Origin of the sequence: Paenarthrobacter sp. NPDC089322, assembly GCF_040684895.1 — a bacterium.
Taxonomy (GTDB): Bacteria; Actinomycetota; Actinomycetes; order Actinomycetales; family Micrococcaceae; genus Arthrobacter.
Genome location: NZ_JBFBGW010000025.1, coordinates 1 through 43000 on the forward strand (window position 1 = coordinate 1; position 43000 = coordinate 43000).

General features: G+C 62.5%; 41 protein-coding genes, 1 tRNA gene and 1 pseudogene. 13 read left to right on the top strand and 30 right to left on the bottom strand.

Annotation, left to right across the window (positions count from 1 at the left end):
* Positions 1-237 precede the first annotated feature (237 nt).
* Positions 238-618, top strand: coding sequence for a DUF1304 family protein (locus AB0N65_RS18915; RefSeq protein WP_364165233.1), 381 nt, complete (start codon positions 238-240; stop codon positions 616-618).
* A 71-nt stretch (positions 619-689) separates the two neighbouring features.
* Here AB0N65_RS18915 and AB0N65_RS18920 read toward each other — a convergent pair whose 3' ends face one another.
* Positions 690-929, bottom strand: a complete 240-nt coding sequence (locus tag AB0N65_RS18920) for a hypothetical protein (protein WP_364165236.1) — start codon at positions 927-929, stop codon at positions 690-692.
* 195 nt (positions 930-1124) lie between these two features.
* Positions 1125-2507, bottom strand: a complete 1383-nt coding sequence (dnaB, locus tag AB0N65_RS18925; protein WP_364165239.1) for a replicative DNA helicase — start codon at positions 2505-2507, stop codon at positions 1125-1127.
* A gap of 630 nt (positions 2508-3137) precedes the next feature.
* Between dnaB and AB0N65_RS18930 the strand changes: the two genes are divergently transcribed.
* Positions 3138-3596 carry a hypothetical protein gene (locus AB0N65_RS18930; protein ID WP_364165241.1) on the top strand — a complete coding sequence of 153 codons (459 nt, stop codon included), beginning with the start codon at positions 3138-3140 and terminating at the stop codon, positions 3594-3596.
* Between the two features lie 7 nt (positions 3597-3603).
* Entirely contained in the window at positions 3604-4179 is a 576-nt protein-coding gene (locus tag AB0N65_RS18935) for a hypothetical protein (protein ID WP_364165244.1), read from the top strand.
* A 25-nt stretch (positions 4180-4204) separates the two neighbouring features.
* Here AB0N65_RS18935 and AB0N65_RS18940 read toward each other — a convergent pair whose 3' ends face one another.
* The 3 genes from AB0N65_RS18940 to AB0N65_RS18950 all read right to left on the bottom strand — a co-directional run bounded on the left by AB0N65_RS18940 (position 4205) and on the right by AB0N65_RS18950 (position 5849).
* Positions 4205-4567 carry a zf-TFIIB domain-containing protein gene (locus AB0N65_RS18940; RefSeq protein WP_364165247.1) on the bottom strand — a complete coding sequence of 121 codons (363 nt, stop codon included), beginning with the start codon at positions 4565-4567 and terminating at the stop codon, positions 4205-4207.
* 37 nt (positions 4568-4604) lie between these two features.
* Positions 4605-5228, bottom strand: a complete 624-nt coding sequence (locus AB0N65_RS18945; protein ID WP_364165333.1) for an FMN reductase — start codon at positions 5226-5228, stop codon at positions 4605-4607.
* 114 nt (positions 5229-5342) lie between these two features.
* Positions 5343-5849, bottom strand: coding sequence for a GNAT family N-acetyltransferase (locus AB0N65_RS18950; RefSeq protein WP_364165250.1), 507 nt, complete (start codon positions 5847-5849; stop codon positions 5343-5345).
* Positions 5850-5987: 138 nt separating this feature from the next.
* Between AB0N65_RS18950 and AB0N65_RS18955 the strand changes: the two genes are divergently transcribed.
* The 3 genes from AB0N65_RS18955 to AB0N65_RS18965 are packed head-to-tail and all read left to right on the top strand — an operon-like array spanning position 5988 to position 9675.
* On the top strand, positions 5988-7418 hold the full coding sequence (locus AB0N65_RS18955) for an SLC13 family permease (protein WP_364165253.1): 1431 nt from the start codon (positions 5988-5990) through the stop codon (positions 7416-7418).
* Between the two features lie 44 nt (positions 7419-7462).
* Positions 7463-8713, top strand: coding sequence for a CaiB/BaiF CoA-transferase family protein (locus AB0N65_RS18960; RefSeq protein ID WP_364165255.1), 1251 nt, complete (start codon positions 7463-7465; stop codon positions 8711-8713).
* On the top strand, positions 8710-9675 hold the full coding sequence (locus tag AB0N65_RS18965; RefSeq protein WP_364165258.1) for a hydroxymethylglutaryl-CoA lyase: 966 nt from the start codon (positions 8710-8712) through the stop codon (positions 9673-9675). Before AB0N65_RS18960 ends, AB0N65_RS18965 begins: the two co-directional genes overlap by 4 nt.
* Before the next feature lie 59 nt (positions 9676-9734).
* Here AB0N65_RS18965 and AB0N65_RS18970 read toward each other — a convergent pair whose 3' ends face one another.
* Together AB0N65_RS18970 and AB0N65_RS18975 are read right to left on the bottom strand one after the other, a co-directional pair.
* Positions 9735-10184 (bottom strand): SRPBCC family protein, encoded by a 450-nt coding sequence (locus AB0N65_RS18970; RefSeq protein WP_364165260.1) that lies wholly within the window; start codon positions 10182-10184, stop codon positions 9735-9737.
* Positions 10185-10270: 86 nt separating this feature from the next.
* Positions 10271-10567 (bottom strand): DUF4287 domain-containing protein, encoded by a 297-nt coding sequence (locus tag AB0N65_RS18975; protein WP_364165263.1) that lies wholly within the window; start codon positions 10565-10567, stop codon positions 10271-10273.
* A 68-nt stretch (positions 10568-10635) separates the two neighbouring features.
* Between AB0N65_RS18975 and AB0N65_RS18980 the strand changes: the two genes are divergently transcribed.
* The gene (locus AB0N65_RS18980) at positions 10636-11565 is read left to right on the top strand and encodes a hypothetical protein (RefSeq protein WP_364165266.1); all 930 of its coding nucleotides are present in this window, start codon (positions 10636-10638) and stop codon (positions 11563-11565) included.
* Positions 11566-11571: 6 nt separating this feature from the next.
* On the opposite strand, the gene AB0N65_RS18985 is transcribed toward AB0N65_RS18980, so the two are convergent.
* The 3 genes from AB0N65_RS18985 to AB0N65_RS18995 form a co-directional block, all read right to left on the bottom strand.
* Complete coding sequence (locus AB0N65_RS18985) at positions 11572-12471, bottom strand: diacylglycerol kinase family protein (protein WP_364165268.1); 900 nt, start codon at positions 12469-12471, stop codon at positions 11572-11574.
* Between the two features lie 55 nt (positions 12472-12526).
* On the bottom strand, positions 12527-12880 hold the full coding sequence (locus AB0N65_RS18990) for a DUF1801 domain-containing protein (RefSeq protein ID WP_364165271.1): 354 nt from the start codon (positions 12878-12880) through the stop codon (positions 12527-12529).
* A 65-nt stretch (positions 12881-12945) separates the two neighbouring features.
* On the bottom strand, positions 12946-13737 hold the full coding sequence (locus tag AB0N65_RS18995; protein ID WP_364165274.1) for an IclR family transcriptional regulator: 792 nt from the start codon (positions 13735-13737) through the stop codon (positions 12946-12948).
* 194 nt (positions 13738-13931) lie between these two features.
* Here AB0N65_RS18995 and AB0N65_RS19000 point away from each other — a divergent pair, with 194 nt between their 5' ends.
* Positions 13932-14354 (top strand): DUF1801 domain-containing protein, encoded by a 423-nt coding sequence (locus AB0N65_RS19000; protein WP_364165277.1) that lies wholly within the window; start codon positions 13932-13934, stop codon positions 14352-14354.
* A gap of 150 nt (positions 14355-14504) precedes the next feature.
* Here the strand turns inward: AB0N65_RS19000 and rplI are convergent, their stop codons facing one another.
* From rplI to rpsF, 4 genes are all read right to left on the bottom strand, one after another.
* Positions 14505-14957, bottom strand: coding sequence for a 50S ribosomal protein L9 (rplI, locus tag AB0N65_RS19005; protein ID WP_364165280.1), 453 nt, complete (start codon positions 14955-14957; stop codon positions 14505-14507).
* Between the two features lie 18 nt (positions 14958-14975).
* Positions 14976-15215 (bottom strand): 30S ribosomal protein S18, encoded by a 240-nt coding sequence (rpsR, locus tag AB0N65_RS19010; protein WP_003800144.1) that lies wholly within the window; start codon positions 15213-15215, stop codon positions 14976-14978.
* A 63-nt stretch (positions 15216-15278) separates the two neighbouring features.
* The gene (locus AB0N65_RS19015; protein WP_364165283.1) at positions 15279-15872 is read right to left on the bottom strand and encodes a single-stranded DNA-binding protein; all 594 of its coding nucleotides are present in this window, start codon (positions 15870-15872) and stop codon (positions 15279-15281) included.
* Between the two features lie 50 nt (positions 15873-15922).
* On the bottom strand, positions 15923-16228 hold the full coding sequence (gene rpsF, locus AB0N65_RS19020; RefSeq protein WP_021473324.1) for a 30S ribosomal protein S6: 306 nt from the start codon (positions 16226-16228) through the stop codon (positions 15923-15925).
* Between the two features lie 231 nt (positions 16229-16459).
* On the opposite strand from rpsF, the gene AB0N65_RS19025 reads away from it, so the two are divergent.
* Entirely contained in the window at positions 16460-16798 is a 339-nt protein-coding gene (locus tag AB0N65_RS19025) for a YnfA family protein (protein ID WP_364165286.1), read from the top strand.
* Positions 16799-16864: 66 nt separating this feature from the next.
* Here the strand turns inward: AB0N65_RS19025 and AB0N65_RS19030 are convergent.
* From AB0N65_RS19030 to AB0N65_RS19070, 9 genes and pseudogenes are all read right to left on the bottom strand, one after another.
* Positions 16865-16947, bottom strand: a tRNA-Leu gene (locus AB0N65_RS19030).
* A gap of 176 nt (positions 16948-17123) precedes the next feature.
* Positions 17124-18536, bottom strand: coding sequence for an amino acid permease (locus AB0N65_RS19035; protein ID WP_364165289.1), 1413 nt, complete (start codon positions 18534-18536; stop codon positions 17124-17126).
* Between the two features lie 247 nt (positions 18537-18783).
* Positions 18784-20088, bottom strand: coding sequence for a M18 family aminopeptidase (locus tag AB0N65_RS19040; protein ID WP_364165291.1), 1305 nt, complete (start codon positions 20086-20088; stop codon positions 18784-18786).
* A 37-nt stretch (positions 20089-20125) separates the two neighbouring features.
* Positions 20126-21021: pseudogene (locus AB0N65_RS19045) on the bottom strand (intradiol ring-cleavage dioxygenase).
* A 62-nt stretch (positions 21022-21083) separates the two neighbouring features.
* Complete coding sequence (locus AB0N65_RS19050) at positions 21084-21773, bottom strand: response regulator transcription factor (RefSeq protein ID WP_364165336.1); 690 nt, start codon at positions 21771-21773, stop codon at positions 21084-21086.
* Positions 21770-23056 carry a histidine kinase gene (locus tag AB0N65_RS19055; RefSeq protein ID WP_364165294.1) on the bottom strand — a complete coding sequence of 429 codons (1287 nt, stop codon included), beginning with the start codon at positions 23054-23056 and terminating at the stop codon, positions 21770-21772. The genes AB0N65_RS19050 and AB0N65_RS19055 overlap by 4 nt, the downstream gene beginning before the upstream one ends.
* A 27-nt stretch (positions 23057-23083) precedes the next feature.
* Positions 23084-23935 (bottom strand): ABC transporter permease subunit, encoded by an 852-nt coding sequence (locus tag AB0N65_RS19060; protein WP_364165297.1) that lies wholly within the window; start codon positions 23933-23935, stop codon positions 23084-23086.
* 2 nt (positions 23936-23937) lie between these two features.
* Positions 23938-24882 carry an ATP-binding cassette domain-containing protein gene (locus AB0N65_RS19065; protein ID WP_364165300.1) on the bottom strand — a complete coding sequence of 315 codons (945 nt, stop codon included), beginning with the start codon at positions 24880-24882 and terminating at the stop codon, positions 23938-23940.
* A gap of 155 nt (positions 24883-25037) precedes the next feature.
* Positions 25038-26543 (bottom strand): phosphatase PAP2 family protein, encoded by a 1506-nt coding sequence (locus AB0N65_RS19070; protein WP_364165302.1) that lies wholly within the window; start codon positions 26541-26543, stop codon positions 25038-25040.
* Between the two features lie 90 nt (positions 26544-26633).
* On the opposite strand from AB0N65_RS19070, the gene AB0N65_RS19075 reads away from it, so the two are divergent.
* Positions 26634-27338: a phosphatase PAP2 family protein gene (locus tag AB0N65_RS19075; RefSeq protein WP_364165304.1), complete on the top strand. Its 705-nt coding sequence runs from the start codon at positions 26634-26636 to the stop codon at positions 27336-27338.
* Here the strand turns inward: AB0N65_RS19075 and AB0N65_RS19080 are convergent.
* From AB0N65_RS19080 to AB0N65_RS19090, 3 genes are all read right to left on the bottom strand, one after another.
* Entirely contained in the window at positions 27280-28476 is a 1197-nt protein-coding gene (locus tag AB0N65_RS19080; RefSeq protein ID WP_364165307.1) for an MFS transporter, read from the bottom strand. The genes AB0N65_RS19075 and AB0N65_RS19080 overlap by 59 nt on opposite strands.
* The gene (locus AB0N65_RS19085; RefSeq protein ID WP_364165310.1) at positions 28473-29240 is read right to left on the bottom strand and encodes a DeoR/GlpR family DNA-binding transcription regulator; all 768 of its coding nucleotides are present in this window, start codon (positions 29238-29240) and stop codon (positions 28473-28475) included. The genes AB0N65_RS19080 and AB0N65_RS19085 overlap by 4 nt, the downstream gene beginning before the upstream one ends.
* A 155-nt stretch (positions 29241-29395) precedes the next feature.
* Complete coding sequence (locus AB0N65_RS19090) at positions 29396-31078, bottom strand: ATP-binding cassette domain-containing protein (protein WP_364165312.1); 1683 nt, start codon at positions 31076-31078, stop codon at positions 29396-29398.
* A gap of 120 nt (positions 31079-31198) precedes the next feature.
* On the opposite strand from AB0N65_RS19090, the gene AB0N65_RS19095 reads away from it, so the two are divergent.
* Positions 31199-32794 (top strand): serine hydrolase domain-containing protein, encoded by a 1596-nt coding sequence (locus AB0N65_RS19095; protein ID WP_364165315.1) that lies wholly within the window; start codon positions 31199-31201, stop codon positions 32792-32794.
* On the opposite strand, the gene AB0N65_RS19100 is transcribed toward AB0N65_RS19095, so the two are convergent.
* From AB0N65_RS19100 to AB0N65_RS19115, 4 genes are all read right to left on the bottom strand, one after another.
* Positions 32771-34759, bottom strand: a complete 1989-nt coding sequence (locus AB0N65_RS19100; protein WP_364165318.1) for a penicillin-binding transpeptidase domain-containing protein — start codon at positions 34757-34759, stop codon at positions 32771-32773. The two genes, AB0N65_RS19095 and AB0N65_RS19100, sit on opposite strands and share 24 nt — an antisense overlap.
* 143 nt (positions 34760-34902) lie before the next feature.
* Positions 34903-38745, bottom strand: coding sequence for an NPCBM/NEW2 domain-containing protein (locus AB0N65_RS19105; RefSeq protein ID WP_364165321.1), 3843 nt, complete (start codon positions 38743-38745; stop codon positions 34903-34905).
* A 175-nt stretch (positions 38746-38920) separates the two neighbouring features.
* Positions 38921-39577 (bottom strand): response regulator transcription factor, encoded by a 657-nt coding sequence (locus AB0N65_RS19110; RefSeq protein ID WP_364165323.1) that lies wholly within the window; start codon positions 39575-39577, stop codon positions 38921-38923.
* A complete protein-coding gene (locus AB0N65_RS19115; RefSeq protein WP_364165325.1) occupies positions 39574-40884 on the bottom strand; it encodes a sensor histidine kinase in 1311 nt (436 codons plus the stop codon). Before AB0N65_RS19115 ends, AB0N65_RS19110 begins: the two co-directional genes overlap by 4 nt.
* 194 nt (positions 40885-41078) lie before the next feature.
* Here AB0N65_RS19115 and AB0N65_RS19120 point away from each other — a divergent pair, with 194 nt between their 5' ends.
* Both AB0N65_RS19120 and AB0N65_RS19125 read left to right on the top strand, forming a co-directional pair.
* Positions 41079-42158 (top strand): ABC transporter permease, encoded by a 1080-nt coding sequence (locus tag AB0N65_RS19120; RefSeq protein ID WP_364165327.1) that lies wholly within the window; start codon positions 41079-41081, stop codon positions 42156-42158.
* A gap of 34 nt (positions 42159-42192) precedes the next feature.
* Positions 42193-42894, top strand: a complete 702-nt coding sequence (locus AB0N65_RS19125; RefSeq protein ID WP_364165330.1) for an ABC transporter ATP-binding protein — start codon at positions 42193-42195, stop codon at positions 42892-42894.
* Positions 42895-43000: the final 106 nt, after the last annotated feature.

Genomic DNA, 43000 nt, shown 5'->3' on the forward strand with positions numbered 1-43000 from the left:
GCTCGGCGATATCGGGAAAATGCGAGGGACCATTCAAGTCCATGAACACAACGGGCCACACCTACCCCTTCGGACTTCCACTCAACTAAAAGACCCGGCCAACCACCCCTCGCAAAAGCGTTGCCGTCAGGCAGCCACGCGGAGGTTTTCTATGAGTCAACGCGATCTCTTGAGTGACGCAGTGCCCCGGCGTATCCTGCACGCCAATACTCGCGCTTGTAGTGCAGGAGAACCATAATGAATCTCTTGAGTCAGATCTTCGCAGGTGGAACAGCACTGGCACTGATCAGTGTGGGCGTCCTGGAGATCTTCTTCCATGGGGATCAACGGTTACACAGGATCTTCCTGATCAAACCCGACAACGTCCGCGCCGTCCGTATGTGGGCCATGAACGTCGGGGCATACAACATCACCTTTGGGGTGGGCATCGCCGTGGGCTTGTTCATGGTTAACTCCGGCAATGCCACGAGCGGGTCAGCCATCGTGATCTTCTGCTGCTCCGCGCATGTCTTCCTGGGCTTCTGGCTGTGGGTCACGGAAAAGCGCCTGTGGGTCAGTGCAATCGGCCAGGCGCTTTTCCCGGGCATCGCAGTGGTGCTGTACCTGCTGTATCGGTGAGGCACGGGTGCAGCCACACGGCTTGAGGGCCCCGAACCCTGCTTCCGTAGCTAGCTTCGGGGCCCTCGACGTTAGTCCTTCCTGTCCCGCCGCCGCTTGGCCGGGAACCACGGTACGGGCGGCAGAAAGAACCAAAAAAGAAAGATTCCGGCCAACATGAACAAGCCCAACAGCGTAGGTTGGGGTACGAGCCCGCTGGTCGCCCAGCGCAGGAGCCACTGGACGGACCACAAGCCACTGGTGAAGGCCAGATACACGCATACCCGGCCCGTAAACGTGCGCGGTGTCATGCGCGGGGAACTTTCAGTCACTACCCGTTCCTACCCCCACTATCCGCAAGTATTGATCCAAGGAATTCCAAGGACGGCCAGCCATTGAGGCTGAACGTCTGGATGTGTTTCTGGACTTGCATTCGATGGGAATTTTCCGAATCGATCGAGCGGGATTGCCTCGACCTGCTCAGCGGACACTCACCAGAAGTACGGCAAATCCCGCCGTTCGGAGGCTTAGAACCCGCCCCCACCCGTGTCGCCGGCCATGTTGGCGAACCGCGAGTAGTGGCCTTGGAACGCCACCACGATGTCCTTGGTGGGACCGTTACGGTGCTTGGCCACCAGGATGTCGGCCTCACCTGCGCGCGGGGATTCCTTGTCGTAGACGTCCTCACGGTGCAGCAGGATGACCATGTCCGCGTCCTGCTCGATGGAACCGGACTCACGGAGGTCGGACACCATGGGGCGCTTGTCCTGGCGTTGTTCGGATCCACGGTTCAGCTGCGACAGCGCGATGACCGGAACCTGGAGTTCCTTGGCGAGCAGCTTGAGTGCACGCGAGAACTCGGAAACTTCCTGCTGGCGTGACTCCACCTTCTTGCCGGAGCTCATGAGCTGGAGGTAGTCGAGGATTACGAGCTTGAGGTCGTGCTGCTGCTTGAGGCGGCGGCACTTGGCACGGATTTCCATGAGGGACATGTTGGGGCTGTCGTCGATAAACAGCGGGGCATCGTTCATGCGGCCCATGGTGGTGGCGATCTTGGACCACTGCTCGTCCTTGATGGTGCCCTTACGGAGATCCTGAAGTCCGATGGTGGCTTCGGCGGAGAGCAGACGCATAGCGATCTCATTCCGTCCCATTTCCAGGGAGAACATGACCGTAGCGAGATTGTTCTTGATCGCAGCGGAACGCGCGAAGTCCAAGGCGAAGGTCGACTTACCAACAGCCGGACGGGCAGCAATAACGATCATCTGGCCCGGGTGGAGGCCGTGGGTCAGTTCGTCAAGTTCGTAGAAACCGGTGGGGACACCGACCATGCCCTCGCCGCGATGCCCGGACGCTTCGATCTCATCAACGGTGGATTCCATGACGTCCTTCAACGCCACGTAGTCCTCGGCAGTGCGCTTTTCGGCGACGGCGTAGACCTCTGCCTGCGCCTGGTTGACGAGGTCTTCCACTTCGCCGTCCTGGCCATAGCCCATCTGGACGATCTTGGTTCCGGCATTGACCAAGCGGCGCAGCACAGCGCGCTCAGCCACGATCTCCGCGTAGTAGCCGGCGTTGGCGGCCGTGGGTACCGTCTGGATGAGCTCATGCAGGTAGGCCGGCCCGCCGATCCTGTTGATTTCGCCGCGCTTGGTCAGCTCATCGGAGACCGTGACGGCATCAGCGGGTTCGCCACGGCCGTAGAGGTCGATGATCGATTCGTAGATGGTTTCGTGCGCGGGACGGTAGAAGTCATGGCCGCGGACGATCTCCACGACGTCGGCAATTGCATCCTTGGACAGCATCATGCCACCGAGGACCGACTGCTCCGCGGGAATGTCCTGGGGAGGTTTGCGGCTCGAGTCCGAAGCGCGTGTGCCCTCGATTGAGTCCAAGTGCGTAACTGACAAAGCCGTCCTCCATATATGTACCACTGCAGCGAGTTGCGTCCTCAGCGGTGGGTCAAGCGCAGGTGAACCTGGGAAAGATTGCCCGAGCCTCCGGACCAGCCGAGTGCTCCTGTTGTATCCGTGAGGACCGACATTTTTCGGCTTTCCCCAATTTCCACAACTTATCCACAGCTATGTCCCCAGACGCGTTTGTGGGCGTCTGCTGGGTGAGCACGGAGAAGGCGAAATCAATCGTGAAACAGGTTCCCGAGCCACGTTAGCGGTGGTCTGCGCCGTCGCAAAGCCCGCTGTTCGCCACACGTGTGGATAACCTGTGGAATAGGCCCCACTCGTTGTGCACAGTCTGTGCGTTACCTTGTGGATAGAGAAATTCTTTTTGTAGCAACTAGCCTCTGACCTGCGGAAACGTTCAACACAGGCTGTGGGTAAAAGAAAGTTTTAGTGGAAAATGATCCACAGCCTCGAATACTCCAAGCGCCCCTTACCCCTCCGGAAGCATGCTAAACATGCCGAAATTGTGATGCATCTAACAGGGGCGCCCTCAATTTGACACTGACCTCTCAGAAGCCTATGCCCGCTTTGGAATGTGCTGTGGATAACCAACAATTGGCATAAGCTCTAAGCATGGGGATGAACCTTGGTGACGTGCTGACGATTGTCCTTCCGCTCATCGTCCTCATAGCTCTGCTCTGGGCTCTTTCGGCGGCCTTCAAGCCTCGCGATACAGGCCTCTCGGACGCCGAGCGTTACCAGCGCGAACTCGCCGCCCGGTCCGCCGCCCACCAAGCCTCACAAGTCCAAGCCGCACTTGCTGCCCGGGCAAAAATCGAAGCTTCCACCCACCCCAGCCAGAACCGAGCCCAGCAGACGGAGCACAACCGGACCACGCAGCCGGCATCGGGCACGCCACGCGCAGGAAGCCAAGCCCAGCAGCCGGCCGTCCTTCCGAACGGCCAACTCAACCCGCAACTCGCCTTCGAGTTACAAAACCTGGTCCGCAGCGGGCAAAAGATCCAGGCCATCAAAGTCCTGCGACAAGCCACGCACTCAGATTTGCACACCGCCAAGAACTACATAGATCGGCTCTGACAACGCCATGGATTCCCTTCTCGTCCCGCTTTTGATCCTCATCGCGGTCATTCTGGGCGTATTGCTCCTTATTCGCTCCTTCACCAAGCGCTCGGCGGAGACCAAAGCCGACGCCGCAGCTGCCAACGCCCCGAAAGACCCGGTGCAGCTGGCCAAGGAATCGGCGGCAAAGCTTAACGAGGAGCAGCATCGGCGGCTCTACTCGCTCATTGCCCAGGGGCAGGGCATGGCGGCAATCAAGCTGTACCTTCAGTCAACCGGGGAAGGGCTGCGCGCTTCACGCGACGCCGTGGGGGCCTTGGCAGCGCATCCTCAGCCGTTTACCCCCGAGACGCCCGCCAAAGACCTGCTTGCGGATGACGACGACGAGCCCGAACGCTTCCCCTACCGCTACCGCGCAATCGTCAGCAAGGGGGACGTGACGCGGGAGGTCAGCAGCAACATGCTCAATGACGAGATCTACGGGCGCATCCGCACCTTGGCGAAGAGCGGCGACGTCGAGGGTGCAGCCCGCGCCCTCACGCGGCACTCGGACATCACCATGAAGCAGGCCCGCGAGTTCATCGAACTCTTGGACGACTGAGGCGACGACTGGGGAGACAGGCCCCCTAGAAGTCGAACAGGTCGCCCAGGAAGCCTTCCTTCTTCTTGCGCTTGCGGCCGTATTCGTCGCGACGGTCGTAGTCCTTGCGCTCGTAATCGCGGCGATCGTAGTCGCCTCGTCCACCGCGATCGTCATACCGCGGTTGTTGAGGACGTGATTCGAACGGGTTGTAAATCGGCGGTGGCGCGATAGGCTGCTGCGACGGCGCCGCAGGCCTGGACTGGGCAGCGCCTGAGTCGACGCGGTCAATAATCTTGTCCAACTCTCCGCGGTCCAGCCACACCCCCCTGCATTGCGGGCAGTAGTCGATCTCCACGCCGCTTCGCTCGCTCATGACCAATTCAACAGAATCCACAGGACATTTCATGTTTGCCCTAACGATCGGCCGCGCCGAAAAGTTCGCCCTACCGCCCGGCTGAGATTCCCGCCAGCAACTGCTCAAACGGCAGCGATTCGAGCACAGGAGTCTTCCGCCCCGGCTGGGGGCCGCTCAGCAACTGCACGAGTTCACCAGCCGCCCGGTCCACGCGGGCAGAAAGGGGCGAGCCGCCGTCGTCGTTTCCCCAGTCCTGGGGTCCGGCGAAGACGCCGGTCGCCGTCATGCGGGTCCGCAGGTAGCTGAACAGCGGCCGCAGGGCGTGGTCGAGGACCAACTGGTGGCGGTCGGTGCCGCCGGTAGCGCCGAGCAGGACGGCCTTACCGTCCAGGGACTTGGGATCAAGGACGTCGATGAACGACTTGAAGAGACCGCTGTAGGAGGCGCTGAAGATGGGGGTGACGGCGATGATGCCGTCAGAATCTTCGACGCCGGCAATCACCTCTGCGAGGCCCGGTGCGGCGTAGCCGGTCACGAAGTTGTTGGCGATGTCCACTGCCAGGTCGCGCAGTTCGACGACGTCGATCCTCACCTCATAGCTCACGGCCCGCAGTTGCCGCTCGGCGGAGGCGGCCAGCTGGTCAGCCAGCAGACGGCTCGACGACGGTACGCCGAGTCCGGCGGAAAGGACGGTGATGCGGCGGGTTTCCATGGCATTCTCCTGTTGCTCGTTCATCCAAAGCATACATGCATATGCATCTAAATGAGTGAACAGGGGCGTTGGTCAATGTATTCCCCTGGCATTTAACCGGCTACGGGCGCGGCCTCACGGACTCAGGGCCTTGAGCAGGATCCCTTCACCGCCATCGAAATTCACAGTGTGAAAGCTCGGGCGGCGGGCGATCTCTCGAAACCCCCACTGCTGATGGAGTGAGAGTGAGGCGTTGTTGCGCGCGTTCACTACATACCAAGCGGCGTCCGACAGCTGCCAGATCCAGGCCAGCCTCGCCTCCGTCAGCAATGAGGCCACGCCTTGGCGCCGGCAGCGCGGAAGGACCGTAATTCCGCCAAGGTAATGGCCCGCAGGGGCTGGACCGTCTGAATAGTCCCAGTAATGGGTTTTTCCCCAGCCCACCACGCCGGAACTTTCGTTTGCGACCGAGCCCCCTTCCGATTCCGCCACCAGGACGAGGTGGAGAGGATCAGAAACTGCGGCAGCAACCGCGATCGCCAGTCGTTCTGCGCCCGAAGGAGAGGCGCGCTCGGAAGCCAACTCCATAGCGACAATGTCAGGGACGTCGGTCTCCCGGGCGGTTCGGATGGCGTAGGGCATTCGGTCAGTCTACTTTCCGGGAGGGCTTGCAATATGAGTTCAAACCCATAATATGGTTTTAGTGATGTGGCGCGGCTCACTGTGCCTCCTGGATTTCGCAGCCTTCAAAGCAGAAGGCCCAACGATCGGATTCCCCCTATGTCAGACATTGCTGTTCTGATCAACACAGCTGTGGCGGTGCTGGCCGCCGTCCTGCTGATCGTCCGCTTCAGAGTCAACCCGGTCATCTCGCTGACCCTCGCCTCCGTCTACCTGGGCCTGGCTGTAGGGCTCGGTGTGGAAGAAACCGTCAAGACCATCACCGGCGGCTTCGGCGAGATCATGGTGGACGTTGGCCTGCTCATCGCCTTCGGCGTCCTCATGGGCTCCATCCTTAACCAAAGCGGCGCAATTCGGCGCCTCGTGGAGCATCTGCTCAAGACCTTCGGACCCAAGCGACTCCCGTACACCATGGGTCTGGCTATCGGCACGCTGCTGCAATCCATCTTTCTGGATGTCCTGCTCGTCATCTCAGCACCGCTGGCCCGCAAGCTGGCGCCAAAGATCGGCAAGCTCGGAGCGGCTCGCATGGCCACAGCCATGGCCATCGCGTTGGAATGCGGCATCGTCTTCACGGTTCCCGGGGTCGCGTCGCTGGCCCTTGCCGGTCTGCTCAACGTTCCGTTGGGCAAGATGCTGCTCTTCGGGCTGCTGCTGGTCATCCCCACCATCATCATTTCCATCGGCATCATGACCTTCCTCTTCCGCCGCGGCTTCTGGAACGAGGCGAAGGACGAGGACCACACCTTCGTTGCCGAGGAAGACAGCGAAGGAGAGGAGCCCGCCAACAGCGGCCGCGGAGTACAGCACGCAGAAAGCACGACGGCGGGCCAGGACACCCAGCCAATCGGCGGCACAGTGGCAGTGGCAGAACGCGAACGCAAAGACAAGCCGTTGATCGTGCTTTTCGCCCCGCTCCTCACCTCCCTGGTCCTCATCGGCGCCGGCGCGATCCTGGAAATCTTCGAGATGGACATCCCCTGGCTTCAGCTCCTGGGTGAGCCCATCATCGCCCTGCTGATCGGCCTCATCGGCACGTGCTTGGTAACCCGCGCCACGGTCGGGCAGAAGAAGGTTGAAGAAGCCATCACAGTCGGTTTCAAGGAGAGCGGCCAGATCCTGATCCTCACCGGCGTGGGTGGATCCCTCGCCGCAACAGTCAAAGCGGCCGGCCTCGGCGACATCCTGGGCGGTTTCTTCTCCGCGAGCACCGTAGCCCCGTTGTTGGTGGTCTGGGCCATCGCCGCAGTGCTGCACATCGCCGTCGGGTCCGTCACTCTGTCAGCCATTACGGCAGCCGGCCTTTTGGCGCCCATCGCACCGGCGATCGGTTTGGATCCCGTACTGCTGGCCCTCGCGGCAGGGGCAGGTTCGCTCTTCATGGTTCACGTCACCAGCAACACGTTCTGGCTCCTGCAGTCGCTCTTGGGTCAGAGTGTTAGGGGTGCACTGAAATCGGTCACGGTGGGCGTCTCCGTAGCCTCCGTGGTCGCGATCCTCCTGATCTTGCCCATGAGCCTGCTCTTCTAGATACCCACGCCGACCGCTCCACCCGAACGCACTGAAAGAAGACCATGACGAACGAATCAATCGCCCCGCTGAAAGGCGTCCGGGTACTCGAACTCGGTAACTACATCGCCGCACCCACGGCTGGCAGGCTCCTCGCCGATTTCGGCGCCGAAGTCATCAAGGTCGAGCGCCCCGGCACCGGCGACGAACTGCGGAACTGGCGCCTGCACAAGGGCACCACGTCCATGCTTTACCGGACGTTGAACCGCAATAAGAAGTCGGTGGTCCTGGATATGCGGACGGAGGCAGGGAAGCAGGCCGTACTGGCGCTGGTGGCGAAGTCGGACATCCTCCTGGAAAACTTCCGACCCGGAACCTTGGAGAAGTGGGGCCTCGGGCCGGAGGTACTGAATGAGGCCAACCCGGACCTCATCGTCACGCGCATCTCGGCCTTCGGGCAGACCGGGCCACTGTCCGAGCGGCCCGGTTTTGCCGCCGTCGCCGAGGCCTACAGCGGGTTCCGCAACCTGGTGGGCGACCCGGACCGCGCACCTGTCCGGGTGGGCGTCTCCATCGGAGACTCGATCGCGGGCCTTTACGCCGCCTTCGGCTCCATGATGAGCCTGTACCAGCGTGAAGCACGACGCCGGAACTCGGCTGGCGCTGCGCCGCTCACCGAACGCATCATTGACGTCGCGTTGAATGAGGCGATGTTCTCCATGATGGAATCGCTGATTCCCGATTATCAGGCGTACGGCGTGGACCGCCAGCGTGTCGGTGGCCGTATGGAAGGCATCGCCCCTTCGAACGCCTACGTGTGCAAGGACGGCGCCAGCATTGTGGTGGCAGGTAACGGCGACTCAATCTTCCAGCGGTACATGCAGACCATTGGGCGGCCGGACTTGGCGGAAGACCCGTCCCTTCAGACGAATGCGGGACGTTGGGCTCAGCGCGAGGAACTGGACCAGGCGATCGGCGAGTGGTCGGCGCAGTTGAGTGCCTCAGAAGCCCTGGCCGCGCTGGATGCCGCGGGTGTTCCCGCGGGCCCCATCTACACGGCGGCCGACATCAGCGAGGACACCCAGTACGCGTCACGCAACATGATTCAGAAGTTCGACGTCTCCACGGGCGAGGAAGTCCTCCCCGGAGTGGGCTTCCCGGGCATTGTCCCCGTCATTGGCGAGCAGTCGCTCCCCATCCGGAACCTTGGCCCGGACCTTGGCGAACACACTCAGGAAATTCTCGGCGGGCTCCTCCAATTGGACGCTGCGCAGATCGATGCAGCCTCCGGCCGCGAGCAGGCTCTCCGACCATGAACCGCTTTGAAAGCCCCTTGGCCGTAACCTTGGGCAACGTGATCCTGCGCGATGTGACGCTCAGGGATGGACTGCAGCTGACCGGCAAGCTTTTGCCCACAGAGCAGAAGATCGAAACCGTGCGGGAATTGCTGCGGTTGGGCGTCCCTGCCATTGAGCTCGGTTCCATGGCCCGCGCGGACCTGGTCCCCACCATGGCGAACACCCTGGAGGTGGTCCAGGCGCTCACGCCCGAGGAATTGGAGAAGTGCTGGATCTGGGTGGCCACACCGAGCCACGTTGCCAAGGCCTCCGCTGCGGGCGCCCGCAACTTCCAGTACTGCTTGTCGGCCTCGGATTCCCACAACAAAGCCAACATTGGCCGCTCCACGGACGAGAGCCTCGCTGCCCTACCCCAGGCCGTTGAGTACACCCGGGAAGTGGGCGGCCGGATCCAGCTCTGCATCGCAACGTCCTTCACCTGCCCGTTCGAAGGCTACGTTCCTGAGGAGCGGGTCCTCTCCATCGCCAATGACCCCCGGGCCGAAGGCACCACGGACATCGTCATTTGCGACACCCTGGGACAAGCCGTCCCGGCACAGGTTTCCCGCCTGATAACGCGCGTGCAGGAGGAGTCCCCCGCACGGCGGATTGTCTACCACGGACACGACACCTGGGGCCTGGGCGTCGCCAACACGCTGGCCGCCATCCAGGCCGGAGCAGCCATGGTGGACGGCGCACTCGGGGGCTTGGGCGGTTGCCCTTTCGCACCTGGAGCCAGTGGCAATACGTCCAGCGAGGATATCCTTTTCGCTACGCGACCCGAGTGGCTCACGCCCGGGGTTTTTGGCGAACTGGTGGCCCTCTCAGAGAAGTTGCTCGCAGAGCTGGGCGAACCCAACCGCTCGAAGGCCGCCCAGGGAGCACGTTCGCGTGCGGACGCGTTCGACTGGGTCATCCCTTCCTCCGCGGGAGGCAAGTGAGACAGGGAGCCCCCTGCCTTTGAGTGACGCGGGCTGCAGGGCGGCCGTTCGTCTGGCTTCTAGTTTTGCCTGCCTGCTCCCCCTGCGGCCATCAGCTCCAGTCGCTTGAGGGTCTCCCGGTTCCGCACAGTGATCGCGGAATCCCGCAACGCCTTGGGAACTACCTTCCCAGGACCTCGAATCGCGTCCTCGGCGATGGAGACCCGGCATTGCTTGCCTCCAAGATCCTCAAGCGTGATGAGGACCTTGGCCTCTCCCATGGGCCATCCCCGGGCAAGGAGTTCCAATGACCGGCCCGGGTTCACGGCGGTCACACTGGTGCTGTCGTTGATCAGCAAGGGCCAAGCGCCCACCGAGTGGTGCAGCTTGGCACCGACCTGCGGCCACTGGTCATCGACGGCCCGGATCCGCGAGGCCCCCACTACCCAGCCGGAATAGAGCCAGCCGTCGGCGATCACTTTCCAGACGTCGGCCGCAGATGAGTTGAAGAGCTGGGTCACGGTAGACATGTGGTTCCTTTCTTCGCGCCCTCGACGGGAATCGCTGGAGATAAGCTAAGCATGCTTACGATCCCGTTGCCATAGGCAGATGCGACTTACAGAATCGGCGGCTTGCTTGCCTTGCCGTCAAGCCACAGGGTGTCCGACTCGTCGCTATGCGTCCCAGCCGTTCCGACGTGCTTGCTACCTATTGTTGGCCCGTTCTTTATGACGTGCACCAGCGCCATGCCGTGTCCGCGGCCAAGGTCGTAGTCGGTCTTGAGCCATTCAAGAATCGTCCCGGCCTTGACTGAGGGGTCGTTGAAGCCCTTGCTTTCGGCGATTTCGACGAGCTGCCGCGGCGTGAGGCCGGTCTTGTCCTCAATGGCGTCAAGATATGCCTGGAATGACATGCGGTGCCCTTTCATTTCGTTTTGTGCGTGCGCGTGACTTTACGGGATAGGGGTGACAACGAACAGCCTTGCAGACGTCGCAGACCTACACTGTTCGCATGGTGTGCCGGACTTGGCGTTCTCTGGCGGTGTCCCTGATTGTGGCCGCAACCGTCCCGCTCGTTGCGGGCTGCGACGCTTCGGACTCGCGGCCTGCTGCGACCCCTGCCGTGAGCTCTGATCCGGAACCCATCGCCATGGAGGTCAACCAGTCCAGGGATCAGTACGGGAAACAGGCAATCCTCCTCCAGCTGACGAACACCACGGACGCTCCACTTCGGGTGAGCGGCGCACGGTTGGAATCCGGGATGTTCGAAGGGGACATTGTCTGGACACCTGCCGATGGAGCCTTGGAGCTCCCGCCGCGTCAGCCTAAGAGCGTGCCCACTGAACTACCAACCGCGAAATGCGGCCATACCACCGAAGCGCCTCTTCGGGCCACTATTCTCTACGGAGAGCAGGCCACCGAGGCCAGGGAGGCTTCCGTGGAAGCCGGCGACCCCTACAACGTCCTGCAGCGGAACGCCGACGAACTCTGCCTCGCAGCGGAAGCTGCCGCCGTTGCCTCCATAGTCTTGGACCCCGGACTTGAGGTCGCCCCGGATGGCAGCACCGCCGTCGTACGTCTTCTCATTACCCCGATGGCTGGCTCCATAGGGCCGCAAAGCCTCACGATCGAGTCCATAGACGGGACCACATTGCTGGCCGAGCTGCCCACTGACCCGTGGCCGCGGAACGTCACCATCTCAGCCGGAAGTGACGCGCGGATCCTACCTATGACGATCCGCCCCGCGCGCTGCGACCCGCATGCTGTGGCGGAGGATAAGGTGGGGACGTTGCTGCCCCTGCGGGTCGTTGTTGGCGACCGGAAGGGGCGGCTCGGCATTGCGGCTTCCAATGAACTGCGGGCGCGCATCTACGACTTTGTGACCGCAGCGTGCGTGGGGGAACGAAACTAGCAGCGGCTATCCGATGCTCGGCAAGGCGCGGGGCGCACTTTCAACTTTGACCTTGATGCCGGCCTCGACGTTCTTCACTTCACCATCCATTTGGTATGGCAGCGGCTTGAGGGTGGTGAACTCGTAGCTGCTCACACTGGGCTGGTCCCCCAGACCTTGGGTGGTCGCCCGGAGGGCATTCAGAGCCACCCGCCATCTGGGCATGTGGGGCAGGAAGATGACCTCGAACTTCCCGTCCCTGGGTGTTTCCTCCGCTTCGCTGAGGGTGGCGTACTTTGCCATCTCCGGGATGTTGGCGAAAACCAGGCTGTCCACTTTCTGGCGCTTTCCGTTGTCCAGGCGAATCTCAAACGGCTCAAACTCGGAGAAGGTCTTAATCACCGAGACCATCTCCTTCAAAGCTCCCTTGCTGCCCTTTTCCAGTTCCGTCGCGACAACTGGTGTCAGGCCGAACCCAATGTAGGAATGCGCATATTCCAGCGGTTCATTCTCCTTTTGGCCGGTGTGGATCCGCAGCAGGTCGATGTTCCGCACATGGCCTTCGGCAATGGCTTCTTCGAGCGGCTTGGTGCCCACTGTGCGGCGGTGGTCGTTGGCGTTCCCAGCCGCCATAACAGCCGCCACAGCCTGGGGGTTTTCGGCCTGCATCACACCGTTCACGACCTCGTTGTATCCGCCGTCGCCGCTGACGGACACAACCAGTACATTGCCGCGTGTAGCAGCGGCTTCCCGGGCGAGGTCCACCGCGTGGCCTGCATGCTGCGTTGGTTCAAGGATGATCTCCGGCGAATAGGGCAGCATGTCCTTCAGCTTGCCGTGCAACTGCTCCGCCAACTCCGGCGCATCCCCGGTGCTATTGGGATTGAAGATGATGACAATCGACTCGAAAGTCCGTGCGGAATCCATGCGTTTCCTCCTGTGTACGCCCGTGTGTTCAGTACCCCTCATAACTGGACGTCAATCAGCGGATTTTCTCCGCTGCCAGTTGGGCAGCCACCCTTGCAATCATGCCGTATGGAATGGGCTTTGCGAGGGGAAACTTCAGCGTGCCCTTACCCGCCAAATACGGTGCCAATTCCTGAGCCAACGCTTCATCCCTCCGTGGCACGGGGTAGACGGAAATATGGCTCTTCCAAGCCGCGAAATACACAACATAGTGTCCCGCGATCGTGACCGTCGGGATGTCGTAACTGATCATCTCCCCGGCCCCGGGCACGGCCTCGTGGATGGTGCGCCGGATCTCATGCAGGATCTCTTGGACCCCAGCGGGCTGGGCTGCGATGTAGGCATCTACTGCGGGGGAATGCTCGTTCATCGTTGATCCTTTTCCTGCGGATGCTTGAGCCTAGCAAGCGCGTCAGCGACCAACAACGCCGGGGCTTACGCCTCGCCGGGAAACCTTCCACCAATCAATCTCGTCATGTGCTCCGCAGTCGCCAGCAAAGGCTCCACCCATTCCTCGCAGGTCTCCAACGGCATCCGCAAGGTAGGCCCGCTGATGGTCACCGCCCCCACCAAGGCAGCGGTCGAGTCGAAGACGGGTGCGGACAGCCCGGAGGCTCCGTCTTCCCGCTCTCCCACTGTGATCGCGAATCCGTCGGCCCGGGTCCTTTTCACCGCTCCCTCCAACTCCTCGGAACTGGTGATCGTGTAGTCCGTGATCGGCTCCAAAGGGTCCTGCAGCACGGCTTCCATGAGTTCTGGAGACCAGGCGAGCAAAACCCTCCCGGCCGAACCTGCGTGCAGCGGGACGATCTTGCCAAGGTGCATTTCACGACGCAACGCATGGCGCGTTTCTGCCATTGCAACGCACACACGGTAATGCTGCTCGGCCTTGAAGAAGCACGCTGTCTCCCCTGTGGTGTCGCGCAACGTCTTGAGCAGCGGACTCAGGATGTCCACGACTTCCATGCCACGCGTAGCCGGCGCCGCCCAATAAGCCAGCCGCATGCCGATCCTGTAGGCGTCGCCTTCCCGGTCAAGGAACCCCTGGGATGTCAGATTGGTGACCAGCCGCTGAACCGTGGACGTGGGCATACCAGTGTGTTCACGAATGTCGCTCAGTTGCAGAACCGGCTTCGAAAGGGAAAAGGCATCAAGGATGGACGTGATCTTGCCCAGCACCAGCAAGGGGTTGCCGCTGGCCTTCGCGGAAGCATCGGATGCTGACATAGGTCTCACGCTAAACGCTGCAAGGAGGTGGCGCCAATCCCGCCCCAAGTAGGTCGCAATAGCGCGCGTTTTGAGCTGTCAAAACGCGCTTAAATGCGACCTACTTGGGTCAGCGGAGGACGGAGCCCTGGATCACCCGATGCAGGCTATCACCGGTACTGGTCGGCGCTGTCCGTGTCTGCGAGACTACGCTCATGGCAGAGAACAAAACCCAACCCACAGACGTCTCTGTGGAGGAATTCCTGGGCGCCGTGGAACATCCCACCCGGCGCGCGGACGGCTTCGAGCTGCTCGACATGATGCGGAGCATCACCGGTCAGGAACCCGTGATGTGGGGCCCGACAATCGTCGGCTTCGGCAGCTATCACTACAAGTACGCGAGCGGCCGCGAAGGTGACGCCGCCGCCGTCGGATTTTCACCGCGCAAGGCGAACCTCGTCCTGTACGGCGTGACGGAAGGCCCTGAGGCGGACCGGCTGCTGCCCGAGCTCGGCAAATACAAGACCAGCACAGCGTGCCTCTACGTCAACAAGCTGGACGACGTGGACCGGGACGTCCTGGCCGAGATGATCCGCACCGGCTACCAGCACACCATGACGGAGATCCACACGCCCTGACATCCGCCGTACCCGCCTCGAGATGGCACTTAATGACAGTACGGAGCCCGCGCATTGTCATTAAGTGTCATCCCGGCGGGGGGTAGGGCACACAAAAAGACCCCCATCACCGGAAACCGGCAACGGGGGTCCTTCGGATGCAGTCAGAGACTACTTACCGGCAACGACCTCGAGGTCGATGACAGCGGAAACATCCTCGTGCAGGCGGACGTTGGCCTGGTACGAACCGAGAGACTTGATGTGGTTCGGCAGTTCAACGTTGCGCTTGTCGATGGAGCCGAGGCCTGCAGCCTCAACAGCAGCAGCAACATCAGCAGGCTTGACGGTACCGAAGAGACGACCGGACTCGCCGGCCTTCACCTCGAGCTTGACCTTCTTGGAGGACAGAGCCTGGGCCTGTGCCTGTGCAGCTTCAACAGAAGCGTGGGCACGAGCAGCGCGGGCAGCCTTGATGGACTCAACCTGCTTCTCGCCACCCTTGGTCCAGGCCAGAGCGAAGCCGCGGGGCAGGAGGTAGTTACGTGCGTAACCGTCCTTGACCTCGACAACGTCGCCAGCAGCACCGAGACCGGTTACTTCGTGGGTCAGAATGAGCTTTGCCATGTTAGTTAATCCCTTCCCTTAGCCGCGGCCAGCGCCGGAGTAAGGCAGCAGAGCAACTTCGCGGGCGTTCTTGATTGCCTGGGCGATCTTGCGCTGTTCCTGAACGGTAACGCCAGTAACGCGACGAGCGCGGATCTTTCCGCGGTCGGAGATGAACTTGCGCAGCAGTGCTACGTCCTTGTAGTCGATGACAGTGATGTCAGCGGCCTTCAAGGGGTTGGACTTTGGTTTGGGCTTACGGAGTTCAGCCTTAGCCATCGTGGAGCTCCTTTTCTATGGAGCCCGTGGATATAGATCCACGGGATGGTGGTGTTTATGTATTTAGAAGGGAGGTTCGGAATCCGGGCCGTTGCCCCAGCCACCAGCGTTGCTGACACCGGGCGTCGCCCAAGGGTCATCCTGCTGTGCGGACTGGTTGCCGCCCCAGTTTCCACCGGAGTTGCCGCCACCCTGGCTTGCACCAGCAGCAGCGCCGCCTCCGAAGCCACCGGCGTTACCGCCGCCGAAGCCACCCTGGCCACCGTTTCCGGCGCCGAACCCGCCGCCGGAGCGCTGGGTACGGTTGACTTTGGCGTTTGCGTAACGCAAGCTCGGGCCGATTTCGTCGACCTCAAGCTCGATAACGGTGCGCTTCTCGCCTTCCTTGGTTTCGTAAGAACGGCTCTTCAAACGGCCGGAAACAATGACGCGCATGCCCTTGGTCAGGGACTCGGCCACGTTTTCAGCCGCTTCACGCCACACCGACGCGCGGAGGAACAGGGTTTCCCCGTCCTTCCACTCGTTGGACTGGCGATCGAAGGTCCGGGGAGTAGAAGCGATGGTGAAGTTCGCTACTGCTGAGCCAGACGGTGTGAACCGCAGCTCGGGGTCATTGGTGAGATTACCGATGACCGTAATAGTGGTTTCGCCTGCCATCTACTGCCTCCTTGTTCGTTCCTGCGGTGTAAAGAGCTGGAAGGGGCTGATTACTCAGCAACGACCTTCTGGTCTTCGGGGCGGATGATCTTGGTGCGCATGATCGTCTCGTTCAGAGACAGCTGGCGATCAAGTTCCTTGGCGGTAGCCGGCTCAGCGGTGAAGTTCACCACTGCGTAGATACCTTCGGACTTCTTCTTGATGTCGTATGCCAGGCGGCGACGGCCCCAGATGTCAACCTTCTCGATGGTTCCACCATCGGTGGTGATGACATTCAGGAACTTCTGAAGCGACGGCTCTACGGTACGCTCTTCGACCTCGGGGTCGATGATTACCATCAATTCGTAAGGACGCATATGTGAACCCACCTCCTTTGGGCTAAGCGGTTACGGTATTTCCGTAACAGGAGGTTCATTTGCGATGCTGTGCATCGCTCCCCCGCCGAAGATTCGGAAGGAGGGCGCAGCACAGACTTCAATATCTTAGTGCATCTCCTGCATCCAACGCTATTCGGCGGGCCCAGCACCCGGAACCGGGGAATCCTCGTATGTGGAAAACCCCATCCGGCAGCAGTGAATACTGGAAGCATGACCGTCCTGAAATCCACCATCCTCTTCGTGTTGGCCGCCGTTGCTGAGATCGGCGGGGCGTGGCTGATCTGGCAAGCCGTGCGCGAAGGAAAGGCCTGGTGGTGGGCTGGGCTCGGCGTGGTGGCACTGGGCATTTACGGCTTCTTCGCCGCTTTCCAGCCCGATGCTCACTTTGGCCGGGTCCTTGCGGCCTACGGCGGGGTCTTCATCGTCGGCTCCCTCGCGTGGGGGATGCTGGTGGACGGCTTCCGCCCCGACCGCTGGGACGTCATCGGGACGGCGATCTGCATCGTGGGCGTAGGCGTCATCATGTTCGCGCCGAGACCGGGATCTTAGCCACACCCGGCGCGTGGCTTAACGACGAAGCCCCTGGAAGATCAAGGACCTTCCAGGGGCTATCTGTGCGCGGAGGGGGACTTGAACCCCCACCCCCTTTCGAGGACTAGCACCTCAAGCTAGCGCGTCTGCCATTCCGCCACCCGCGCAGGGTGATTCGGAGAAGCACTTCGTTTTTCTCCGTAACAGCGACAAAGACAGTAACACGGAGGAGGCCAATCCGCAGATTCCGAGGGTCGTATGACACGGGGGCCCGGCGACTTAAACGCAGACGGGACAGCCGCCGTCGAACGCTGACGGCAGCTGCCCCGCAGCTTAAGGACGCTTACGACGCCGGGCCGGAACCTACTTCTGCGGGCTCGGCTTCGGTGGTGGTTGCCCCGCCGGACGGCCGGCCCTTGCGGTAGCGCCACACACCGATGGCCACGACCACCACAGCAAGGCCGAGTGACAAGAAGAGCGATTCGCGGGTGGATTCCAGGATCACCATGCCGATAATCAGCGCGACGATGCTGGCCATCGCGATCCACGTCAGGTACGGGAAGAACCACATTTTCAGCGAGAGGTCGTTGGCGGCGGCACCCATGCGCTTGCGCAGGACGAGCTGCGATGCAGCGATCACGAGCCATACGAACAAGGCAATGGCACCGGAAGTGTTCACCAGGAAGAGGAAGACGGTGTCCGGGGCGATGTAGTTCAGGCCGACGGTGATGAATCCGACAACAGTGGACGCCAGGACAGCAGCCGCCGGGACGCCGCGCTTGGAGATTTTCGTCCACGACTTGGGGGCGTCGCCGCGCTGCGAGAGGGAGAACAGCATGCGGCTGGCCGTGTAAAGACCGGAGTTGAGGCAGGACAGCACGGACGTAAGCACAACGATGTCCATGATGGTGCCGGCACCGGGGATGCCGTAAAGCTCAATGACAGCAACGTACGGACTCTTTGCCACGGAAGCACTGTTCCACGGCAGCAGGGTGACCACGATGGCGATGGAACCGATATAGAAGATCAGGATGCGCCACACCGTGGACTTCACGGCCTTCTTCACGGCGTCCACAGGGTTGGCCGATTCACCGGCAGCAATCGTGGCGATTTCGGCCCCGAAGAAGGAGAACACCACAACGAGAATGCCTGCGAGAACTGCGCCGGGACCGTTGGGCATGAAGCCGCCCTGATCCAGCAGGTTGGCCACGCCCGGAGCGGAAACGCCGGGAATGAGGCCGAGGATGGCGGCGACACCAGCGAGCAGGAAGATCACAATGGCGGCGACCTTGATGGACGCGAACCAGAACTCGAATTCACCGTAGGACTTCACCGAGCCCAGGTTGGTCAGTGTCAGCAGGACCATGAGAACAAGGGCCCAAACCCACTGGTCAACGCCGGGAACCCAGCGGTGCATAATCGCCGCACCGGCTGTAGCTTCAATACCAAGAACAATGATCCAGAACCACGCATACAACCAGCCAATACTGAACCCCGCCCAGCGGCCCAGAGCCTTGTCTGCGTATGTGGAAAACGAGCCGGTTTCCGGGTTGGCAGCAGCCATTTCGCCGAGCATGCGCATGACGAGGATGACTACCAGGCCAGCCGCCAGGTAGGCGACAAGGATGCCGGGACCAGCCTGTTGGATGGCTGCGCCGGAGCCGACAAACAAGCCTGCCCCGATCACGCCGGCAATGGCGATCATGGAGAGGTGTCTTGGCTTGAGGGACTTCGAAAGCTGTTGGTCAGCGTGCATGGATCGGCGCCGTCCTTAGTGTCTTTGGGAGGGCCCGCGTGGATGTGTAGCGGGCCACATGGCTTACCCACCCTAGCCAGCCAAAATCAGCCGAATCCTGTGCGCATGAACATTTTGACGCTGACCAAAACAGGGCATTGCACAAAAAGTACTCAATCAGGCATCAAAAGTTGCTCATCAAGAAAATATGAAACGCCGCTGTAACGACTCCTTGACGCTTTTCACCCGAGCCGCAGGGTGCCCTACATCACAGCCCGGTGCGGAAGAAGCGCTCCGCGACCACGCCCAACGAGTGCGGATCCTGGACACCGCACAACTCGCGCGCGGAGTGCATGGAGAGCAGCGGGATCCCAACGTCCACTGTCCGGATACCGAGCCGTGTGGCCGTCAGCGGACCGATCGTCGAGCCGCAGGGGATGTCGTTGTTGGACACGAACTCCTGGTAGGGAATGTCCGATTCTTTGCACAATCTGGCCCAGAACGCAGCACCCGTGGCATCCGTGGCGTAGCGCTGATTGGCGTTGATCTTTAGCAGCGGCCCACCATTGAGCAAGGGACGGTTGGCGGGATCGTGCCGCTCGGCATAGTTCGGGTGGACAGCGTGCCCCGCGTCCGCCGAAACACAGAACGACGCGGACAAAGCCTGCCTGCGCTGGCTCACCGACGCGCCAAGACCGTCGGAAATACGCGTCAGGATGTCTTCGAGGATGGGCCCACAAGCGCCGGAACGGGAATTTGAACCGATCTCCTCGTGATCGAAAGCCGCGAGCACAGCGATCGGACCATCTGCCGGAACAGTTTCAGCGTGGGCGATCAACGCCACCAACCCCGCATGCGTGGACGAAAGGTTGTCCAGACGACCGGAGGCGAAGAACTCACTGCTGGCCCCGAAAACCGCAGGTGCCTGCGTGTCTGCAATAACGACGTCGTACCCGCCGATTTCCGCAGCCTCAACCGTGGCGCCCTCAACCCGGGAAGCGAGCAGACCCAGCAGATCTTCCCCGGCGGGATCGCCCAGGCCGAAGATCGGGTTCATGTGCTGCTGCTTGCCGAGCGTCAGGCCCTCATTGACTGCCCGGTCCAGGTGGATGGCCAGCTGCGGGAAGCGAAGCAGCGGGCCGGTGGCGGTGAGGTGCTGGGTGCCGTCGCGCATGACCAAGCGCCCGGCAAGCTGCAGCTCCCGGTCCAGCCACGAGTTGAGCAGCGGGCCACCGTAAACCTCGACGCCGGCCTGGAGCCATCCGAATTTACCGGTAGTCGGCTTGGGCTTGAGTTTGAACGACGGCGAGTCGGTGTGGGCGCCAAGAATGTTGAAACCCGTGGTGGGGCCGGCGCCTTCCGGAGTCACCCACGCGATCAGGGCGCCGTCGCGGATCACGTAATGTTTGCCCGCTCCACCATCCCACGGCTGCAGCTCATCCAACTCCGTGAAACCCGCGGCGTCCAGCCGCCGCCCCGCCTCATGCACGGCGTGAAAGCTCGACGGCGAGGCAGCCACATACGCGCCAAGGTCCTGTATATGGTCAAGTGCTGCGGAGGCATTCGAAGGCATGCCCCCGAGTCTAGCCGCGCACTCTTGCCTGGCCCGCCTACACGGTGACGTTCAGCGCCGCCGTGTAGCCATCCGAAACCGACCCTGACATGGTGGCAAGTTGATATATGCCGCCATCGTCACGGAACACCGTGTCCGTGGTCAGTGACGTTCGCGGGAAGTTTCGGGCACTGGCCTCGTAACCCGCTGAGGCATAGACCTCCTTGCATGCGGCCTCCGTCAGTGCGATCTGTGAGACGGCAAGCACCTGTCCGGCCGCGGTCGTGTCGCTCATCGACTCAAATACCTCAAAGTGAATATGAGGCCAACGGCCGCTGTAGGCTCCCGGGTAGATAGTGGTGAAGGTCAGTTGGCCGTTGGCGTCGGCTTCCTGGACCCCCGGAGGTAGTTCTCGTTCTCCAGTCCATCGTCGTACAGCGAGTACTTGCCTTCACGGTCGCAATGCCAGGCGTAAACGGCGGCTCCGGCCAGGGGTGCACAGCCGTTTGCGTTGTCCAAGAGGGTCAAGGTGACGGTCAACGGAACCCCCTCGGCTTTGGTGCTGGAGGTTCCGAAGCTGGAAGTGATGTCCCTGCGCACCACGCCGGACGCCTCCAGCACATTGGGGCCGTTGGACCCGTCGCCCGGGTAGGGGCCCAGCGTCTCTTCCGGGATTTCGACGCCGCACTCAGCGAAGGCACGCGTCACCGTGCTGGTGGGCGAAGCGGCTGGCGACGCGGCCGCCGTCGTGCTTTCCGTTGCGGCAGCGGTTCCGCCGGAAGTGACGGACGACGGCGATGCGCTGCCCCCTCCCGTACCCGGCGTGCAGGCAGCCAGGGCTGCTGCAGTTCCTCCCGCGAAGAGCACACTGAGCGTGCGGCGTCGGCTCAGGAGCCTCGAGAGGTCGAACTCGAGGCCGCGATCGTGGTTGGGGTGGGGCTGGCTGGAGGTCATGAATCCATGAAACGCGCAGCGCCTATGGCTTGTACATGGGGAAGCTGTGGACGGGCTGTGGATCAGTAATCCGGGTTGCTCGGCACTACCAGCCCGGTCTCATACGCGTACACAACCACCTGCACCCGGTCCCGCAACTGCAGCTTGCTGAGGATCCTGCGGACGTGCGTTTTTACGGTGGCTTCGGACAGGAAGAACTTGTGGGCGATCTCGGCGTTGGACAGGCCCTCGGCGATGGTGGTGAGGATCTCGGTCTCCCGCGGAGTGAGATCGTCCAGCAGGGGATCCCGGTGGGCAGTAGGGGAATGGCCGGGAACATGCGCCCCACGGACATACGTCTCCAGCAGCCTTTGCGTCACGCGGGGAGCCACCACTGCATCTCCGCTGGCCACGAGGCGAACCGCTTGGACCAGTTCAGCGGGGGCGACGTCCTTCAACAGGAATGCCGATGCTCCGGCCTGCAGTCCGGAGAAAGCATATTCATCGAGATCGAATGTGGTGAGGATGATGACCCGGGCTTCAGAACCCGAGGCCGAGATACGGCGCGTTGCCTCGATCCCGTCCATGGCGGACATGCGGACATCCATGAGGACCACGTCGGGTTCCAGTTCTTCAACCTGTTTGACCGCTTCGAGTCCGTCGGATGCCTCGCCCACCACCGTGAAGTCCTCTTCGCCCTCAAGGATGAGCCGGAACCCCATCCGCAGCAGCGGCTGGTCATCCACGAGCAGTACCTTAATGCCTGACACTATTCCCCCTTTTCACCGTTCCAGCGCAGCTCGGCGTGGACCGCCCAGCCTCCCCGCTTGCCTGGACCGGCAGTAACGATTCCAGCATAGATTCCGGCACGCTCCCGCATTCCGGCGATTCCCTGCCCCGTACCCACGCTGCCCACCGATTCCACGCCACCCTCACGGGTGCCCCGGCCGTCGTCGAGCACGTCTATGGTGACCAAATCGCCGTCGCGGGCCACCTGCACGTCAACGCGACTAAGCGAGCGGCCGTAGCGAAGGACGTTGGTCAGCGATTCCTGGACAATCCGGTAGACAGTGAGCTCCAAAGCGGGATCCGCCGGCAGGGCAGGCCCGGTGTGGGCATAGTGCAGCGGCAGGCCGGCGGTGCGGAACCCGTCCAGCAGCTTGGTCAGGTTATGCCCCGATTCGAGCGGCGTGAGCGGCGCGGGCCGGCCGGAATCGTCGCGCAGCACGCCAAGGACCCGCCGCATATCCGCCAGGGCGGCGCGGCCGGTCCGGGACAGCTCACTCAGGACGTCGCCCGCGCGGTTCGGGTCTTTCTTGACCACAACTGCGGCACCATCGGACAAACTGATCATGACCGTCAGGGAGTGCGCCACGACGTCGTGCATTTCGCGGGCGATCCGGTTGCGTTCGGTGACCTTGCCGAGTTGTGTTGTCCGCGCGGCCCAGGCGGCGATTTCGGCTTCATGCTCCCGGCGCTGACGCACCGAAATACCGATACCCGTGGCCAGGAGGTTGGACAACATGATGGTCACGGCGGTGGCAATGTTGTTGATCAGGTGGAAGTTCTCGGGAACGTCCTGCAGGTTGTCCATCTCGCTGGGACTCGTCCACATGAACAAGTACAGAAGGCTCAAAGGCAGGCTGGCAGCCACGAAGACCACCAAAGCGAGTGCACGACCCCTGAGGGATGCAACCGCGTAGAGAGCGAACCACAGGCCGGCCGAAACGTTGGACCCCCACGGGTTCAGGATGGTCGCCGCCACTTCCAAAAGCGCGACGGCGACAACCACCTGAACCGGGAACAGTCGCCTGAGAGACAGCGCAGTCGCGTTGAGCAGCAGGATTGCGACGACGAGCCACTTGCCGTCGACGATCGAGCCGATACCGGTTGGCAAAGCCAGCAGAACATAGCAGAGCACCACCACGGCATCCATCGCGCGGGGGCGCTCAAAAAAGTAACGCCGGATGCGGCCCCGACGGCGCTGTGCAATCTCGGCGAAAGACGCGTCGGCGGTGGCTGCCGACACGTCTTTCGCCAGTGGAACTTCTGTCATGGAACTGAGCCTGGACTCCCGCCTGACCTACACGTCCCGCTTTTTCAAGAGGAACATCGCCAAGACCACTGGGACAATAACCCACGCGCCGAGTACCAGCGCTGCTTGCCACGCTTCCAGCGTTTCAGGGACATGCTCGACGGCGGTCATCGGGTTGATCGTGCTGGTGGGAAGGTACTTGTTGGCTTCCTTGAAGAAGTCGCCGGGGATGAGCTGGAAAGCGATGGGAGCAACGAAGAACAGACCCACCAGGCTCATGATGCCGCCGGCAGAGTTCCGAACGATGGTTCCCAGCGCCATGCCGATGGCTGCAACGGCCGCTACGTAGATGCTGTTGACCAGCAGGAGCTTGACGGATTGCGAGCTGCCAAGGTCCAGCTTGAGGTCGTAATTGTCCACGATGGGGAGCGATACAAGGCCGCCGATGTACGCCGAGACGGCGGTCAGGATGAAGGCGCTGACAACTACCACGATGAGCTTCGCCAGGAACGGCGAGATCCGCTTGGGAACGGCGGCGAAGGTGGAGCGTGCCATGCCTGTAGTGAATTCGGAGCTCATCAGCAGGACGCCCAGGGACCCGAGGATGAGCTGGGCGAACGAGATACCCGACGTGGGAATGGTGACCGCGAGGTCCCCGCCCTGGGCGGCCATCGCCGCTGCGACTTCGGGATCGGAGGCTGCCTGCTCTGCAAACTGTCCGGTCCCCCACGCGGAAAGGGCTGCGAAGCCGACCATGACCAGGGCCGTGGAGGCCAACAGGATCAGCGTGGAAAGCAGTGTGCGGAACTTGATGAACTCGGAATTCAGTACGCGGTGGAATGCCGGTCCCGGACCAACGGAGTTGCGGCTGGACCTGCGGTCCAAAGTGGTGGTGCTCATGTCTATTTCCCTCCGGCCTGAGCGGGAACCGAGGCCCCGGTGGTGATGTGCGAGTGGTATTCGACCTCGTCCTTGGTCAGCTCCATATAGGCTTCCTCGAGGCTTGCCTGAAGCGGCGTCAGCTCGTAGATCATGACCTGGTTATCCAGGGCAGCCCGGGCGATCCCACGCGGATCCAGTCCGGAAACCTCCAGCAGCTCACGTTCATGGATCTCCACGGAAACACCGGTTCCGGCGAGCAGTTGCATGAGCCGTTCAGGCTGGTCCGTGCGGACGCGGGTACGGGCCTGGCCCTTACCGGTAATGATCTCGGTGATGGGTGCGTCGGCAATGATCTTGCCCCGGCCGATCACGATCAGGTGGTCCGCCGTCAGCGCCATTTCGCTCATGAGGTGGCTGGACAGAAAGACCGTGCGACCCTCTGATGCGAGGTACTTGACCAGGTTGCGGACCCAGACCACGCCCTCCGGATCCAGGCCGTTCACCGGCTCATCAAGGATGATGGTCTGCGGATCGCCCAGCAGCGCTGCGGCAATGCCCAGGCGCTGACCCATTCCGAGCGAGAATCCCTTGACCTTCTTCTTGGCGACATCGCCCAGGCCTGTCATTTCGATGACTTCCCGGACACGGCTCTTGGGGATGCTGTGGGTGGCAGCCATGGCCAGCAGGTGGTTGTACGCCGTGCGGCTCGTGTGGACTGCCTTGGCATCGAGCAGGGCCCCGATTTCACGCAGGGGCGCCAGGTGGCGAGCGAACGGTTCGCCGTTCACCGTTACGGTTCCTGCCGTGGGAGTGTCGAGCCCCATGATCATGCGCATCGTGGTGGACTTGCCGGCACCGTTCGGGCCAAGGAAGCCCGTCACCCGTCCGGCCTCGACAGTGAAACTGACACCGCCTACGGCGGTCTTCTCGCCGTAGACCTTCGTCAGGCCTTTTGCTTCGATCATGGAAGCGTTCCCTCCTCGGGGCACATGTGTGCGGATGAGCTTTGACTGTACGTACAACGCTAGTCAGGGACGGAAGGGAAATCGCCTGTCTCAGGGATGATTCAGGGTTCAGTCAGGGTAGTCCTCCCGGATGACGCGCCGCGAACAGCCACCCATCAGTCCTCCACAGGAAGCGGCGAGTACACCCGCAATTCACGGTTCTTCACGGTGAACTGCGCCTTCCGGACTCCGGGTTTCGGCTCGCCATCCACGGCCAGGACCAAGGGCTGGCCGACCGCCTCAACAGTGACGGTAGTCGCCTCGGTCAGATGCGTAACCCTCGAAGCGGCAACGGTTCCCGTCACCACCGCCCACAGCAGCCGGGCACGGGCAAACGGTTCATCCGCAGTGATCATCCGGACGTCAAAAACGCCATCGTCCAGCACGGGTCGCCGCAAGGGAGCATGGTCGCTGGGATAGTACCGGCCCCGCCCCATGTAGAGGATCCACAGCTTGTGCCTCACGCCGTCCACGGTCAGCGTGGTGGGGGAGTTCGCAGCGAATGTACGCAGCGATGCCAGCAATCCGGCCAACGGCTTTCCGAGCGCAGGCTGCAAACGTTCACGCCTTCGCACCAGATTCGGATACACGCCGACGCTTGCCGTGTTAAGCATGGACAACACCATGGGTTCCGGCATATCCGGCAGGCCCCGCTCCAAGGCAACGTGGCCGAAGTCCACCAGGGCGGCCCTGCCGTTGGTTACGGCGTCAATGGCGTCCTCGATGGAACTCGTGCCGAGGTCCCGCGCGAAGTGGTTGAGTGTCCCGCCCGGGAGGACCAGGAGGGGCAGTGAATGCTCGACGGCGGCAGCCGCCGCAGTGCCCACCGTTCCGTCACCGCCCCACACACCCAGCGCAACGATGCCGGGCCGGGTTGCCACCGCGTTGATCTCGGCCGCGACATCCTCTCCCTCGGCAATTTTGTGTATATACGCTTTGGGGAATACCACTTGGAGAAGCTCGCCGGTCTCCGGTGAGTAGGAGCCTCCCAGGACGTTGACAGCGATACCCAGCCCCTCGCCGTCGGCAATTGCCGGCGCGGCGGCGGGAGTGCGGCGCGGCTTCGGCTCAGGTGGCTTGGCCGGCCACCACGTCCGCGTCAGCAGCGCTGCGCCGGCCCCAAGGGCAGACCCGAACACCACGTCAGAAGGCCAATGCGCTCCCGTATGAACCCGAGAGTAAGCCACCCCGGCCGCGAGAGGCGCGAGGGTCAGTCCAAGGACAGGAGAGACAAACGTGACTCCCGCGGCAAAGGCCACCGCCGACGCAGAATGCCCGGACGGCATGGAGGAACTGATGGGCTGGGGGTGCACAAAGCGGAAGATGGGGAGATGTTCCGGTAGCGGCCTGCTCCGGGGGAGTGCCTTCTTGAAGATCAGGTTGGTCACTCCGGAGGCAACGCCCAAGGCAAGGAGTCCATGCAGCGCGGCGCGGCGGGGCTTTCCAGGGACCGTCGCCATCATGCCCGCGATGCCGAACCAGAGCTTCCCTTTAGTGGCCGCTGCAGAGAGCCGACGGAAGAAGTCGTCGTGGTTCCCCTGCGGCTGGCGCGAAATCGCCCGGACAAGGAACTGGTCCAACCTCGACACGTGTTTGGGGCCCAAGCCCAGGAAGCGTCGCATTGAACCAATGTATCCCTAGTCTTCCGGTCCGTCCCTTACCCCGCCGACAACGCTCCATTGGTCCTCATTCTTGGTGGCTACCATGTAGTAATGATCCGCCTCCTGCTTCCGCGCCAACGGCCGAGTTGGCAGATCATCACGCCGGCTGTGCTCTTGTTGTGCGCGTTCGCAGTCCCCGGCGGCATGATCCTGCTTGGCCAAGGCGAGCCTGCATTCAATCAGGTGGATACGACGTGGCAGGCGTACGCCTTTACCTTGCACTCGCCTTTCGGTGATGCCGTGAACGCCGTCCTCAACTGGGCCGGCTATGTGGGCATCCTGGTTTTCCACTTCATCCTTGTGATTGCCCTGTTCATTTGGCAGCGGCCAAAGGCGGCGCTTTTTTCCAGCGCTTCAGGCCTGACCGCCTTGGCCCTCACCCAATTGGCCAAGGCAGTGGTGGGCAGGGACCGGCCTCATGGCGCGCAGGTGCTCACCGATACAGGTTCATACCCATCGGGGCATGTATCGGCCACCACTGCGTTCCTGGTAATCCTCGTGCTCCTCATCGGCCGAACGTGGATGAAGGTAGTGGCGCTGGTTGGCATTCTGGTGATGATGGTCAGCCGGACCTACCTGCTTGCCCATTGGCTCAGCGATGTGCTGGGTGGGGCATGCTTGGCTGCCGGAACCGTGCTCCTCTTTTGGGCAGCCTTCCGGAATGTATGCATCAAGGAGAATGAAGAGGCTGACGGCCTTACCGTTTGGCAGGCAAAGGCCTTGCGACGCCGGCAAGCAGCAGGGCCACGAGAATAGGCGCACCGATGGCCAACAACGCCAGATGGATTCCGGTGTGATCGCCCAGGTATCCCAGCAGCGGCGGGCCGGCCAGGAACGCGACGTAACCGATGGTCGATACCACGGAGACCCGGGCTGCAGCATGCTTGGGGTCGTCAGCGGCCGCAGACATACCCATCGGGAAAGCCAAGGCCGCGCCAATCCCCCAAAGGGCCGCACCGATGCCGGCCAGGATCACGTTGCCGGCGAAAACGAAAAGCCCCAGTCCCAGCGCCGCGGCGGCCATGCTTGCCCGGAGCACTGCAACTCGGCCGAAGCGATCAATGACTTTGCCGCCCAGGAACCTCATGGCCGTCATCGCAGCCACGAACAGTGCAAAGAGCAGCGCCCCGGTCGCTTCGGAGGCTCCCAGGCCGTCAACTGCCGCCTTCGCGATCCAGTCATTGCCGGCACCCTCGGTGAGGGTCGCGCCCAAAACCACGACGCCGATGAGCAGCGTCCTGCCGTCCCGCCAAGCCGAGGGTCCCTTGCCAACCGGCGCGCCGCCGTCGTGCGTTTCCGAAACCGCGGCCACATGCGGGAGGAAGTACCGCGGTGCCGTGAGGGCAAGCGCCACGGCTACCGCGGCGATCACCAGCAGATGCTCCGGCAGCCCTACACCCAACTGTGAGAGTCCGGCGCCAATCAACGCGCCCACAAAAGCACCGCCGCTGAATGCTGCATGGAACTGCGGCATGATGGTGCGCCGAAGCCGGTGTTCAACGTCGGCGCCTTCGATGTTTTGGGCGACGTCCCAGAGCCCAATACCGATGCCGAAGAAGAAAAGCGCAATGGCCGTTGCCGGTACCGAGCCGGCCATCAGCGAGAACGCAATTGCCGCTCCCGCGGCACCTGCAACAATGCCCGCAACGCGCACAGTGTTGGCCGTTCCGATCCTGCCGACCACCCACCCCGCTGACGGGAGCGCCATCAGGGACCCGACAGCGGTGCACAGAAGAAGGGTACCCATCTGGCCCGACGTAAGGCTCAAGGCCTCGGTCACCGCCGGGATCCGTGCCGCCCAACTGGCGAAAACCAGGCCATTCATGCCAAAGATCAGGAACGTGGCCACCGCAGCGGCATTGACGTTCGAGGTGGTCTGGGTGCTGGTGGTCATGCGATCACAACTTCCACGGAGAGTTTGTCGAGCCGGGCAAGATCTTCAGGGGCAAGGTTCAGGTCTGTCACGATGACGTCCACCGTCTCCATGGCCGCAACCAACGCCACTGCGCTGGCATTCCATTTGCTGCTGGAGGAGGCCACGATGACCCTCGACGCCGATTCCAGGCCGGCGCGCTTTACTGCGGCGTCGTCGAGGTCGTGCGCCAGGAGCCCGTCCTTGAGGTTCAGGGCGCAGGGTGTGACGACGGCGGTGTCGAAACGAAGCGAACGTATGTTGGATTCAGTCATGGGCCCGCGGAAGGATTGCTCACCGGCGATGAGGCGTCCTCCGGGGACGATGAGTTCGGGTCCGCGGCCGGAGGCGCTGTCCGTGATTGCCTCGACTCCGTGGAGGGACATGGGCATCACCGTAAGCTGACGATTACTCAGGCGCCGTGCAATTTCGGTGGCCGTGGATCCGCTGTCCAGCCAGACGTGTTCGCGGTCCCGCAGCAACGAATCCACGGCTTTGGCAATCCTGAGCTTGGCGTCATGTTCTTCCAATTCGCGTTGGCCATAGCCGGGGTTGTCACCACGGGCCAGCAAACTGCGGGCTCCGCCGTGGACGCGTTTGAGGACTCCGTTGCTTGCCAGGATTTCGAGGTCCCTGCGGATGGTGGCTCCCGAAGCACCACACGTTTCCACAAGCTCGTCAACCGAAATTTCTTCCCGCGTGCGCAGCAGTTCGCCAATGAGCCGGTGGCGGTCAGCAGTTCCCATACTTCAACGGTAGCAAGATTTGCTCACTTAATCATGCCGGGTGATCATTTGCTCATCCAACGCTCTCTCACCTATGGCCGCAAATGTGGGAACGCTCCTGCAGTTGGTGCAAGAGGGTTGCCCTCAAGGGGGTCATAGATGAGAGAGGGTGGGGACTACCGGGCGCGCTCCACCCGCTTCTCGTCCCACACGGGTTCCTCCGACTCATACACCTTGCCGTCGGAGCCGAAAACGAGGAAGCGGTCGAAGGACTTTGCGAACCAGCGGTCATGCGTGACCGCCAGAACCGTCCCCTCAAACGCATCGATGGCACGCTCCAATGCCTCGCCGGAGTGCAGGTCCAGGTTGTCGGTGGGCTCATCGAGGAGCAGCAGCGTAGCGCCGGACAGTTGAAGGAGCAGGATCTGGAACCGCGCCTGCTGGCCGCCCGACAATGACTCGTACTTCTGCTCCGACTGGCCGGCCAACCCGTAGGAATCCAAGGCCCCTGCCGCTGCTTCACGTGGAAGGCCGGAACGGTGTTCATCACCCCGGTGCAGGATCTCCAGCAAAGTCCTGCCCAACAGATCAGGGCGGACGTGCGTCTGTGCGAAGAACCCGGGCCGGATGCGGGCACCCAGTTTCACTGTCCCTTCGTGGGGCACCTCGGCGATCACCACATCAGAAACAGGCAAGTGCTCCCTCTCCGGGTCGGTTCCACCGGTGGCGAGAAGGCGCAGGAAGTGGCTCTTGCCCGAGCCGTTGGAACCGAGCACGCCAACACGGTCGCCGAACCAGATCTCCGTGGAGAACGGCTTCATCAGCCCTGTCAGTTCGAGCTTCTCGGCCACCACGGCACGCTTCGCTGTACGGCCTCCTTTGAGCCGCATCCGGACATTTTGCTCGATGGGCAGTGCTTCCGGCGGTCCTGCCTCCAGGAACTTGGCAAGGCGGGTCTGCGCAGCCTGATACCTGTTGGCCATGTCAGAGCGGAACGCGGCCTTGTTCTTATACATGTTGACGAGTTCCTTGAGCTTGACGTGCTCCTCGTCCCAGCGCTTGCGCAACTCCTCGAACCGCGCATTTCGATCGGCCCGGGCCTCGACGTAGGAACCGAAGCCGCCACCGTGAATCCACGCACCGGCACCGTTGATCCCCGGCTCGAGAGTGACGATGCGGCCGGCAGCGTTGTTGAGGAGCTCGCGATCGTGGCTGATGAACAACACGGTCTTCTTGGACTCGTTGAGCTTGCCCTCAAGCCAACGCTTGCCCGGCACGTCAAGATAGTTGTCGGGTTCGTCGAGGAGCAGCAGCTCGTCCGGTCCCGCAAAAAGTGCTTCCAGAACCAGTCGCTTCTGTTCACCACCGGACAGGGTGGAGGCTCGGCGGAATTGGGCTTTATCGAAGGAAATCCCGAGCGCGGCCATACAGACTTCGTCCCACACAGTCTCTACGTCGTAGCCACCGGCATCGCCCCAGTCCACAATGGCCTGGGCGTACCGCATCTGGGTGGGCTCGTCGTCGTGCTCCATCATGGCGAGCTCGGCTTCTTCCACAGCCTTGGCCGCTGCGGCGAGACCTGGTTGGGCTGTAGAGACGAGGAGGTCGCGGACGGTTGATTCGTCCCGGACCTGACCCACGAACTGCCTCATGATGCCCATGTTGCCCGAGCGTCCCACTGCCCCTTCATCGGGTGTGAGGTCACCGGCGATGATCTTGAACAGTGTGGTCTTGCCCGTGCCATTGGGACCGATCAGCGCAGTTTTGGTGCCGTCGGGGACCTTGAAGGTCACGCCGTTGAGCAGTTGGGTGCCGTCGGAGAGGAAGTAGTCGATGCCGGAAACGTCAATATGGGCCACTGCCCAATCTTCCCACGGCCCCGTATAGGCCCGGTATAAAGGCCCGACGGCGGTACGCGTTGCCTTCCGTACGGCCACGCTCTACCGTGAAGGGACGGTCAGCTAAGAGCAGGTGCGGGTATGCGAGCTACTTCCCGGTCATCGCTCCGCTTGTTGTTGTGCTTCCTGGCGGTCGCCGCTCTGGCCGGCTTCGCACGAGCGGACACGCATGCCGAAGCTCCAAGTGCACCCGAAACCGCGTATGAAACCTTGGACCTCTTCCTGCAGGACCAACTTGATTCCCTGGGCCTTCCCGGCGCGGCAATCGTTGTCGTCCAACACGGCGTCCAAGTCCACTCTGCCGCGTTCGGCAAGGCCGACGATTCAGGGCGGCCCATGACGCCCCGCACGCCGGTACTCCTGGCTTCAACGTCCAAGTCCCTCACTGCCATTGCGGTGATGCAGCAGGTTGAGGCCGGCCGGCTGAAGCTTGATGAGCCCGTGCAGACATACCTGCCCTGGTTCACCCTGAGGGACAGCAGGTCCTCGGCCATCACGGTTCGCCATCTCCTCCATCAAGCCAGCGGCATGGCTTCAGCGGACACAGCTTTCGAAGCCTCCGACGCCCAGAGCCCGGGTGCCTTGGAAGAGGGCGTCCGCGCACTTTCGCGTGCCAATCTGGCGAGGACTCCCGGCGAATCCTTCGGTTACGCCAATGCCAACTACAACATCCTTGGCCTCTTGGTACAGACCGTGTCCGGCCGGCCTTTCGGTGACTACATGGAAGAGAACGTTTTTGGGCCCTTGGACATGACCCACAGCCATCCGACGCGGGCTTCTGCGCTCCAGGACAACGTTGCAGCCGGGCATTCGCTGTGGTTCGGCTCGTTGTGGCGCCAGACAGAGGTACCCGCACCCAGCACCGGCATGCCGTCCACCACCATGTACTCCTCGGCCGAGGACCTGGGTCATGAACTGATGGCCTTGCTCAACCGTGGCCAGTACGGTGACACCCGGATCCTGAGGCAGGAAAGCGTCGACGCCATGTTCCGGACCGGAGTCTCCGTGGACGAGTCCAAAGGGTATGCCATGGGTTGGTTCACCCGTCCGCTCCAGGAAGCCGCGGACCCAGCAGATCAGGGAAGTCCGGAGAGGGAATTGCCGCTGCTCCTGGAGCATCAAGGCGAATGGGGCAATTCGCACACGTACCTTGCCATGGTTCCAGCGTCCGAAATCGGGGTCGCCCTTGTCATTAACGCCAATGACACTTCAGCGCCTTCCCGGCTCAAGGCTGTGGACACCAACATTTTGCGGATCCTCCACGGCCAGGCTCCGATGCCCACGGTGGTGCAGGAGGACTGGCTCCAGCGCTATAGCTGGGCGGTTTCGCTTGGCCTGCTGCTGGCGGAGTTGCTGAGTCTGTGGCTTACCCTGTCACTTCTGCTCCGGAAACGGCTGATCCTCCGGAAGCGCACTCCGCCTTCAAAACCGGGACAGCAGCGCTTGCGGCAAGCCCTGGCCCTGGCCGCCGGGGCCCTTGCCCTCGATGGCTTCGCTCTGTGGCTCTGCTTCGTTTACGCCCCCGCACGGTTTGATACTCACCTGGCCGTTATCGTCCGCCAATTCCCCGACGTCGGCGCCACCTTGGTACCGGTCCTCGCCTTGGCGTTGGTCTGGCCTGTCCCGCGGACGGTCTGGCTGCTGGCTACAGGGCTAGCCCGCCGCAGTGAGGAATGACTTCAGCAGCGGCCCGCTGGTAGTCGCACCGAGCCCACCGTCCTCGACGAACACCGCGACTGCCAGGTCCCCGTGGGTCGCGACAATCCATGCGTGCGTCTTGGGCGGATCTTCGTTTCCAAACTCTGCGGTTCCCGTCTTGGCACCCACAGGCGCGCCGGGAACCTCCATGAGGAAGCCGGCGTGGCCGGACGTCACCACTGCCCGCATCATCTCGGACAGCGCGGCGGCTTCTTCCTTGGTAATCGGCTCGGCGGAGGCGGGCGAAGCGGGAGCGGCGCTTGGCGTTGCGGAAGCTGACGACGGCGGTGCGCTGCCGCCTTCCGCGGTGGCGGTACCGGCGTCGGGGTTCTGCGGGTCTGTATCGGCAGCATCCGCGTTCAGGACAAGCTGCGGTGACACCGGCGCGCCGTTCGCCACGGATGCAGCCATGACTGCCGCTGACAGCGGGGAGAACAGGACCTTCCCCTGGCCGATCATGGATGCGGCGTGTTCCGTGCCTTGAGCTTCAGCGGGTACGGAGCCCAGGAAGGCGTCGGCGCCGAGCTTGGGAGCTTCAACCGCCACACCCAACGCCATGGCCGCAGACTCCAGTTGGTCCTGGCTGACGGTGTCCCGCGCATTGATGAAGGCTGTGTTGCAGGAGTGCGCGAAGGCGTCAATCAGCGGCACCGACCCGAGGGAGCTCTCCGGGTATCCTTCGGCATTCTTGAACGTGCGGCCGTCCACAGTAAGGGTGGAGGGGCATTCGACCGTGGAGTCCGGCGTGGCACCATTCCGGAGCATGGCCAGCGAATCGACGATCTTAAAGGTGGAGCCAGGAGCGTACTGGCCGAGCAAGGCTGTGTTGTAGCCGTTGCTGCCAGGTCCCGAGGCCGCGGCCAGGACAGCGCCCGTGGAGGGCTGGAGGGCAACGAGGGCGGAAGCCGGGCCAACCCCGGCCAGCGTTTCCTCGGCAAGCTGCTGGAGCTTCAGGTCGAGAGTGGTCTTAAGGGTTGTGCCGGGCACGGGAAGGGATGAGAACAATACCTCGGTGCCGGGGGTCTGCCCCTCGGCCTTCGGCGCGCTGGCGACCACTTCCACGCCGTCCTTGCCCCGCAGGAGGGAATCGTATTTCTGCTGCAGTCCGCCGGTTCCTGTCGTGTCACCTGCGCGCAAGGCACCGTTGGACTTTTCGATCTGTTCGGCACTTGCTTGGCCTACGCTGCCCAGCAATGCGCGGGCGAACGTCCTGGTGGGAGCCAGCGCCATGGAGTCCAGGATGCTCGCGCCGCCTGGAATCGCCTCAATTTTGGCTTCTGTGATGTCAGCCGTGTAGGCCCGGAGGACGATCCCTTCCACGAATGCCTCGGGTCCGGAGCCGGCTACTTGCTTGGCGTACTCTTCGGCATCCAGGCCCAGCAGGTCAGCCATGGCACGGGCGGACGCGTCAGCCTGTTCAGCGGGAACCTTGGTTTTATCGATGCCTACCCGGAACACCGGCCGGTCCTCCACAATCGGTGCGTCGCCGGCACCGAGGATCTGTCCGCGCTGGGCAGGGACCGTCTTGACGGACAGGGTTTCGCCCTCGGAGAGCTGGGGCGCCAGGAGTGCCGGACTCCACTGAACTGCCCACTTGTCGCCCGATTTCTTCAGCGTGGCCTCGGAACTGTACTCCCACCTGGCCGAGCCGATGTTCCAGCTGTAGTTCAAGGGGAAGGTGGCAGTGTCGCCGTCGAGCTTTACGTCGCCCGAGGCAACCGAAGGATTGGCATCGAGGCCCGCGAACACAGCTTTGAGTTCGTCGTTGGCAGCGGCAGCGTCCTTGCCCTCAACGGTGAGCTGCCCGACGTCGAGCGCCGCCAGGGAGGAGGCGAGCTGCTTGGCGGCTTCCTCCGCACCCGCGCGGCCGTCATCGCAGCCGGTGAGTAAACCGGCCGTCACCACTGTGACCAGGCCAAGGACAAGTTTCTGTAGTCTCCCCATTTGCGCCATTATGCCCGGTTCCCCTGACAGTTTTCTCCCCGTGCCCACAACCCGGACCGACCCAACTGACTCGCTGTTGTGGTTGTTCCAGCGTTCGGAACAGACACTCCTGCGAGTCAGTTGAGTCACGTCGACGGGTCAGCCTATGGTGCGCACGTGAACTTGGCATCACCCCAGACACCGTGCGCGCCGTTAATGGAACCGGACGGGTCCACCACGAGCTCGGCGTACGCGGCGCCGGTCAGGTCCACGGAGACGGACTCGGGCGCGAACCCCGGAGTGTAAGTCCGCGACTGGTACTTGTTCACGCCGTCGGCATTGACCTTGAAGATGATGTTGCCGCCGAAGCCGCTCTCAAGACCCACCTGCGAGGTAAACGAGGTGCATTTCCCGCCGAGGTAGTACGTAATTTTGGACGGCGCATGCACGCCCAACCCCTTGCTGAACACTGGCTGTTGTCCGGTAACGTGATCCGTGTAGTTGATGGCCAGCGGCTTGTCCGGAGACGCAGCAGAATCCTTGTTCGCCACGTTCTTGCCGATCACACCGTAGCCATTGAGTGCCTGGACCCAAGGAGTTTCGGAGGCGTAAACCGTTCCCCGCGGCGCCTCAGGAAGCGGCTGGGACACCACCTTCCAGTCGAAGAACTTGACCCTTGTGTCCGTAGGCAGAGTGACGGACGCAAGCTCCTTGGTCGGATTGAGCCGGACCGTGTTGGAGAAGGCCTGGTACTTGTACTGCGTGTACTCCGGCGACGGCCCGTTGGCGTTATTGCGGCCCTGTTCCGACACCGCCACAACGGCGCCGTTCAGCGCGGACGGCTGCAGCCAGTTGGGGAAGAAGATGGACTGCTTCTCCATGCTTCCATCGGAATATGCCAGCGTCAGCGTAGGACTGGTGCCGTTGCCCACCGCAGCCGATCCAAGAACGGCGAGGTGCGTTCCTTTCCCCTTGACCGCAATGGTCTGGGCTGAGAGTGCCACAGAGTTGGGAACATCCGGTCCGACAGCCGGCCAGGTGTAATCAACCTGCGTGGGCTTCCCCGCATCCACCGTCACGGTGCTACCCGGCCGGACGCCGCCTGACGGAACCGTAGCGACAGCCAGCTGCTCGGCAGCGAAGGTGGCCCCTCCGCCGTCGAAGTTTCCAAGCGCCTTGCCGGCAACAGTGGTCACCGAGACCGTGTTGAAGGCGGCAGCGAGGGATCCGTACGCGACGTAGAGGCTGTTGCCGCCTGTCACCGATTGCTCGCTCGAGTCGGCAGCAGCGTACGACGCCGAGACCCGCACGGTCTGTTGTCCCGCCTCCGCGCTGGAGCCGGGGGAGACGACGAACGTGGCCGTAGCAGTCGCGCCGCCTTCCACTGTTGCGGCTGTTGTTCCGGAGGAACTGAGAACAGTCCAGCCCTCAGGCAGAACGGGAGTCATGACCACGTTGCTCTTCGGCTTGGTCCCGGTGTTGACGAACGCCGCGGTGACCGTGGTTTCCTGGTCTTGGAACACCTGCTGACCAGTGGTCACGCGGACCTCCGCGGCGAGGGCTTCCTGGCTCTTGCCGCCCAGCGGTCCTGCCTGCTGAAGCTGGACGACGGCGGTCCTATTGGAAGCGATGGAGCCTGTCTTTACCCAGATAATGCCGCCGTTGACGTCCTCGAAAAACCAGCCCGCGTCGGCGGCCTCATAGGCAGCTTTGGTGGGGAGCTCAGTGAGCTTGGCGCCACCGATCTTTACTTCCTTTGGTGCGGCGCCAGCGTGCAGCTTGACCTGGTACGGGCGTGTTGCGGCCTTGCCCGTGTAGTCGCCCTTCCGCTCGCCGATGGATACCTTGACGCTGCTGTCGCCCGTACCGGGAGCGTCCACCTCGAAGAGTTGCGTCGAGGACTTGCCATCCTTGTATTCCCGGGTGACTTTGTCATCCTCGTAGAGCGTGAAGCTGTCCTTGCCCTTGGCATAGACGTCAAGTGTGATCATGGAGTCTTCCGGAACCAAGGACGCATTGCGTGCCACGATTCCCTGCGGGATGACCGCTCCTGCCCGGACAAACACAGGCAGCTTGTCCAGCGGGGCGTGGTGGGCGTTGAGGATCTGGCCGCCTTGATAGAGCTTGCCCGTCCAGTAATCCACCCACTGCTCGCCCGCGGGAAGAAATATGCCGTTCCGGACATCTGTTTGTGTGAAGACCGGAGCAACCAGGAAATCCGAGCCGAGCATGAACTGGTTGTTGGCCTCGGAACCGTAGGACCACTGCTGGTCCGGGAATTCCAACGCCATGGAACGCATCATGGACACACCACTTGTAGACGACTCCTGGGCGAGCGTATAGATGAACGGCATGAGTTGCTGGCGCAATTGGAGATATTGCCGGTTGATCGCCGTCGCCTCGTCTCCGTACAGCCACGGACGCTTGTCCGTCGCGGCCCAGCCGGACATCGAGTAGAGCGCAGGCGCAAAAGCCTTCCACTGAAGGTCGCGGACGTAGGACTCCGGCGAGCCACCGAAGATGCCGTCAACGTCGCCCGTGGTGAATGCCAGACCCGAGTTCCCCGCTCCGGTGAGGGCCGGGACCTGCCAGCGGACGGCGTCGAGGTTTCCTGAATGGTCGCCCGTCCACTGCATACCGCAACGCTGGGAGCCGGCCCATCCCTCCACCATGAGCGACGTTCCGCGGGCGTTCGAGTACTGCTCGATGCCGCCGTGCGCAGCCTCGCAGCCGGTGAGTGCTTGGCGGTAGCCCTGACCTACCCACGCGACATCGAGCTTGCGGAGCCTCACGCCGGCTTCGCCAACTTCGTACTCCTGGTTTGTCAGGGAACGCTGCGTCCACAGGCCGACTTTGAGGTCCGTTTCTTCCTCGATGTTGGCCACGGTTTCCGGGAGTTCCTGGTACTCGCAGCCGTAGCCGTCATTGACCAGCATCCAACCGGCGGGCATGTCGTTTTCCACGAACTTCCGGGCGGTCTTGATGGCGTCCGGTGTGCGCTGCTTGGCGCCGTCCGGGTCCCCGTAACCGGAGGAAGAGTAGCCGGGGTTGGAGCGGTTGTAGCAGTCCGCGTCGCCATATTCGAGGGCGTAGACGGGAGGCATCATCGGCTTGCCGGTCAGCGTGGTGTAGGCGTTGAGGGACTGCTTGTAGTCGCCCACGAAGTAGTAGGCGTCGAAGCGCTTTTCCTCGTGGGTTGTGGTTGCCTGCCCGGCGAAGTTGTAGGAGCCGCGCGCGAAGGTGTCGCGCAGGACGCCGTACCCCTTGGAGGACATGTAATAAGGGACGGCGTTGGGATAACCGTCATCGTCCCAGTCGAAATTCCTGGCGATATTGATCAAGGCGCCGGTGTGGACGGATCGGCCGTTCTGCATGCCGCCGCCGATGAATTGCTCGCCGTCCTGCTGCGCGAGGTGCTGCGTGGCTGAGTTGGCACCGAAAGTGATGGGTGCAGATTCTTGCAGGACCAGCGTGCCGTCAGCCCTGAGGACGCGCAGTTGGGTGGTGGCTTTGTTGATCTCCACGCTGATCTTGGCCGTCTTCATGATCAACCAGTCGCCGTCGGTGATGCTCGGAGTAACGCCCGGGAACTTGTCCTTGCCCACCACGATGTTGGCGGTCCGTGCCGGGTCGTCTTGGTCTGTGTTGGCGGGATCGGTGAACGTGCCGCTGGGATCGGCTTCCAAACGGAAGTTGCCGTCATCAAGGAACGTCACGCGGATGGCGCCTTTTTCTGCAGCGAGTTCGACGACGTTTCCGGACTGGGTGAAGCCTGTCACTGATCCGAGGGGTACTCCGGATGCGTCCACAGGGACTTCCGGTGTGACGGGTTTGATGGCGGAGGGATCGCCCGGCGCCGCAGTCGCGGCAGGGGCAAAGGTCAGTGCCGGGATGGTTCCAGCGAGCAGGAGCGAAGCCAGGCCAAGCGATAGTGCTTTCTTGAAGAACCTGGTGCAGCCGGCATGGTTTGGGGCAGCGCCGGACAGGCCCTTGAGGGGTGCGGACATAGGGTGCCAACTTTCGACGAGTGATAGTTTGTGATCTAACCCATAGCGAAACGTGCACTAATCGTCACTGCTTCGAAGCGAAAGGTCAACCGTTTAACCAAACTTGGCACCCAACTGAGTCGCATTTGAGCGCGTTTAGACCCATCAAAACGCGCACTATTGCGACGTACTTGGGTCAGCGCCCGCGGATGATCCTCCGCTTTGTGGCCACGGCAATGGCGGCCGTTCGATTGTCCACGCCCAACTTGGAGTAGATGTGCACCAGATGCGTCTTTACCGTGGCCTCGGAAATGAACAGCTGCTTGGCAATCGCCCGGTTGCCCATGCCCGTTGCCAGGAGTTCCAGCAACTGCACTTCCCGCGCACTCAGCGCCGGCGAAGGATTCCGGATCCTGCCCATCAATTTCGCCGCTACTTCCGGAGCCAAGGCGGTTTGCCCCGCGGCCGCAGACACCACGGCCTGCAGGATCTGTTCGGGCGGAGCGTCCTTCAGCATGTACCCGCTGGCGCCAGCCTCCACGGCGGCGAGGATGTCAGCGTCGGTGTCGTACGTGGTGAGAATGAGCACCGGCGGCGGGGGAGTCCCCGCTTCTCCGGCCTTGATTTTCTGCGTGGCTGTCACACCGTCCATGCCGTCGCCCATTTGCAGGTCCATGAGAACCAGGTCTACCCGCTCCCCGAGCGCCTTGAGCCTGCCCAGCTCGGCCAGCGCCGCATCACCGTTGGCAGCCTCCGCAACGACGCTCACCGCGGGAAAGTCGCCAAGCATTGCGCGGAGGCCCGCCCGGACAACTGGATGATCGTCCACCAGTAGGACCCGAATCCCGGTCACGCCGTAGCTTCCCGTGCGGGCAGCGGCACACGGACCGCCACCACCGTTCCCTGGCCCGGCGCCGACTCAATGTCCAGGCTCCCCTCGAGCGCAACCAGCCGCTCCCGTAGACCGGAAAGCCCGACGCCGGTACCGTCGCCGCGCGCTGTACCGGCCTCCGTCGAGGGTTCAAAACCGACACCGTCGTCGAAAACGTCCATGGTCACCTCCGAGTCGAGGAAGGACAAGGTCACGACGGCGGCACTTGCGTGAGCATGTGCCCAGACGTTCGCGAGGGACGCCTGCGCGGCCCGAAGTAGGGTGGTCTGGTAAGTGTTGGGTAACTCCACCGGCGTACCGACGAGCTCGAATCGGCATCGTAGCGAGGTTCCACGGGCAGCTGCCTCGGTCTCAGTCTTGGCGCACAGTCTGCGGAGCGTGTCCACCACGCCAGACTCCCGAAGATCCGGCGAACGCAGTCCCCGCACGAAGCTGCGGGCCTCGGCAAGGTTGGTCGAGGCGGTGTCCTGGACCGTCCTCAACTGTTCCCTGGCCGTGAAAATGTCTCCGTCGCCCAACGCCTTCTCAGCGGCTCTGCCCATCAGCACGATGCTGGAGAAGCCCTGCGCCAGGGTGTCGTGGATTTCCCGGGCCAGCCGCTCGCGTTCAGCCAGGACCCCGGCATCATGCTGGGTTTGTGCCAGTTCGGTGCGCGTACGGCGGAGGTCGTCAGCCACCAGGCGCTGGTTTTCGGCCTCCACAAACAGGGCACGGTACGCCAGCCCGGTGACCACGGCGAAGCCAGCCCCGAGGATGGGTCCCAAGGCCATCGCAAGCTGCAGCCCGCCGTCGGCCGTTCCCCCGCTGTGGAACCACAAGCCGCCGATCACCAAGACCGTAGTTACTGTGATTGCAGGCAGCGCCAAACGTCGGGGCAGAAGGTGCAACTGCAGGAAGAACAGCGGAAACGCCAACCACGCAAAGTCGCCGCTGACCAGAAGGAGCAGGAGCCATAACAAGGTCACTGCACCCAGCCACCAGCCGGCGAAACGCGTGGGATCGAAGCGGGAGGAGTCGATGGCGTGGCGCTTCTCCAGCACGGTTCCCGCGAGATAAACGAGGGCCAAAACAGTTGAAAGAGTGAGGCCTGCGGCGATGGCAAGCGGGGAAGGCGCCCTGCCAACCCCTGTGACCAAACGGATCACCGCCACCAGCAACAGCACAGCGAAGCCGACATGGAGGCTCACCCGCAGTACGCGGAGGATCGCGACCGCGCCGGAGGGAGTCCCGCGGGACCCTTCAGGGACCACGAGCGGCATTGACTGCATGCTTTCCAGCGTATCCCTGCGATCGCATCGCACCGGCGAAAAGTGCTTCCCCGGGCTTGAATCAACCATTCGGATGATCGGCATCCCAACCACTTGATCAGCCCTTATCCATCCGTTCCCTGATGTTCTGCAACCTCAGCTTCGGAAGAGTTGATTGGGCCGGGACCAAGCCCGCCATCAACAGAAGGACTCCGATGTTTCTCGCCATCCGCGACATCCGCTTCGCCAAGGGCCGCTTCGCGCTCATGGGCGGCGTTGTCGCCCTCATCACCCTGTTGCTCGTCATGCTTTCCGGACTGACGGCCGGGCTCGGCAACCAGTCGACGTCGGCAATCGCCGCCTTGCCTGCACAACAGATTGTCTTCGGGGCACCTGCCGGGGGTGAGCCGAAGGCCTCCTATACAGAGTCTGAAATCTCGGCTAGGCAGCAAGAGAAGTGGCGCGAACAACCGGGAGTCGCCGCCGTGGAACCCTTGGGGATCAGCCAGTCGCGCCTCCAATCGTTGGCCGAAGACGGAACGGCCAGCGGCACCGCGAACGTTGCTGTCTTTGGCGGAGGATTGGCACCTTCCCCTGTTGCTGAAGGGACCGTCGTCGTGGGTGAAAGCCTGGCGAAGGAACTCGACTTAGCCGCCGGCACTAGCATCCGCGTGGGCGGAACTGCCCTGACTGTCTCCGACATTGTGGAGGACCAATGGTACTCCCACACTGGCGTCGTCTGGACGACTCTGGACACCTGGCGGACCATTGCGCACGCCGCACCGGGTACAGCCACGGTCCTCGCGGTCACTTACGACGCCGGTAGTCCGGTCAGCGTCGACGCCGCCAACGCTTCGGCCGGCACTGTGAGCACCGACGTTGCGGACTCGTTCCAAGCTCTTGCCTCATACAAAAGCGAAAACGGATCCCTCATGCTCATGCAGGCATTTCTCTACGGGATCTCGGCCCTGGTGATCGTAGCGTTCTTGACGGTCTGGACAGTCCAGCGCACACGGGACATCGCTGTACTCAAGGCCCTGGGCGGTTCGTCCGGCTACGTTCTCCGGGACGCACTCGCTCAAGCGGCCGTCGTGCTCGTGACCGGCGCGTCTTTGGGTGGCGCCTTGGGGTTCGTCGGCGGAGCCCTCGCAGCGAAGGCCGCACCGTTCCTGGTCACCGCGACCACCACACTGCTGCCCATCGCCGGAATCATTGTCCTTGGTTTGGCCGGCGCGGTCCTCGCCGTTCGTAAGGTCACCCGAGTGGATCCCTTGCTTGCCCTCGGCGGCAACTAAGCAAACCCGACACATCCCCTGAAAGGCATACATCATGAAAACCGGCCTTGAACTCCTCAATGTCACGCTTGAGTACGCGGATGGCGACTCCACGGTGAAAGCGTTGGACGCCGTCAGTCTCTCGGTTTCCAGCGGCGAATTCCTGTCCCTGGTTGGTCCGTCCGGATCAGGAAAGTCGTCGCTCCTGGCAGTGGCAGCCACACTTGTGCGACCAACATCCGGTGCCGTCGTGATCGACGGTTCGGACACCTCCACCCTCAACGAGGCAGAACGCACCGCCCTGCGGCGTGAAAAGGTGGGCATCATCTTCCAGCAACCCAACCTGCTTCCCGCACTGACCGCCGTCGAGCAGTTGCTGATCCATGAGCACTTGCGGGGCAAACCGGTCCGGGAGGTGCGCCGCAAGGCGGAGGAGTTGCTCGACGTCGTGGGCTTGGCGGGCTGTTCGGAAAAGAGGCCGCATCAGTTGTCCGGCGGTCAGCGGCAGCGGGTCAACATTGCCCGTGCACTCATGGGCAGCCCGTCCCTCCTCTTGGTGGATGAGCCGACGGCCTCCTTGGACCATGAGCGCAGTGAGTCGATCGTCAGGCTGCTGCGCCGGATGACGGACGAGTTCGGGACGGCGACCGTCATGGTCACGCACGACACCGAGTTCCTGCCTTTGACCGACGAAGTCGCGACCATGCGGGACGGACGAATCAGCCGCGCGTTGGTGCCGTCCGCCTATCCCAACTAGGTCGCATTTGTGCGACTCTTCTATGGTTGTCAACGTAGCGACGGTTCGAGGCTGTTGGCGTTGAGTGTGCGGTAGATCCGTCGGGCGAGGTAGCGTTTGACGCACC

Bases quoted from the DNA above. Each gene is read 5' to 3' on its own strand.
- AB0N65_RS18915 (WP_364165233.1), top strand. From the start codon at position 238: ATGAATCTCTTGAGTCAGATCTTCGCAGGTGGAACAGCACTGGCACTG.
- AB0N65_RS18930 (WP_364165241.1), top strand. From the start codon at position 3,138: ATGAACCTTGGTGACGTGCTGACGATTGTCCTTCCGCTCATCGTCCTC.
- AB0N65_RS18935 (WP_364165244.1), top strand. From the start codon at position 3,604: ATGGATTCCCTTCTCGTCCCGCTTTTGATCCTCATCGCGGTCATTCTG.
- AB0N65_RS18940 (WP_364165247.1), bottom strand. From the start codon at position 4,567: ATGAAATGTCCTGTGGATTCTGTTGAATTGGTCATGAGCGAGCGAAGC.
- AB0N65_RS18945 (WP_364165333.1), bottom strand. From the start codon at position 5,228: ATGGAAACCCGCCGCATCACCGTCCTTTCCGCCGGACTCGGCGTACCG.
- AB0N65_RS18950 (WP_364165250.1), bottom strand. From the start codon at position 5,849: ATGCCCTACGCCATCCGAACCGCCCGGGAGACCGACGTCCCTGACATT.
- AB0N65_RS18955 (WP_364165253.1), top strand. From the start codon at position 5,988: ATGTCAGACATTGCTGTTCTGATCAACACAGCTGTGGCGGTGCTGGCC.
- AB0N65_RS18960 (WP_364165255.1), top strand. From the start codon at position 7,463: ATGACGAACGAATCAATCGCCCCGCTGAAAGGCGTCCGGGTACTCGAA.
- AB0N65_RS18965 (WP_364165258.1), top strand. From the start codon at position 8,710: ATGAACCGCTTTGAAAGCCCCTTGGCCGTAACCTTGGGCAACGTGATC.
- AB0N65_RS18970 (WP_364165260.1), bottom strand. From the start codon at position 10,184: ATGTCTACCGTGACCCAGCTCTTCAACTCATCTGCGGCCGACGTCTGG.
- AB0N65_RS18975 (WP_364165263.1), bottom strand. From the start codon at position 10,567: ATGTCATTCCAGGCATATCTTGACGCCATTGAGGACAAGACCGGCCTC.
- AB0N65_RS18985 (WP_364165268.1), bottom strand. From the start codon at position 12,471: ATGGATTCCGCACGGACTTTCGAGTCGATTGTCATCATCTTCAATCCC.
- AB0N65_RS18990 (WP_364165271.1), bottom strand. From the start codon at position 12,880: ATGAACGAGCATTCCCCCGCAGTAGATGCCTACATCGCAGCCCAGCCC.
- AB0N65_RS18995 (WP_364165274.1), bottom strand. From the start codon at position 13,737: ATGTCAGCATCCGATGCTTCCGCGAAGGCCAGCGGCAACCCCTTGCTG.
- AB0N65_RS19000 (WP_364165277.1), top strand. From the start codon at position 13,932: ATGGCAGAGAACAAAACCCAACCCACAGACGTCTCTGTGGAGGAATTC.
- rplI (WP_364165280.1), bottom strand. From the start codon at position 14,957: ATGGCAAAGCTCATTCTGACCCACGAAGTAACCGGTCTCGGTGCTGCT.
- rpsR (WP_003800144.1), bottom strand. From the start codon at position 15,215: ATGGCTAAGGCTGAACTCCGTAAGCCCAAACCAAAGTCCAACCCCTTG.
- AB0N65_RS19015 (WP_364165283.1), bottom strand. From the start codon at position 15,872: ATGGCAGGCGAAACCACTATTACGGTCATCGGTAATCTCACCAATGAC.
- rpsF (WP_021473324.1), bottom strand. From the start codon at position 16,228: ATGCGTCCTTACGAATTGATGGTAATCATCGACCCCGAGGTCGAAGAG.
- AB0N65_RS19025 (WP_364165286.1), top strand. From the start codon at position 16,460: ATGACCGTCCTGAAATCCACCATCCTCTTCGTGTTGGCCGCCGTTGCT.
- AB0N65_RS19035 (WP_364165289.1), bottom strand. From the start codon at position 18,536: ATGCACGCTGACCAACAGCTTTCGAAGTCCCTCAAGCCAAGACACCTC.
- AB0N65_RS19040 (WP_364165291.1), bottom strand. From the start codon at position 20,088: ATGCCTTCGAATGCCTCCGCAGCACTTGACCATATACAGGACCTTGGC.
- AB0N65_RS19055 (WP_364165294.1), bottom strand. From the start codon at position 23,056: ATGACAGAAGTTCCACTGGCGAAAGACGTGTCGGCAGCCACCGCCGAC.
- AB0N65_RS19060 (WP_364165297.1), bottom strand. From the start codon at position 23,935: ATGAGCACCACCACTTTGGACCGCAGGTCCAGCCGCAACTCCGTTGGT.
- AB0N65_RS19065 (WP_364165300.1), bottom strand. From the start codon at position 24,882: ATGATCGAAGCAAAAGGCCTGACGAAGGTCTACGGCGAGAAGACCGCC.
- AB0N65_RS19070 (WP_364165302.1), bottom strand. From the start codon at position 26,543: ATGCGACGCTTCCTGGGCTTGGGCCCCAAACACGTGTCGAGGTTGGAC.
- AB0N65_RS19075 (WP_364165304.1), top strand. From the start codon at position 26,634: ATGATCCGCCTCCTGCTTCCGCGCCAACGGCCGAGTTGGCAGATCATC.
- AB0N65_RS19080 (WP_364165307.1), bottom strand. From the start codon at position 28,476: ATGACCACCAGCACCCAGACCACCTCGAACGTCAATGCCGCTGCGGTG.
- AB0N65_RS19085 (WP_364165310.1), bottom strand. From the start codon at position 29,240: ATGGGAACTGCTGACCGCCACCGGCTCATTGGCGAACTGCTGCGCACG.
- AB0N65_RS19095 (WP_364165315.1), top strand. From the start codon at position 31,199: ATGCGAGCTACTTCCCGGTCATCGCTCCGCTTGTTGTTGTGCTTCCTG.
- AB0N65_RS19100 (WP_364165318.1), bottom strand. From the start codon at position 34,759: ATGGGGAGACTACAGAAACTTGTCCTTGGCCTGGTCACAGTGGTGACG.
- AB0N65_RS19105 (WP_364165321.1), bottom strand. From the start codon at position 38,745: ATGTCCGCACCCCTCAAGGGCCTGTCCGGCGCTGCCCCAAACCATGCC.
- AB0N65_RS19115 (WP_364165325.1), bottom strand. From the start codon at position 40,884: ATGCAGTCAATGCCGCTCGTGGTCCCTGAAGGGTCCCGCGGGACTCCC.
- AB0N65_RS19120 (WP_364165327.1), top strand. From the start codon at position 41,079: ATGTTTCTCGCCATCCGCGACATCCGCTTCGCCAAGGGCCGCTTCGCG.
- AB0N65_RS19125 (WP_364165330.1), top strand. From the start codon at position 42,193: ATGAAAACCGGCCTTGAACTCCTCAATGTCACGCTTGAGTACGCGGAT.